Origin of the sequence: Niastella vici, from assembly GCF_002077945.1 — a bacterium.
Taxonomy (GTDB): Bacteria; Bacteroidota; Bacteroidia; order Chitinophagales; family Chitinophagaceae; genus Niastella; species Niastella vici.
This window is the reverse complement of the sequence record NZ_LVYD01000042.1, coordinates 346,029-397,201: the sequence shown is the minus strand read 5'-3', so window position 1 is coordinate 397,201 and position 51,173 is coordinate 346,029. Positions and strand designations below refer to the sequence as shown.

Annotated in this window: 44 protein-coding genes and 1 tRNA gene (1 of these 45 only partly in view); 20 read left to right on the top strand and 25 right to left on the bottom strand. The window is 44.7% G+C overall.

The window, feature by feature from the left end:
* Positions 1–124 precede the first annotated feature (124 nt).
* Positions 125–1,729 (bottom strand): phosphoenolpyruvate carboxykinase (ATP), encoded by a 1,605-nt coding sequence (gene pckA, locus A3860_RS12865; protein ID WP_081147107.1) that lies wholly within the window; start codon positions 1,727–1,729, stop codon positions 125–127.
* A gap of 471 nt (positions 1,730–2,200) precedes the next feature.
* Between pckA and A3860_RS12860 the strand changes: the two genes are divergently transcribed.
* The 6 genes from A3860_RS12860 (at position 2,201) to A3860_RS12835 (ending at position 8,220) form a co-directional block, all read left to right on the top strand.
* Positions 2,201–3,490 (top strand): aminopeptidase P N-terminal domain-containing protein, encoded by a 1,290-nt coding sequence (locus A3860_RS12860; RefSeq protein WP_081147106.1) that lies wholly within the window; start codon positions 2,201–2,203, stop codon positions 3,488–3,490.
* 48 nt (positions 3,491–3,538) lie between these two features.
* Positions 3,539–4,306, top strand: coding sequence for a CDP-alcohol phosphatidyltransferase family protein (locus tag A3860_RS12855; RefSeq protein WP_081147105.1), 768 nt, complete (start codon positions 3,539–3,541; stop codon positions 4,304–4,306).
* Positions 4,303–4,548, top strand: coding sequence for a phosphoribosylformylglycinamidine synthase subunit PurS (gene purS, locus A3860_RS12850; protein ID WP_081147104.1), 246 nt, complete (start codon positions 4,303–4,305; stop codon positions 4,546–4,548). The genes A3860_RS12855 and purS overlap by 4 nt, the downstream gene beginning before the upstream one ends.
* Positions 4,549–4,618: 70 nt before the next feature.
* On the top strand, positions 4,619–5,284 hold the full coding sequence (gene rsmI / locus A3860_RS12845; protein WP_081147122.1) for a 16S rRNA (cytidine(1402)-2'-O)-methyltransferase: 666 nt from the start codon (positions 4,619–4,621) through the stop codon (positions 5,282–5,284).
* 95 nt (positions 5,285–5,379) lie between these two features.
* On the top strand, positions 5,380–5,832 hold the full coding sequence (locus A3860_RS12840) for a PepSY-like domain-containing protein (protein WP_081147103.1): 453 nt from the start codon (positions 5,380–5,382) through the stop codon (positions 5,830–5,832).
* 369 nt (positions 5,833–6,201) lie between these two features.
* Complete coding sequence (locus tag A3860_RS12835) at positions 6,202–8,220, top strand: M1 family metallopeptidase (RefSeq protein ID WP_081147102.1); 2,019 nt, start codon at positions 6,202–6,204, stop codon at positions 8,218–8,220.
* 257 nt (positions 8,221–8,477) lie between these two features.
* On the opposite strand, the gene A3860_RS12830 is transcribed toward A3860_RS12835, so the two are convergent.
* From A3860_RS12830 to A3860_RS12820, 3 genes are all read right to left on the bottom strand, one after another.
* Positions 8,478–9,122 (bottom strand): response regulator, encoded by a 645-nt coding sequence (locus tag A3860_RS12830; RefSeq protein ID WP_081147101.1) that lies wholly within the window; start codon positions 9,120–9,122, stop codon positions 8,478–8,480.
* A gap of 77 nt (positions 9,123–9,199) precedes the next feature.
* Complete coding sequence (rsmG, locus tag A3860_RS12825; RefSeq protein ID WP_081147100.1) at positions 9,200–9,850, bottom strand: 16S rRNA (guanine(527)-N(7))-methyltransferase RsmG; 651 nt, start codon at positions 9,848–9,850, stop codon at positions 9,200–9,202.
* Positions 9,820–10,800, bottom strand: coding sequence for a glycosyltransferase (locus tag A3860_RS12820; RefSeq protein WP_245843533.1), 981 nt, complete (start codon positions 10,798–10,800; stop codon positions 9,820–9,822). The genes rsmG and A3860_RS12820 overlap by 31 nt, the downstream gene beginning before the upstream one ends.
* Before the next feature lie 460 nt (positions 10,801–11,260).
* Here A3860_RS12820 and tgt point away from each other — a divergent pair, with 460 nt between their 5' ends.
* A complete protein-coding gene (gene tgt, locus A3860_RS12815; protein ID WP_081147098.1) occupies positions 11,261–12,400 on the top strand; it encodes a tRNA guanosine(34) transglycosylase Tgt in 1,140 nt (379 codons plus the stop codon).
* Positions 12,401–12,551: 151 nt separating this feature from the next.
* Here the strand turns inward: tgt and A3860_RS12810 are convergent, their stop codons facing one another.
* Together A3860_RS12810 and A3860_RS12805 are read right to left on the bottom strand one after the other, a co-directional pair.
* Positions 12,552–13,790: a sialidase family protein gene (locus tag A3860_RS12810; RefSeq protein WP_081147097.1), complete on the bottom strand. Its 1,239-nt coding sequence runs from the start codon at positions 13,788–13,790 to the stop codon at positions 12,552–12,554.
* Positions 13,791–14,140: 350 nt separating this feature from the next.
* Entirely contained in the window at positions 14,141–14,929 is a 789-nt protein-coding gene (locus A3860_RS12805; protein ID WP_081147096.1) for a carboxylesterase family protein, read from the bottom strand.
* Between the two features lie 171 nt (positions 14,930–15,100).
* Between A3860_RS12805 and A3860_RS12800 the strand changes: the two genes are divergently transcribed.
* The gene (locus A3860_RS12800) at positions 15,101–16,201 is read left to right on the top strand and encodes an LptF/LptG family permease (RefSeq protein ID WP_081147095.1); all 1,101 of its coding nucleotides are present in this window, start codon (positions 15,101–15,103) and stop codon (positions 16,199–16,201) included.
* Between the two features lie 159 nt (positions 16,202–16,360).
* Positions 16,361–17,686, top strand: a complete 1,326-nt coding sequence (locus A3860_RS12795; protein ID WP_081147094.1) for a citrate (Si)-synthase, eukaryotic — start codon at positions 16,361–16,363, stop codon at positions 17,684–17,686.
* Between the two features lie 102 nt (positions 17,687–17,788).
* On the opposite strand, the gene A3860_RS12790 is transcribed toward A3860_RS12795, so the two are convergent.
* Positions 17,789–18,463: a hypothetical protein gene (locus tag A3860_RS12790; RefSeq protein WP_081147093.1), complete on the bottom strand. Its 675-nt coding sequence runs from the start codon at positions 18,461–18,463 to the stop codon at positions 17,789–17,791.
* A 144-nt stretch (positions 18,464–18,607) separates the two neighbouring features.
* The gene (locus A3860_RS12785; protein WP_081147092.1) at positions 18,608–19,132 is read right to left on the bottom strand and encodes a hypothetical protein; all 525 of its coding nucleotides are present in this window, start codon (positions 19,130–19,132) and stop codon (positions 18,608–18,610) included.
* A 214-nt stretch (positions 19,133–19,346) separates the two neighbouring features.
* Here A3860_RS12785 and A3860_RS12780 point away from each other — a divergent pair, with 214 nt between their 5' ends.
* Together A3860_RS12780 and A3860_RS12775 are read left to right on the top strand one after the other, a co-directional pair.
* The gene (locus A3860_RS12780) at positions 19,347–20,024 is read left to right on the top strand and encodes a histidine kinase (protein ID WP_081147091.1); all 678 of its coding nucleotides are present in this window, start codon (positions 19,347–19,349) and stop codon (positions 20,022–20,024) included.
* 2 nt (positions 20,025–20,026) lie between these two features.
* Complete coding sequence (locus tag A3860_RS12775; RefSeq protein WP_081147090.1) at positions 20,027–20,683, top strand: response regulator transcription factor; 657 nt, start codon at positions 20,027–20,029, stop codon at positions 20,681–20,683.
* Position 20,684: 1 nt separating this feature from the next.
* Here the strand turns inward: A3860_RS12775 and A3860_RS12770 are convergent, their stop codons facing one another.
* Complete coding sequence (locus A3860_RS12770) at positions 20,685–23,696, bottom strand: sensor histidine kinase (RefSeq protein ID WP_143774069.1); 3,012 nt, start codon at positions 23,694–23,696, stop codon at positions 20,685–20,687.
* A gap of 234 nt (positions 23,697–23,930) precedes the next feature.
* On the opposite strand from A3860_RS12770, the gene A3860_RS12765 reads away from it, so the two are divergent.
* On the top strand, positions 23,931–24,476 hold the full coding sequence (locus A3860_RS12765; RefSeq protein ID WP_081147088.1) for a hypothetical protein: 546 nt from the start codon (positions 23,931–23,933) through the stop codon (positions 24,474–24,476).
* A gap of 46 nt (positions 24,477–24,522) precedes the next feature.
* On the top strand, positions 24,523–25,953 hold the full coding sequence (locus tag A3860_RS12760; RefSeq protein WP_081147087.1) for a clostripain-related cysteine peptidase: 1,431 nt from the start codon (positions 24,523–24,525) through the stop codon (positions 25,951–25,953).
* A gap of 64 nt (positions 25,954–26,017) precedes the next feature.
* Here the strand turns inward: A3860_RS12760 and A3860_RS12755 are convergent, their stop codons facing one another.
* A complete protein-coding gene (locus A3860_RS12755) occupies positions 26,018–26,278 on the bottom strand; it encodes a hypothetical protein (RefSeq protein WP_081147086.1) in 261 nt (86 codons plus the stop codon).
* 106 nt (positions 26,279–26,384) lie between these two features.
* Between A3860_RS12755 and A3860_RS12750 the strand changes: the two genes are divergently transcribed.
* Positions 26,385–26,588 carry a hypothetical protein gene (locus tag A3860_RS12750; RefSeq protein ID WP_081147085.1) on the top strand — a complete coding sequence of 68 codons (204 nt, stop codon included), beginning with the start codon at positions 26,385–26,387 and terminating at the stop codon, positions 26,586–26,588.
* A gap of 18 nt (positions 26,589–26,606) precedes the next feature.
* On the opposite strand, the gene A3860_RS12745 is transcribed toward A3860_RS12750, so the two are convergent.
* Positions 26,607–29,498, bottom strand: a complete 2,892-nt coding sequence (locus A3860_RS12745; protein WP_081147084.1) for a DEAD/DEAH box helicase — start codon at positions 29,496–29,498, stop codon at positions 26,607–26,609.
* A gap of 175 nt (positions 29,499–29,673) precedes the next feature.
* On the opposite strand from A3860_RS12745, the gene A3860_RS12740 reads away from it, so the two are divergent.
* Genes A3860_RS12740 through A3860_RS12730 form a run of 3 tightly spaced genes read left to right on the top strand, consistent with a single transcriptional unit; the run spans position 29,674 to position 33,455 of the window.
* Entirely contained in the window at positions 29,674–30,474 is an 801-nt protein-coding gene (locus tag A3860_RS12740) for a hypothetical protein (protein WP_081147083.1), read from the top strand.
* A 1-nt stretch (position 30,475) separates the two neighbouring features.
* A complete protein-coding gene (locus tag A3860_RS12735; RefSeq protein WP_081147082.1) occupies positions 30,476–32,785 on the top strand; it encodes a phosphotransferase in 2,310 nt (769 codons plus the stop codon).
* A gap of 34 nt (positions 32,786–32,819) precedes the next feature.
* Positions 32,820–33,455, top strand: a complete 636-nt coding sequence (locus tag A3860_RS12730; protein WP_081147081.1) for a hypothetical protein — start codon at positions 32,820–32,822, stop codon at positions 33,453–33,455.
* A gap of 55 nt (positions 33,456–33,510) precedes the next feature.
* Here the strand turns inward: A3860_RS12730 and A3860_RS12725 are convergent, their stop codons facing one another.
* Entirely contained in the window at positions 33,511–33,921 is a 411-nt protein-coding gene (locus A3860_RS12725; RefSeq protein WP_081147080.1) for an ester cyclase, read from the bottom strand.
* A gap of 218 nt (positions 33,922–34,139) precedes the next feature.
* On the opposite strand from A3860_RS12725, the gene A3860_RS12715 reads away from it, so the two are divergent.
* Positions 34,140–34,580 (top strand): SRPBCC family protein, encoded by a 441-nt coding sequence (locus tag A3860_RS12715; RefSeq protein WP_081147078.1) that lies wholly within the window; start codon positions 34,140–34,142, stop codon positions 34,578–34,580.
* 58 nt (positions 34,581–34,638) lie between these two features.
* On the opposite strand, the gene A3860_RS12710 is transcribed toward A3860_RS12715, so the two are convergent.
* Positions 34,639–35,109 (bottom strand): RDD family protein, encoded by a 471-nt coding sequence (locus A3860_RS12710; protein ID WP_081147077.1) that lies wholly within the window; start codon positions 35,107–35,109, stop codon positions 34,639–34,641.
* Positions 35,110–35,324: 215 nt separating this feature from the next.
* Here A3860_RS12710 and A3860_RS12705 point away from each other — a divergent pair, with 215 nt between their 5' ends.
* Positions 35,325–36,359: a DUF1573 domain-containing protein gene (locus A3860_RS12705; RefSeq protein ID WP_081147076.1), complete on the top strand. Its 1,035-nt coding sequence runs from the start codon at positions 35,325–35,327 to the stop codon at positions 36,357–36,359.
* 66 nt (positions 36,360–36,425) lie between these two features.
* Here the strand turns inward: A3860_RS12705 and A3860_RS12700 are convergent, their stop codons facing one another.
* The 12 genes from A3860_RS12700 to A3860_RS12645 all read right to left on the bottom strand — a co-directional run bounded on the left by A3860_RS12700 (position 36,426) and on the right by A3860_RS12645 (position 50,732).
* Positions 36,426–37,115, bottom strand: coding sequence for a hypothetical protein (locus A3860_RS12700; protein WP_081147075.1), 690 nt, complete (start codon positions 37,113–37,115; stop codon positions 36,426–36,428).
* A gap of 527 nt (positions 37,116–37,642) precedes the next feature.
* On the bottom strand, positions 37,643–38,257 hold the full coding sequence (locus tag A3860_RS12695; protein WP_081147074.1) for a hypothetical protein: 615 nt from the start codon (positions 38,255–38,257) through the stop codon (positions 37,643–37,645).
* A 133-nt stretch (positions 38,258–38,390) separates the two neighbouring features.
* A tRNA-Ala gene (locus A3860_RS12690) sits at positions 38,391–38,464 on the bottom strand.
* A gap of 181 nt (positions 38,465–38,645) precedes the next feature.
* Complete coding sequence (locus A3860_RS12685; RefSeq protein ID WP_081147073.1) at positions 38,646–39,317, bottom strand: alpha/beta hydrolase family protein; 672 nt, start codon at positions 39,315–39,317, stop codon at positions 38,646–38,648.
* Positions 39,318–39,362: 45 nt separating this feature from the next.
* Positions 39,363–41,774 carry a T9SS type B sorting domain-containing protein gene (locus tag A3860_RS12680; RefSeq protein WP_143774068.1) on the bottom strand — a complete coding sequence of 804 codons (2,412 nt, stop codon included), beginning with the start codon at positions 41,772–41,774 and terminating at the stop codon, positions 39,363–39,365.
* A 167-nt stretch (positions 41,775–41,941) separates the two neighbouring features.
* Complete coding sequence (locus A3860_RS12675; protein ID WP_081147071.1) at positions 41,942–43,342, bottom strand: aminopeptidase P family protein; 1,401 nt, start codon at positions 43,340–43,342, stop codon at positions 41,942–41,944.
* A gap of 102 nt (positions 43,343–43,444) precedes the next feature.
* Entirely contained in the window at positions 43,445–44,722 is a 1,278-nt protein-coding gene (locus tag A3860_RS12670; RefSeq protein ID WP_081147070.1) for a T9SS type A sorting domain-containing protein, read from the bottom strand.
* 535 nt (positions 44,723–45,257) lie between these two features.
* Complete coding sequence (locus tag A3860_RS12665) at positions 45,258–47,405, bottom strand: NHL domain-containing protein (protein ID WP_081147069.1); 2,148 nt, start codon at positions 47,403–47,405, stop codon at positions 45,258–45,260.
* A gap of 386 nt (positions 47,406–47,791) precedes the next feature.
* Positions 47,792–48,607: an SOS response-associated peptidase gene (locus tag A3860_RS12660; RefSeq protein ID WP_081147068.1), complete on the bottom strand. Its 816-nt coding sequence runs from the start codon at positions 48,605–48,607 to the stop codon at positions 47,792–47,794.
* A 3-nt stretch (positions 48,608–48,610) separates the two neighbouring features.
* Positions 48,611–49,102, bottom strand: a complete 492-nt coding sequence (locus tag A3860_RS12655) for a hypothetical protein (RefSeq protein ID WP_081147067.1) — start codon at positions 49,100–49,102, stop codon at positions 48,611–48,613.
* 3 nt (positions 49,103–49,105) lie between these two features.
* Positions 49,106–50,377 carry a Y-family DNA polymerase gene (locus tag A3860_RS12650; RefSeq protein ID WP_245843532.1) on the bottom strand — a complete coding sequence of 424 codons (1,272 nt, stop codon included), beginning with the start codon at positions 50,375–50,377 and terminating at the stop codon, positions 49,106–49,108.
* Entirely contained in the window at positions 50,352–50,732 is a 381-nt protein-coding gene (locus A3860_RS12645; protein ID WP_394334791.1) for a LexA family protein, read from the bottom strand. Before A3860_RS12645 ends, A3860_RS12650 begins: the two co-directional genes overlap by 26 nt.
* Positions 50,733–51,133: 401 nt before the next feature.
* On the opposite strand from A3860_RS12645, the gene A3860_RS40530 reads away from it, so the two are divergent.
* Positions 51,134–51,173, top strand: the 5' end (the start) of a protein-coding gene (locus A3860_RS40530) for a helix-turn-helix transcriptional regulator (RefSeq protein ID WP_143774067.1). The gene runs 143 nt beyond the window's last position; only the first 40 of its 183 coding nucleotides appear in the window; it begins with the start codon at positions 51,134–51,136; its stop codon lies off the right edge, out of view.

Here is a 51,173-nt window from a genome sequence, read left to right as displayed (position 1 = left end):
GCGCCTCTTACTTTTGAGACGCCTTCTTTCTATGGCAAAGTAATCGTTGAGACCGAAATGCTTTTTTTCTCAAAAAGCGAACTAATATCATTAAAATATTTGAAACAAATACAAAAACGGCTAACTAAATTTTTGGAGAAGCCGCCAGCACTTCTGCCGGTACGCCCGATGCATATTTCTCGAAATTGGTTGTGAACTGCTTAGCTAGGTTTTCAGCCGCTTTGTCGTAAGCCGCTTTATCGGCCCAGGTATTCCGCGGATTTAAAATAGTCGCTGGTACGTTGGGGCAACTGGTTGGAACAGCCATGCCGAAAACCGGGTGCGTTTCATAGTCAACCTGGTCAAGGGTGCCTTCGAGGGCTGCGCTGATCATGGCGCGGGTATACGACAATTTCATACGGTTGCCGGTACCATAGGCGCCGCCCGTCCAGCCCGTGTTGATCAACCATACCTTTGCGTTATGCAATTTCAGTTTTTGCCCCAGCATACTGGCATAAAAACCGGGGTGCAGGGGTAGAAATGGTGCTCCAAAGCAGGCGCTGAAAGTAGATTTGGGTTCGGTAACGCCGGCTTCTGTGCCCGCTACTTTAGCCGTGTAACCCGAAATGAACTGGTACATGGCCTGGGCGGGCGTAAGCTTTGAAATGGGCGGCAGTACGCCGTAGGCATCGCAGGTAAGGAAGAATATATTTTCGGGAATACCGCCTTTGGCTTGTTCAACTGCATTGCAGATGTAATGCAATGGGTACGAAACACGCGTATTCTCGGTAATGCATTTGCTGGCAAAATCAATTTCATTGGTGCCATTGTAGAAAGTGGTGTTCTCAACCAGCGCGCCGTTGCGGATGGCCGCAAAGATGGCCGGTTCTTTTTCGGCGCTCAGGTCAATACATTTGGCATAACAACCGCCTTCAAAATTAAATACGCCCGTGTCGGTCCAGCCGTGTTCGTCGTCGCCAATTAGTTTGCGGTTGGGGTCGGCGCTCAGGGTGGTTTTACCGGTTCCACTTAAACCAAAGAATAAAGCAGTATCGCCCCCTTTGCCTATGTTGGCCGAACAGTGCATGCTTAACACAACTTTATCGTGTGGTAAAACATAATTGAGAATGGAGAAAATACCTTTTTTGATCTCGCCGGTATACCCGCTGCCGGCGATAAGAATGGTGCGGTGTTTAAAACTTATCACGGCTGCATTGTGCTGGCGAACGCCGCATTCTTTGGGGTCAAGGTGTAAGCCCGGGGCAGCCAGAATATGCCAGTCGGGGGTAAAGTGTTCCAGCTCTTCCTCTTCGGGCCGCAGGAACATATTATAGGCAAACAGGTTGCTCCAGGGGTTATCGTTAATAACCCTGATGTTTAACCGGTAGCGTGGTTCGGCGCAGGCATAGGAATCGCGCACCCATACTTCAGGTTGAGCGTTCAGGTGATCGAGTATTTTTTTACGGATGCAGTGAAAATATTTTTCTTCGATAGGGATGTTGAAATCGTTCCAGTGTACAGAGTTTTCGGTGATGTCGTCTTTTACAATGAACTTATCTTTTGGACTACGGCCGGTAAATTCACCGGTCTTTACTACCAATGCTCCTGTGTTGTTCAGTTCGCCCTGGTTTAAACGTAATGTGTCCTGCACTAATTCATCAGCAGATAGCTGATAGTGCAATGTGTTGGTTGAGTGAAGCCCCAGCTCCTCAAGTCCTCTCGTTGGGATAGCGATTGTAGATAATGACATACAAGCGTTCGTTTGTTTAGAGTTCAAAGGTATAATTAAAATTTATCCGTTCCAATGGCCATATTTGGCACATTTTTGAAGATTATCTAATTTGAGCGGTGGTTTTTTGTGAAATTTCTATCTAACGTCTGTTAGTGTAAAACCGCATTGATCGGCCGGCTGGTTTTGCTGAATGGGTACTAAAACCAGTTTTATTTGTTAATTGATCATTATTCAGGTCAATGGTGGTCAATGGTCAATAGTTCCTGATTACCAGTTGCCGGTTAACAGGTCAAAGCGCCGGGCTGCAATAGTACGCGTTCGGCGTACGCGTTTACCAGCCCGCTTCGAAAAGGACTCACCATTCACAATTGCCGGCTGTCGATTACCGACTATATGTTGCCACGTAACTTATTCACCATTCACCATTGACCATTCACCCTTTTAATTATTTTTACCGCATCATTCAAAGGCTCTATAAAAAGAAACTACATGAAATACCTGCCGCTCAACAATGCCATCTTTATCCAGAACCGCAAAAACTTTGTGGCCCGCATGGATAAAAATGCCATTGCCATCTTTAACAGCAACGATGAACTGCCTACCAATGGCGATGCCACGCACCGGTTCAAACAAAACAGTGACCTGTACTGGCTTTGTGGTATTGATCAGGAAGATTCCATGGTGATCCTGTTCCCCAATAACCCCGATCCAAAATACCGCGAAGTGCTGGTGTTGGTGCGCCCCAATGAAATGAAAGAGAAATGGGATGGAAGAAGACTGCGGGCCGATGAGGCTAAAAAGATCTCCGGTATTCAAACCGTGATCTGGCTCGATAGTCTGGAAGCGGCTTTACAGCCCTGGATACACCTGGCCGAAACCATTTACCTGAACACGAACGAGAACGACCGCAAATCGAACCAGGTACTGGTGCGCGATTACCGCTATATTCTGGAAATGAAGGAGCGCTTTCCCCTGCACCAGTATAAACGCAGCGCCCGCATCCTAAAAGAACTGCGGGCTATTAAATCGCCCCAGGAAGTGGCAGTAATGCAGGAGGCAATAGATATTACCCATAAAACGTTTGAACGATTGCTCAAATTCATAAAGCCCGGTGTTATGGAATATGAGATTGAGGCCGAGATCTGGCATTCGTTTTTGTCGCAGCGGGCAACGGGACCGGCCTACAGCAGCATCATAGCCAGTGGCGACCGCGCACGCATACTGCATTATGTGTTCAATAACCAGGAATGTAAAGACGGTGAACTGGTATTGATGGATTTTGGCGCTGAATATGGCGGTTATTGTGCCGACCTAACCCGCACCGTACCGGTGAATGGAAAATTCACCAAACGGCAACGGGAAGTATACAATGGTTGTTTGCGCCTGCATGACTATGCGAAAAGCATTCTGAAGCCGGGGATCACCATACTGGATTATACCGATAAAGTAGGGGCCGAGGCCACCAAAGTATTTGTAAAGCTGGGCCTGTTGAACCAGCAGGATGTGAAGAATGAGGACAAAGACAACCGCGCTTACCGCAAATATTTATATCATGGAATTTCGCATCACCTGGGTATCGATGTGCATGACCTGGGAACCAGAACAGAGCCTGTTAAACCCGGAATGGTATTTACGATTGAGCCGGGTATTTATATAGAAGAAGAACAAATGGGTATTCGCATCGAAAACAATGTATGGATCACCAAGACCGGCAATAAAGACCTGATGGCGAAGATCCCCATTAAACCAGAGGAAATTGAGGCCATCATGAAAAAGTAATTGGTACATTTTACATAGGGTAAATTTCACATTCACTAATTTGCATAAATGAAACACATTCCGAACCTGTTCACGCTCTTAAACCTGTTCTTTGGCTGTATTGCGATCATATACATACTGCAAAATGGAGTAATAATAGTAGCTAATGAAGAGGGAGCGCAATGGTTAGATGTTCCTGAAAAAATTTGGCTGGGCTCATTATTCATTGCGCTGGCCGCGGTGGTTGATTTTTTAGATGGATTTGTTGCCCGCCTGTTCAATGCCACATCTGCCCTGGGTAAACAGCTCGATTCCCTGGCCGATTGTGTGAGCTTTGGCGTAGCGCCCGGGATGATCATTTATCAGTTTTTGCGGGTTAGTTATGCCTCATCACCAAATGCCCTTGAATTGCCGGTTATTTATTTGTTGCCTGCATTTTTGGTTCCCTGTGCAGCGGCTTTCCGCCTGGGCAAATTTAACCTCGACGATTCACAGCAATATGGCTTTAAGGGCGTTCCTACTCCTGCCGCAGGATTATTGATCGCATCATTTCCGCTTATTTACTGGTATTTTAAGGACAATGCCGATGCCATGCGTTTGATGCTGAACCAATGGTTATGGTATGGAATTATTATTGCGGTGAGCGCTTTAATGGTAAGCAACCTGCCCCTGATGGCTTTAAAATTCAAGAATTTCTCGGTTAAAAGTAATTTTCCCAAGCTTATTTTGCTGCTGGCGGCCATTATAGCAGCGATATTCTTAAAATGGTTGGCTGTACCGGTTGTGTTTATTCTTTACATCATCTTATCTTTGGCGTTCAAAAATAAAACCACATGACCTATACAGTTCAGGTGAAGGTAATGCCGTTAAAAGAATTGCTCGATCCGCAGGGAAAAGCCGTAATGGGTGGATTGCAAAATCTGGGATTGGGTAATATTCAGGATGTTCGGGTAGGAAAACACATCACCTTGCAGGTAGAAGCCAACACCCCTGATCAGGCAAAATCAATTGCCGAAGAAGCCTCAAAGAAGTTACTCGCCAACCCCGTAATGGAATACTTCGAGATTTCTATTAATTAATAATAAGTAAGAATTTATTTGAAAATGGATGCCCCGCATGGGGCTTCATTTTCAAATGGCACAACTTGCTATGCTTTATTTAGTACCTACTCCCATAGGCAATTTGCAGGATATTACGCTCAGGGCCCTGGAGGTGTTGAAGCAGGTTGATCTCATATTGGCTGAAGATACACGCACTTCGAGCAAATTATTAAACCACTATCAGATATCGCGGCCGCTTACAGCTTATCATCAGCATAATGAGCACCAGGTATTGCAACATCTTACCAACCAGTTACGGGAAGGTAAAACCATGGCCATGATCTCTGATGCCGGTACACCCGGTATCTCCGATGCGGCCTTCCTGCTGGTGCGTGAATGCATAAAACAAAATATTAAGGTAGAATGCCTGCCCGGCGCTACCGCCTTTGTTCCCGCCCTTGTAAACAGCGGACTGCCCATGAACCGCTTTGTATTTGAAGGATTCCTTCCGCCCAAGAAAGGCCGGCAAACCTTATTAAAAAGGCTGGCCGAAGAAGACCGTACCATGATCATTTATGAATCGCCGCACCGGCTGGTGAAAACCCTGCAGGAGTTTGTTCAGTACTTCGGGGCCGACCGCCTTTGCAGCGTAAGCCGCGAGCTCACCAAAATGTTTGAAGAAAATGCCCATGGCACGTTGGCAGAGCTTGTTGAACATTTCCAGAAAAAAGAAGTTAAAGGGGAGATTGTTATTGTGTTGGCAGGAAAGGAATGACGTAGGAATTAGGAGGTACATTCCCCAAAATTTATGTTTTTCTTTTCACATCAAGGTTCGAATTTTGCAGTGTATCACCCAAAATACTCATTAGCATGAAAAAACCTGTTTATTATTTTCTGATGTTTTGCTTTGCTTTGGCTATCAATACCGCCCATGCGCAGGTGCGTAAATTACCGGCCGAAGTAACAGAAGCTTTCAGACAGAAATACCCCATGGCCAAGAACGTAGAATGGCGCGACCGGTTAAGCGGTTTTACTGCCGTTTTTGACCTTGATAACGTACACTACGAAGCAAAGTTTACCAATAAAGGTTTTTGGCAAAGCACCGAAAACAAAATAGCCGATGCCGATATCCCTGCTTCAGTAAAAGATGGTTTCAATAAAAGTAAGTATGCCGAAGAATGGACTATCAAGACCGCCTATAAAATAGCCCTGCGTGAAGACAAAACCCAATACCGCCTCGAGATCGAGAAAAACGATATTCAGAAAAAGCACCTGTATTTTGACCCCAGTGGCCGGTTGCTAAGAGATAATATTACCCTGTAAGCAAGCCCTGATCAATAACTAATTAAATAAAACGATCCCCGGTTACATTGCCGGGGATCGTTTTTTTATTGCTGCTGAATGAGAGAAAAACGAGCATTGCTGCCTGTCCTAAAAGGGTGCATTTAAAACTAATATATATTAACAGAAAAATACAATTCAGGCCATTTAATGGCAAATAGCTTGCATTTGATCAATCTTTTCGGGTGGTAATTTACTGGTTGCGCCCGCACGCTATCAAAATTATACATACAAAATGGTGTTTATCCGGTATTGGTATTAGCCGGTTATAACTTATAACTATTTATCATTTTTCTTTTTTGCATACCTTCCCGCCCCGGAAAACTATTTTAATATAAAACCTGAGTAAAGATGCGTAAAGAGCTTTATACGCTTATAACTTTTTCTTTCCTGGCAATGGTGTCAATGGCACAACCCGACAGGTGGCAACAGCGCGTGAAGTACACAATGGATATTGCCATGAACGTAACTACCAACCAGTTCACTGGTAAACAACGGTTGGAATACACGAACAATTCACCCGATACACTCAACCGGGTATTCTATCATTTATACTGGAACGCTTTTCAGCCCAACAGTATGATGGATAACCGCAGCCGTGTATTGGGACAGCGAAGATTCAATGACAAACCCGATTGGGACCCACGTGTGAAAGACCGCATCCTGAACCTGAAAGAAGAGGAGATCGGTTATCAAAAAGTGCGTTCCCTGAAAATGAATGGCGTTGCCCAAAAGTACAAGGTGCAGGAAACCATTTTGGAAGTACCGCTTACACAACCCATTCTGCCCCATCAGAAAGTGGTTTTTGAAATGGAATTTGAAGCGCAGGTTCCCCTGCAGATCAGGCGCAGCGGCCGCGATAATCCGCAAACAGGCGTACGCTATTCCATGAGCCAGTGGTATCCTAAAATGTGCGAATACGATTATGAAGGCTGGCATCCCACACCTTATGTTGCCCGTGAATTTTATGGTGTATGGGGCGATTATGAAGTGAACATTACCATCGATAAAAAATATATGATCGGCGGATCGGGTTATTTACAGAATGGCAACCAGGTTGGCTTCGGTTATGAAGATGCCGGTATAAAAGTGCCACCGCCCACCGGTTCAACCCTTACCTGGCATTTTGTAGCGCCCAATGTGCATGATTTTGTGTGGGCTGCCGATCCCCACTTTGTGCATTTAACGCGTACCATTGCCAACGGCCCCGTAATACATGTTATTTATAATTGGGATACTGCTTTTCTGCGGCAGCGTTACCTCAAATTGCCCGATGAAGAAAAGAAGAAATTTGCCAATGCTGACCTGTATATAGCCGATTTTAAAGAACAATGGAAACGCGTGGCCGATGCGGCGGTGATCGTATTGCCCTTCATTGAAAAGAAATTCGGTGCCTATCCCTACAAGCAATATTCGTTTATACATGGCGGCGATGGCGGTATGGAATACCCCATGGCAACCCTGATATCGGTACCCAGCATAACCACTGCTTTTCATGAATGGATGCACAGTTGGTACCAGGGAATGCTGGGCACCAATGAATCGGAATATGCATGGATGGATGAAGGCTTTACCAGTTATGCCGCTTCGCTGGTTACCCATTATTATCAAACCGTTTCGGGCATGCCCGCTACAGAAAGTGCGGCTGGAACCGGTCCGCGCAAGAAAGTGCTGGTTGATTCACTGGCCGGCAGCAATTCATTTGTTGGAAAGACCAATCCGCATAATGATGCCTATGAACATTACTACGACCTGGCCGAAAGCCGTTTTGAAGAACCATTGACCACCCATGCCGATCATTATGAAACCAATGTTGCCTATAGCATAGCCTCCTATTCAAAAGGGGAAGTGTTCCTGGAGCAACTGGGTTATATAGTGGGTGCACAGGTACGCGATAAAATATTGCTCGATTATTACAATCAATGGCGCTTCAAACATCCCAACGTAAATGATTTTATTCGCGTTGCCGAAAAGGCCAGTGATATGAAGCTCGACTGGTACCGCGAATATTTTGTGAATACCACCAAGACCATCGATTATGCTATTGACAGTTTGTGGGAAGAAAGCGGTAAAACAAAGATCAGGTTACGGCGCCTGGGTTATATGCCCATGCCCATGGATGTGATGGTGCAATTTAAAGATGGTAGCAAGCTGCTGGCCTACATTCCCATGTACCTCATGTTTGGCGAAAAGCCGGTTGAAGATGCTTCGGTTCCGCGCATGGTATATGAACCCTGGAAGTGGACGAGCCCGCAATATACTTTTGAGGTACCCCGAAAAATTACTGATCTTAAGGTGATAGAGATCGATCCTTCGATGCGCCTGGCCGATGTGGATAGAAAGAATAACAAGCTCGATATACCGTGGTAATAAATTAGCAATAAGAAACAAAAAGGGAGGGCCATCCGTCAGCGGGTGGCCCTCCCTTTTTATAAACAAAAAAGCCCCGGCATCGCGTCGGAGCTCTTAAGTAATAAGGTTATTGATAACAGAGCACAGGGAAGGTTAAATGGCACATAAGTATTTGATATGACAACCTGGGTGCAAAGCTAGGCTCGTATTACATGTAAAACAATACTACTTTGTGGGTAATTTTGCTGTACTGATGTGCTGCACCTGTTCCTTTTTTACCGTCCAAAGAATTTATTGATAGCTTCTACGCGATTATTAACATGTAACTTTTCGTATATATGATATACGTGCTTGCGAACTGTTTCCTGGCTAATGAATAAGCTGGCGGCAATTTCCTTGTACAGCATGCCTTTGGCCAGCAGTTCAAGGATCTCTTTTTCCCGGTTCGACAAAACACTGAGTGAGTTCTCTGCCGCTACATCGCCGGCTGTTTTGGTTTGAAAGGCTGCCACCACTTTGCGGGCGATCTGGCTGCTCATGGGAGCGCCGCCTTCCTGCAGTTCCCTGATGGCTTCCAGTAATTTATGCGGGGCTGTTTTTTTGAGTATGTAGCCGCTGGCGCCGGCGCTTAATGCCTCAAATATCTTTTCATCATCTTCGTACACCGTGCACATCATGAAGAGGATCTCGGGATAATCTGCTTTAAGATGCCGCACCACATCGATCCCGTTCTCACCTTCACCCAGGTTTATATCCATCAGCACAATATTCGGTTTCAGATCGGGAATTTTTATCATTGCCTCTTCGGCAGATGCGCAACTTCCCAACAACCGGTATCCTTCCGACATCATTACGATCTGTTCCAGCGCAGATCGAATATCTTTTGTATCATCTACGATACATACAGTAATATCCATCATGGTACAAAGTTTCAGTATTTTGCCGAAACATGAAATACCACTTTGAGGTAGTTTTCCACGCCCACTCCCCAATTACCCTAGGCGGGTACATACAGCAAAAACTTCTCTTTAAAATACTCCTCCTGAAAAATATCATATACCTCCATAACCCTGGGCCGGCAGCCGCTTTCTGCGATCTCGGTATGCAGGTCGCCGCCCTTGAGGCAGATCAATCCAGGTTGTTGGGTATCGGCGTTGGGCGCCGGTTTTTTAAGCAGGGGTTTCGACCATTTCCAGAGGTCTTTCAATGGTGCAACAGCTCTTGATACCACAAAATCAAACTTCTTATCCTTTACCTCTTCAATTCGGCTATGGCGGGTACTCACATTTTTTAGCCCCAGCCCCTCGGCTACGGCATCCACTACCTTTATCTTTTTGCCAATGCTGTCGATGAGGTGAAACTTTACTTCGGGATAAAAGATGGCCAGGGGTATGCCCGGAAAGCCTCCGCCTGTGCCCAGGTCAACAATGGTTGAACCGGCCTTAAACTCAAAAGCAGCGGCTATAGCCAGTGAATGCAGCACATGCTTTTCGTACAGGCTTTCCATGTCTTTACGCGAAATAACATTGATCTTGCTGTTCCAGTCATTATACAATTCCTCGAGCGCGCTGAACTGTTGTAGCTGAACATCGGTGAAGTCACTGAAATACTTGGTGATCAGTGCCAGTTTTTGTTGGGCTTTCTCCATATTGAAGGAGCAAAGATGAAATAATGTATGAACATCCAGATATCTAAAATCCACCACCAGTAAAAAAGATCCTTTTCATTCATCTTTTTCATGGCATTGTAATAGATCACTGCCTGCCATAAGAAGCGAATGCCGAATACACCCAGGGTTATACGCCAGTCGAAAAACAACAGGCATAAAACAAACAGGGGGTACAGGAAGAAGTGGGATGTAGAATATAATCCTAATAAGAATTTGTGAACCGGTTTATAGAATTTGCCCGTGCTGTAGTGGCGGTTCTTCTGGCGGATCCAGTCGCTGAACCGGCGTTTGGGCTCCGATAAGGTGAACGCCTCAGGATCGAGCACCACTGCTACATTATGTTTGGTAGCCACCTGGTTAATGAACAGGTCATCGTCACCGCTGGCTACGTGGTTAATGGAAGAAAAGCCTTTTGTGCGAAAGAACAATTCACGCTTGTACGACAGGTTGCGGCCCACACCCATATACGGCAAACCGGCCAGGGCGTACGACATGTATTGCAGGGCCGAATGAAAGGTCTCGAAACGGATGAGCTTGTTTAAAATACCGGGCTTTTTATTGTAGGCGCCATACCCCAATACGATCTCAACCCCATCGTGATAGGCGTCCTGCATTTTTTGTAACCAGAATTCCGATGCAGGAACACAGTCGGCATCGGTAAGTAATAATATTTCGTGTTTGGCTTCTTTGATGCCAATAGAGAGCGGATATTTTTTCCCCGGAATTCCCAACGCTTCCTGTTCCAGGTTTATGGCCTGCAGGTTCTTGAAGGTCTTTTTAAATTCATCGAGCAGGTAACGCGTTTCATCCTGACTGTTATGGTTCACCACAATGAGCTCATGCGTGGTTGGGTAGGTTTGCACCAGTACGCCGGGTAAATATTTAGTGAGATTATTGGCTTCATCGCGCGCGCAAACTATGATACTCACGGCGTGCGTCTGCGACTTTTCTTTAAGCGGTTGTTTATAAAAAGCCACCCTTCTGAAAAAAGCGATATAATAGATTAACTGGATAAGTGTAACCAGACAAAATAAAGTAAACAAGATCCAAGGCCACCAGGTAATAAAAAACTTTGATATCTCGCCCATAAGAGAAATTAATTTAGGCACGGTCCGTGAAGGTTTTGCACGAAAATAGGATAAACTAAGGAGTTTTTAATTTGAAGTTGTACCCAAAAAGTTGCATGATTTACGCTGTATGCGGTTTTCAGAAGAAGCAATAATAAAAGAGAATTGGCAATAAGCAATTAGCAGTTCGCCTTCGCCGCTGTGAGCAAGGCGGTCGACATGGGGGCAATGATGGGAACCGGAGACTGCGAACCGGAAACTATGAACTGCTAAAGGGTGAACTGGGAACTGTAAACTATCTTTGCGCCCAATTTCAATAAACATGGCCGCTTTACAATTTACTTTACAGCATACCGATCCTTCTTCTAAAGCCCGGGCAGGACATATTGTCACCGATCATGGTGACATACTTACTCCCATCTTTATGCCCGTGGGTACGGTAGGCAGTGTAAAGGCGGTAAGCCAGCAACAGTTGAAAGAAGAGATCAATGCACAAATTATTTTGGGCAATACCTATCACCTGTACCTGCGGCCCGGCATCGATGTATTGCAAAAAGCAGGCGGTTTGCACCAGTTTAAAGGTTGGAACCGGCCCATACTTACCGATAGCGGCGGCTACCAGGTGTTTTCCCTGGCCGGCACCCGCAAGATCAGTGAAGAAGGCGTTTTGTTTCAATCGCACATTGATGGTTCGCGCCATTTGTTTACGCCAGAAAGCGTGATGGACATTCAACGGGCCATTGGCGCCGACATCATCATGGCATTTGATGAATGTCCGCCATACCCCAGCGATTACAAGTATGCCGAAAAATCGATGCACCTCACGCATCGCTGGCTCGATCGTTGTTTTACCCGCTTTAACGAAACACCCGATAAATACGGATATACCCAAAACCTGTTCCCCATTGTACAGGGCAGCACCTATACCGATTTGCGCAAAGCCTCCTGCGAGTACATTGCTTCCAAAGACGCCACCGGCAATGCCATTGGCGGCCTCAGCGTGGGCGAGCCCGATGATATGCTGTATGAATTGTGCGGACTGTGCTGCGATAACCTGCCGGCGCATAAACCCCGTTACCTGATGGGGGTGGGTACGCCCTGGAATATTCTGGAATGTATTGCGCTGGGGGTCGATATGTTCGATTGCGTGATGCCCACCCGCAATGGCCGCAATGCCATGCTGTTCACCTCGCAGGGCGTTATCAATATCGACAACAAAAAATGGGAAAGTGATTTTTCGCCCATCGATGATGGCATCGATTGCCACATCAGCAATCACTACAGTAAAGCATACCTGCGCCACCTGGTAAAATCGAAAGAGATACTGGGCCTCACCATTGCCAGCGTGCACAACCTCGCGTTTTATTTATGGCTGGTGGGCGAAGCGCGCAAGCATATAATCGAAGGCGATTTTGTTTCATGGAAGAATGAAATGGTGCCAAGATTGCAGACGAGATTATAATGCCCCCCATCCCCCTGAAGGGGGTGTATGGAAATCAGGAAGAAGCACGGAAAGATATTATGCATTAGATAATAAACCAGGAAGCCCGGCAATATGTCGGGCTTCCTTGGTTATCGGTAACCGGCTCCCCTTTAGGGGCCGGGGGTGTCATTTATGGTTCAGTGCTGCCATTCAGGATCCAGGGTAGATTGAACTTATGAAATTCGATCGATTTATTACTGGTGCTGCTGTTGTGAACATCTTCATTGATCTCAATTAATGCGCCCACGCAATAGTCGGCTGTTTTTACCATGCTTGAGTAACCGCCTTTGGCTACAGTAATATTTGCATAATCGCAGGTGTTCCAGTCGAAAATAGGTCTGCTGCGGGCCCATGTTAATCCTTCATCATAACTGATGCGCACGGTCATATTGCAGCGTTGATCAATATCGTTGGGGTTCAGAAAGTAAATTCTTGCAGGCGTATCGGTATTGTATCGAAGCATAGACCCTTCACACTTGGGATCGGTTAAGGCATTATCAGGTGCAAATGCCCCAAAGCCGCCTTCAATAGTACCAAACGACTTTCTTCTTTTTTTGGTGGTTGCCCAGGTGTTGCTATTGGGCCGGTCATTTCTCATTAAACGGCCATCCATCAATTCTACAATAGTGCTTTCATCGGTAGTGCCCGGAATAAGCTGGTACTGCCAGGTAACGCCATGGTCATCGCTGTAAATATTTCGGCCCAGGGCAGGAATAATAAGCCGGCCGGGGTGGTCGTAAGCTGTTCTGATTCCATTGCCCGGCCCCACAGCATCCCAGGTATAAGTAGGGGGCACCAGGGTGCTGGTCATATCCTGGGGCGTTGACCAGGTAGCACCATTGTCATCGCTGTAGGAAGTAAATACTTTTCTGTCGCCCCAACTGTCAAAATCACTCCATTGGTCTATAGCCCCATCATTCCAGCACATAAACAACCATAGCCGGCCGTTAGTTCCGGGAGTAGGGTCATATACTGCTGTAGGATTTCCCCAGGTACCATTGCCACTGGCGGCTACTTCGCCGAGGGCCGTCCAGGTGGCGCCATTGTCAAACGACCTTTTGAACACCACATTTATATCGCCATAATCGCTCGGGCTCCACCTTCTGCCTTCAGCAAAAGCGACGAGGGTATTGTTCCTGGTTTTGACGATGGAAGGAATGCGAAAAGAGTGGTAAATGCTTTCGTTGCCGCCATCAAAAAGCCGCATGCTGGTGTGTATGGCGGTGGCTTCGGTTGTTGCAATCCTGTCCTGAGGCTGAACAGTTTCCTGCGCAGCCTGGTTTTTATGGCAACCGGCAAACAGGATCAGCGCAAATAATGGCCAGGGGGAGAAAAGGCGGTTATGGCAGGCCGCATCGTTAAATTTCATAGCAAGAGTTTTAGTTTATGTATGTTATGTGCTACATAATAAAGTAAGAAATTTATGACCGGATTTCCAAAAAACTCTTTTGGGAATAGGGGAGCTAGAGAGAATTATGGAATCATATACTTGACATTCAATAAAATATGAAGGATAAGCAGCAGAATAAAAATTAGCCTGGTCATGTAAATTGCAGGCTAATATGTAGAACTTAATTATTCGGCCCCCTGAAGGGGAGTAATGTCAGTAAACTGGTGGAAAGAGCGACTTTTGGAGCGAGATCTTGTGTAATAGACAATAAATCATGAAGCCCGGCAAGAAGCCGGGCTTCATGATTATCGGTAACCGCTGGGGGGGTATCATTTCTTCTGTTTAAACAACCAGGGTAACAGCTCTGGTTCGGCAAACGCATTATCCCAGCTGTTATGGCCCACGCCGGGGTATTCAGTGTATTTCACTTTGGCGCCGGCATCCTTCAGTACATTGGTCATGAGGCGCGAATTGCTAACCGGCACCACAGGGTCGCTTCCGCCATGAAAGATCCAGACCGGAAATTTCCTGCCATAAATACCTGCCTGCTTTGGGTCGCCGCCGCCGCAAATAGGAAAGGCTGCTGCAAAGAAATTGGGTTTACGCCACAGCAGTTCAAACGTGCCCATACCGCCCATTGACAAACCACCCAGATAGATCTTTTTTGTATCGGCCAGTTTGGCCGCTACCAGCGAATCGAGCAGGCGGCTTACCAGGCCAAGGCTTTTGCCAATGGGCTGGCCCGATTCAAAATTGAATTGCCCCAGCGAATCGTTTTTATTGGGATCGCGGCTGAGCCGGGCCCAGAAATCATCGGCCGGGCATTGCGGAAATATCACAATGGCAGGGAACCGCAGGCGATTGGCACTATCGGCAAACAGTACACTTCCATGCACCAACTGGGCTTCGTTGTCGTTACCCCGTTCGCCCGAACCATGAAGGAATAGAATGAGCGGGTATTTTTTGCCGGCATCATAATTCAAGGGGTACAGCATGCGGTAACGCAACGTATCGTTCCCCACAATGAATTCTTTCTTTTGGTACAGGTCCTTGTATTGAGCCATAATAACACTGTTCATTGCAAGCATCAGGAATAAGGTGATCGTTATTTTTTGCATGTGGCAGTTATTTAGTTCTAAAATCATATTTTAACTAAATAACTCAATATCAAAAAAACTTACAAACTTTCCCTTCCCTTAGCTAAACTTTAACCAAGAACTAATTAACCGTACTTAGTAAACTGCTCATTTTCTGCTACATTTGCCACGCCGTACAGTGGGCTTTACCGAATGCTAAAAATTCTTGACAGGTACATATTATGGAAGTTCATCTCCACTACCATTTTCATGGTACTGATCTTTTCGGTGATTGCCGTTGCGATCGATACCAGCGAAAAGGCCGATGACTTTGTAAAATCTGGCCTCAGTACCTACAGGCTCATCAAAGAGTACTATATAGGCTTTGTGCCTTTCATCATCTCCATGATCTTTCCGCTCATGGTATTCATTGCCACCATTTTCTTTACCTCCAAACTGGCAGGCAAAAGCGAACTGGTGGCTATACTGGCCGGCGGCGTACGGTTTAACCGCATGTTGCGTCCGTATTTTGTAGGTGCGCTCATCCTGGGCGGTACCTTTTGGGTAGCTACCCAGTACTGGATCCCAAAGGCCCAGTCGATACGTGCCGATTTTCAAACAAACTATGTTGACAGGGGAAGTTCTTACGAACAGGGCGAAGCTGCCAAGCGTACCCGCAATTATTATTTCCGCGTTGATGCCAATACATTTGCCGGCATGCGCAATTACGATACGGCCAGCCGCTCGGCCAACGACTTTTACCTGAACAAGCTGAAAGGCACCAAAATGTATTATAACCTGCGGGCCGATTACCTGCGCTGGGATACCGCCAAAAAGACCTGGAAGCTGCAGAATGCCACCGAGCGCAAGATTGAAGGCGTAAAGGAAATAACGAAGGTCATACCTGAAATGTCGCTTAACCTGAACCTGAAACCCAATGAGATCAAGTTCGATAAATACCTGAAAGATAAAATGACCACCCCCGAGCTGAAGCAGTACATAAGAAGCGAAGAGGCGCGGGGTGCCGAAGGGTTGAATGATTATAAAGTAGAACGCTACCGGCGCGATGCCAACCCCATTTCGGTATTCATTCTCACCTTCATTGGGGCAGTGATCGCTTCGCGCAAAACCAGGGGCGGAAGCGGCTTGCACCTGGCAGTTGGTATTATTGCAGCCGCATTCTTTGTGGTGATGGACAAATTCTCCCTTACCTTTTCTACTAAGGGAAATTTTCCCCCTTTACTTGCTGCCTGGACGCCAAACATCCTGTTTTCAATTTTTGCTATTTGGATGTATCGCATTGCGCCCAAATAAAAATACGCATTAATAAAATATTAATATAAGCGTACGATTGTTCTTTATTTCAATAGTAAGCGTTGCTGAATTAATTTTGCCGTTTTGAGTGGGTTTGTTATAACTTTAGCCAAACTTTTCCCCTCATTATTACATATTTACAAATAATTATACTGCATCATGGGAATTCTAAAGGATAGGTTTAAGGTAAAGGCAGAAGCCTCTGCAGCCGAGTTAAAAGATCTGTTAAAGCAACATGGTAGTAAAAAGATCGGGGAGGTACAGTTATCTCAGATCTATCAGGGTATGCGTGGAATAACCGGCCTGGTGTCCGAAACTTCATTACTCGATGCAAAAGAAGGGATCAGGTTCCGTGGATATTCTATCCCCGAACTGCAAAAAGCATTGCCCAAGGTGCCCAATGGCAATGAACCTTTACCCGAAGGACTTTTCTACCTGATGTTAATTGGCGAACTGCCCGATGAAGAGGCTGTAAGCTATATCACCAACAGCTGGCAACGCCGCTCGCATGTGCCTAACCACGTATTTGCCGCCATAGACGCCCTGCCCGTTACAGCTCACCCCATGACGATGTTTGTAACCGGTATTATGGCCCTGCAAACCGAAAGTAATTTTGCCCGCCGCTATGCCGATGGTATGGCCAAGAAAGATTACTGGGATGCCGTGTTCGATGACTCAATGGACGTGATCGCCCGGTTGCCCCGCGTAGCCGCTTACATTTACCGTCGTAAATACCATAACAACCAGCATATACAGCCCAATGGCCTGCTCGATTGGGCCGGTAACCTGGCGCATATGCTCGGTTTTGAAGATGAAAGTTTCAAAGAACTGATGCGTTTGTACATGACCATACATGCCGACCATGAAGGTGGTAACGTATCGGCACACACTACGCACCTTGTAGGTTCGGCCCTCAGCGATCCTTACCTCAGTCTGGCCGCAGGTATGAATGGTTTGGCTGGCCCCCTGCATGGTTTGGCTAACCAGGAAGTGGTGAAATGGATCACAGAAATGCAGACTGAACTGAAAACAGAAGTGCCTACCAAAGGACAAATAGAAGCATACGTACGCAAAACCCTTGGCGAAGGAAAAGTGGTTCCGGGTTATGGCCATGCGGTATTGCGTAAGACCGATCCGCGTTTCACTGCACAGATGGATTTTGCCAAACGTCATTTCCCCAATGATCCGCTGGTGCAGATCGTTTGGAATGTATATGATGTAGTGCCACCAATTTTAGAATCACTGGGCAAGGTAAAGAACCCATGGCCTAACGTAGATGCACACAGCGGTGCGCTGCTGGTTCACTACGGTCTGAAGGAGTATGAGTTTTACACCGTATTGTTTGGTGTAAGCCGTGCATTGGGTGTGTTGGCCAGCCTTATTTGGGACCGCGCATTGGGCTTTGCGCTTGAGCGTCCAAAGTCAGTAACTACCGAACTGGTAAAAAGCTGGCTCGAAGGCAAGGATGAGATCTGGGGCGAATAATTGCCGCTCCGGTATATAATATTGAACCCTCTGTTTACTGACGGAGGGTTTTTTTGTGCCCGGCTTAATGCTTGCCGGCGTTCTTATTTGTATTAATAGCGGTTATAATCCCAACCTTTTTCTATCCCGCACCACCATTTTGTATTTATTCGGCAGTTGCTCCTTATCGGCAAAGATGGTATCAATGCGCGGTTTCGACAGGTCGAGCAGGGAATAATATTCGTCTTCTTTTACCGTAGTGTCTTTGGGATTATCAACACTGTTATCGTGGCCCTGAGTAATATTGACCAATGCCTGCAAATGCTTGCTGCTGGTATCTTTGAAGATCCAGGTGTTTTTTATCATATAGTCACCTGCATCGCCAATAGTTTCGCCCAGTTCTATATACGAGGTAATGCTGTCTTTTGCTGAATCGAAAATGAATAATTTGATAGAAGAGGGCACGTATTCAGAAGGGGTTCTGGCCAGCAGGCCTAACCGGTTCTTATCAATAGAAAACTTATAGATGGCGAACAGGCTGGGCGGTTCATGAAAATGCGCCTGTGCCATTTCTTCCGGAAAGAACGATGCGCCAATGCTGTCGATCGCCCTGCCGCTCATAATATCGGTTGAGTCTTGTGTTGAATATACCTGCAGGGTATCGATGCCAATATCTTTGAACTGGGCAAGCAGCGGCTCGAATTTGCTATTGCTTTGTTTAGCTTTCGAATTGATAGGTTCTTGTTGGCCACAGCTGAAAACAGCGATCAGGCTAAGCGGGATGAAGAGTTTTTTCATAAACAATCAGAAAGAATATGTAATATAAGAAGAGAATGGCACATCGCATAATGTGATTAAATGTGCTCATGCCCTTTCTTAAACTAAAAACCCTCCGCCGGCCGGCGAAGGGTTTTTAGTTTATATGGTGTACTATTCTTTCTTTTAACAACCGCCTTCCCCACGCACTTTAATAGTGGTCTTTATTTTCTTTCCGGTAATTTGTATGGTGCCTGAATATTCATAGAATCTGTCCACCTCTTTTTCCTCTTTCTTACGCAGCACCACTTTATAGCCAACGGCATAATACACTTCAACTGCGCTGATGGCATTGATCTGCTTCGATTCGCGGGTACTCTTTTTAAGGACGATATCCTTTCCTTTTATCCTGATCATGGCCATGTCGCCCATATCGCTCAGGAAAATATATTTTTCATCTTTCAGCTTCAGGGAGTCATACGTAAAGAATTCGCCGCAACCGTCAACCGAACCTGGGATGGATTTGATAAAATCCAGCGGAGCATTGGGAGCTTTAGCCGCTGTCGTCGTCGTCGTATTTGTCGTATTGGCCTTCCCTTTTTTGCTGTCTTTGGTCTTTGCACCCTTTGACGATGACTCGTTCGACTGGTCGTTACCGGCGCAACCTGTAATTTGTAGCACAACTAAAAAAGCAAAAACTATCTTCTTCATCGCATATTCAGGGTTAGATTACTTAAAGGAAAATTTATATTTCTCCAGTATGCGGCACAAGATAATAATTGGCCGGTTAATTCCATAAAACATTGGGTAGAAGGACTTATTTCGACGTTGAACGAATTTTTCATCTGCCAAAATGGGAGGCTTTCCGCCGAAATACCGTGTTTTTCTCCTTTTTTAGGGTTCGGGGTTTTGCCAATATTACACCATGAGTGACCAAGCATATCATGAAGGGATGTTGTACCAGTATGAATTGCTCCGAACACGACTGCGGATCCGCGAACATTATCTGCAAACAGCCGTAAAAGATGTATATGATAATATTGGCCAGGTCCTGAGTCTCATCCGCCTTCAATTGGCTTTGCTGCAGGCAGATATAAAAAATGAGGATAGCGGAAAGTTGGAACCCGTTCGGCAGCTTACCGGGCAGGTTATCCGCGATCTGCGAAAAATGTGTCGTATCTTTTATCCTGAAGAAGATATAATCTATGTCGAAGGGTTTGTACGTATCTTAAAAAACGAAATACTGGCGCAGTGGCCCGAGGCGGAAATTATAGGTGACAAGGATTTCTCGGCTAACCGGTTATTGAGCAATGAAAAAATGCTCATGACCTTCGGTATCCTGCTCGAGCTGGTGAACATGATCAAAGAGGAGCGGGGACCCCTGCACACTGCCGCAATTATCTGTACCCGGCAAAACATAAGTTTTATTATTGACTACACCGGTTATGCACTTCCCGAAGGGAAAAAACATCACCGGCGCGAAAAAATAAACACGACTGTATTCGAAAAGGCCCGGTTAATTGGTGGCACGCTGAAACAGAACAATAGAAAAGATAATAAGATTAGAATTACCCTAATAATACCATTAATCGAAAACCTGTAATTATGGAAAATGTAAAAGTGGCGCTGGCAGATGACCATGTCTTGCTGCGGAATGGACTGGCCGGGTTAGTGGCTAACCTTGGCTATACAGTGCTGTTTGAAAGTAACAACGGAAAGGACCTGATCGGCAAGTTGGAAAAGAATGGCCCGCCCGATGTAGTGCTCATGGATATTAGTATGCCCGAAATGGATGGGTATAGCACTACCTTATGGCTCAAGTTTAATTTTCCATTGGTAAAGGTGCTGGCCCTCAGCATGTACGACGATGAAAATGCCATAATAAGAATGCTGCGGAACGGCGCCCGCGGCTATATTCTGAAAGATGCCGATCCTGTAGAGCTCAAACGGGCCATCGATGATGTTATCAGAAATGGCGTTCATTATTCCGACCTGGTAACCGGCAAGCTGCTGCACGCAGTGAAAGCTGAGTACGATGGGGCCGCTGCTGAAACCAATCTCGTTCTTTCATTAAATGAAAAAGAGATCGAATTCCTGAAACACGCCAGTACCGAATTAACCTATAAAGAGATCGCCGACATCATGCATGTTAGTCCGCGCACTATCGACGGCTACCGCGACGACCTGTTCGAAAAATTAAATATAAAGAACCGGGTGGGGCTGGTGCTGTTTGCCATAAAACATAACATTGTGCAGCTCTGAATCAGGCTTTTTGCAGGTGAATGGAAGTGCCTTTACCGGGCGCGGAATTAATGCGTACAGTGTATTTTATTTCCTTTACGCGCCGCGCCATATTTTTTAACCCGTTCCCTTCATTCGATTGGGCGGGATCAAAGCCTTTACCATCATCTTTGATAATGATCTCCGGTTTACTTCTTCTTACAATTATGTCAATAGTTATTTGAGTGCCGGCTGCATATTTAATGGCATTATTGATGGCTTCCTTTTGTATCATATAAAGGTTCCGTCTTTCTTCCTGGCCCAGCTTGTGGTCCCGGGCTTCATCACTACATTGTTGTTTGAAGGAAATTCCATTCGCTTCGCACAAAGGCTTGCCAAAGCTGTTCACCCGGGCAAGCAGGTGCTCCATAGTATCTTTTTGATCGTCGAGCACCCATATCATGTCCCTGATGCCGGTGATGGCTTCCTGCACCGTTTCTTTTACTTTGTACAGGTATTTGTCCGACTGCTTTTCCATAAGGGCCAGGCTGGCATACACCTTTACGCTGTTCATGGTGCTGCCCAAATCGTCGTGCAGGTCACTGGCCAGTTTGTTCCTGAAATTCTGCACCTGCTTTAACTGGTAAATGCGAATGCGGTAAGTGCCATATAGCCCGCCAATGGTTAGCAAGATCAGTAACAGCTTGAACCACCAGGTTTGGTACCAGCGGGGAAGAAAAACCAGGGTTAATTCTTTCAGCTCACCCGATACCTCATCTTCATTGAATGCCTTCACCTGCAGGTGATAGGTGCCGGGCGAAATACCCATCAGCGTTATGAAGTTGCGGGTGCCCAGGTTCACCCAGTTGGTATGCAGTTCAGAGATCTTATATACGTAGGAGGTTCTTTCCGGATTTATATAATTGATGCCGGAAAAATAGATGTTGGTTTGCAATGCATCGGCAGGTATGGAAAAATGGGTGGCTTCTGTATTGATGGTATCGATATTATTATTATTGGGCAGGTCAATGGTGAGGTTGTTGATGTACAACAAGGGGGGCGAAGGGTTGGCATCGAGGTGGTCGGGATAGATCATCGTAAACCCATCGGGGCCGCCGGCATAAATGCGGTTCTCCCAAATGTTGCCGCTGGTTTCTTCAAATACATCGCCATGCAAACCATCGCTCTTGTAATAATGCCTGATGCTGTTGGTTTTCACCTGCAAAACATTTAACCCCAGGTTGGTGGTCATAAAGAGCAGGCTGTCTTTCCACGGCAATAATTTATATACCCCGTTATTGCTAAGCCCTCTTTCAGTTGAAATAACATTTTTGATGTGAAAATTGGTATCGAGCACCAGCACGCCATTGCCATAGCTCGATAAATAATAGGTGTTGCGGATACGGCACATGTCGAAGAACAGGGCATATTCTTCATTGCTGGTGCTGCGGTAAAAATGGATGCGCTTACTGGTTTTGGTGGTATAGTCCATATAGATCAGGGACGACTCGGTAAGCACACAGAATATATTTTCCCTTATTTTATAGATGGTTTGAATGCTGTTATTGTCCAACTGCATTTGCTTCGACTGCACGGTGATATTTTCCACCGTATGATCAACAAAATTCCAGATCAGGATGCCATTGTTGTTTTCGGTACCCATCACAATATGGGTGTTGTTTATTTTTACGGCGCTGTTGATGGTATAATCGGCAAATGGCCTGAATTCGGGATAAACCTTTTGAATGGGTATAAGGGAATGACCCTGCAATTGTTTCAATCCTGTTTTGTTCGATACCAGTAGCTTTTTATAGGGGTCGAAGAAAACAAAATCATAGGCCTGCGTTTCATCGATGGCTTCAATATGGCGGATGTTGGTATTTACTTTATACAGTCCGTTTTCGGCAGTTACCAGTACTATGGAATCGTTAACCGGCTGCAGGTAATAGGCGTGTGGTATTTTGGTGATGCTGTTGTTCGACTGGTGATAGGTTAGCATGGCCGCGGGCGCGTTTTTGAGAAAGAATAACCCAATCTGGCAGCACAACCACAGGTTGCCGGCTTTGTCGCAATAGATCTTATACACGTTACTCAGGAACGATACGCTGGTTTCGCGTGCGTTTTGGATAACGTCGTAACGGTTGGCACCTGCTTCAATTTTGAAGAGGTTATTTTCATTCGAGAACCAGATGTTGTTGCTTTTGTCGATATCGAGGGCATAAACATCGGTATTGAGGCCATCTTTTGCAAATGGAAAAGGCGTTTGTTGGAACCGGAGCCGGCCGTTCTCATTTATAGTAAGCCGGTTAATGCCCTTTGAAGTGCCCAGCAGCCATTGGTTGTTTGCCTCGCGGGCCATGGCATAAAACCGGTGATGTTTCGTTTGGTCGTGGGTGGTGGTTAAACAGCTATCTGCTATTTTCCCGGTCTTCAGGTCATACGACAGGCAGCCCCAGTTCCTGATGGCAACAATGAGATGGTTTTTGGAGCTGGCTAATTTGTCAATATATGGTACAACGCCGGTTCCAACCAATAGTATTTCCCTGATTTTATTTGTGGCCAGGTGATAACTGTACAAACCCTTTTCGGTCCCTATATATAAAATAGTATCAAGATGTAATAAGGAAGTGATGGTGCGGGAACCTAATTGGGGGAAGCGGCTTTGTGAAATATGCAGTACCGGGTTGCTGGTTGTTTTGTTTATTTTATCGAGGCCGCCCTGGGTGCTGGTGACCCAGATGCCATCGGTTGATTCGGTAATGTCGCGAATGTCGGAACCGCCGATGGAAGTTTTGGAATCGCGCCCTTTATTATAGAGCTTGAAAGATCTTGAATCGAACCTGATGAGGTCGTCCTGGGTGCCAATCCACAAAAAGCCATTACGATCTTCTGTTATACAACGGATGTTAATACCGGGGATGTGTACCTGTGTAATGTCGTACATGCTTTTGCCCTGGGAAGCCGCAGAAAGCGGCAAAAGGCAAACGAGGGTCATTATAAATGAACAGGTTGCTACACCTGCATAATAACGTATGTCAACAACGAGGGATCTCAAAGGTGCAAATGGTTAATAATTGTTAATCAGGAAGGCTACTAAGATAAGAAAAACACCTCATCTGATGCATTACATTAACGGGGTGGCGTATGGGTTTATCTGGGTAAGTTGCTGACGCACTATAAAATACAGGGCACAAATGTAAAAGGGTTAAAACACCGTTTTTTCGCATTCTTATTTTAAGAACTTTTGTCGGCGTGCACCCTTTATTATTAACCAATCAATTTCTGTATTATGTCAAAACCTGTTAATTGCGACATTAACGCCGGCATGGAAAGGGTATTCAGGTTCCTGAAAGCCGGGAAACCCTGCAGTATTTCCAGGAATGCAAGGTTCGATGTCATTTTTGAGGTAGTGAACGCCAACAAAGCCAATGAACAACGATTTTTCAGAGTAATTGAAAGAAGCACCGGTAAGGAAAAGTTGAAAATTCCATTGAACGACATGGCTGGTGTTAAACCATTAAATGGCCATAAAACACAATATGAACCACAGCGAAGACCCAATCCGTTCCTAAGTTATCCTGTTGATATAACTATGCAGCGGGTTGTTTGTGCAGAAGTAAATTTGTCGGCCGATCCCACCATTGAAGTATACCTGCGCATTGACGAAAGAGACGATCAGAATGATAAAAGACGCTATTTGTCTTTTAAAAAAACCGGGCAAAAGAAAACAAAAACAAAAAAGGTTATAGCCCTCATGGATGAGGAACAGGATCTTCCCGATGTGGACCTCGATGAAGATGGCGGCAAAAAACCATTAGGCGCGTCAGACGAATAGCCTGGTATTTTGATGTGTTTTTTTCATCATCTAAAAACCATTAAACATGAGAGTGGTAGTTGAACAGGACCAGCCAGTTGACTGGCTGGTTGTTTTTCTTATACTGGAATCACTTGATATAACTGAGTCGGTGGAGGAGATGTTTAAGGAGGTAAAGGGCATTGCCTTAAAAAAAACGATCAAAATATATGTGCTGCAGGATAGCATACAGCATATAAAGGATCCTGCTGGCAACCGCATTGATTACAGGTTGAAAGTGCATGAATTTCATTATAATGAACAGCAAAAGGAGACCCGGTTAAAGCCCGTGCAGCTCGAAGGTGTCGACACAAAAGACGGTTTTGCGTGGCGCGAGGCGTTGAAACGGATCAGGTTGATAAACAAACCCCGCGTAAGTGCATTGATCACCTGGTCGCACGGCGCCGGCATTGGTATCCTGAACCCCGACATGGTCACCAATAATACGAAGCCCCTTGTTACCCAAAAACCAAATGCATTTAATATCGTAAGAAATTTTCCCAACCGTAAACAACGATTTATACCCGAAAAATTTAACTGCTCTACAATGACCATGGCCGGCGATGCCCTTATTGTTAATGACCCTGACAATGGAGATGTGCAATGTCACGAGCTGCAGGACCTGTTTATCTCAGAAATAGCAGATGGGTTAGATGACATGGGGTTGGCGCCTGTTTTTGACATAATGGTGATGGGTAACTGTAATACACAGATCATTGATAATTGCTATAACCTCAATAAAATCGCCCGGTATTATTTGGCCCCCATAACGGTAATGCAGCCAAACGGCTATGATTTCGACCGGTTCATTAAAACTATCAATGGCGATATTTTTACCAATGAAAAGTTGATGAAGGCGGGTAAGCCGGTGCCCAAAATATTGGCCAAACGGCCCCCCATTATGAAAGGGAAATATTACAACACCTATTTTAACAGCATAGCCCGGCTTTTTTTGAATGGATATGTAACCATCAATGAACGGCTGGCAAAGAGCGCTGCCATTGTGGTGAACGATTTGAAGGAAATACTGGCGCTGAAACCAATGATCAATGAGCTGTGTGAATATATGGTAGCGAATAAGGCAAAAATTTATCCGGCCATTGATGCTATTTTACAGGAAGGCACCATTGTTTTTTCTGATAAGGATTTCATTGATATAGTGTTGCTGTTTGACACCATTCAGCAAAAAGTAAAGAATACCGGGTTTAATAAGATCTACAGCCGCCTGCGGAAATTCCTGTTAAAAAAAATAACGATCGAAAAGCATATTGGGGAGGAGCTGGATGCCAACAGCTTTCATTGTTTCTCTATTTATATTCCGGTTTCGGTCAACAATGTGATTGCGCCTACATTTTGTTGCCAGTACTTCAGGCATTTTGCCAATTCGCAGTTTGTACGGGAAACCAGGTGGGACAACTTTGTTATTGACTTTACCGAGTGGCGGTTGAAGCGGCAGTGAGTACGGGATGCATTTGATTGAATGGCGGCAACTGCTCAACATCCCTCAAAAGGAAGGATAGCATTCATTTGTCCTCTGATGGCAGGTTATCGACTTTCTCATTAGCGTGATCTTCTCCCCGTAAAACTGAGTCGTTGGCCACATGGTGATCGATAGGCACGTCGGTATCTGCATTGGGAGCAAGAAATTCATCCGGCTCCATGTCTGAGTCAGGGACTGCAGAATTTTCCTGTTGGCCCTTATTGGGATTGTTGCCAGGTTTTGTTTTCTGTTTTTTATTGATCTGTTCTTTTGGCGCTTCTTGTTTATTATTCCTGGTTGTCATAAGAAAGTATTTTAATGTTATAGCTGTATTATTTGCTATTGAGATGATGTGCAAATATTGCGCCTGTGCGGGTATAATTATTGATGGCATGTAATAAACAATATTTATGGCAAAGGAATCTCTAATTGCGTCAGCAATGGAAACCGCAGGACTTTCGGCAGCTGGAAAATTAGCTGAAAAAGGTGTTACAAAAGCTATTCGTACCCTGCCTAAAGGCAAGCAAAGGAAAGTGGCAGGTGCTATTGTGTTTGTCGCCGCTGTTGTTTTCCTGCTTTTTGCTTCAAAAAGGTGGAGAACTCCCGTTGAGTGATTCGGGAAACCGCCCGTCCTAATGATCCAGCATCGAAAGCCATTCTGCTTTTGTTATAGAAGTAAAGAATGCGGCCGCTGGTTTTAAGAGATCGTTTGAGAGCGCTCTTTTGGTGGCCTGCAGCTTTACTATTTTTTCTTCAATGGTATCAGGGCATATCAGTCTAACAGCCATAACCGCCTTTTCCTGACCAATGCGATAGCTGCGGTCTATAGCCTGGTTCTCCACGGCTGGGTTCCACCAGGGATCAACCAGGTACACATAATCTGCTTCCGTAAGGTTAAGACCGGTTCCACCCGCTTTCAGGCTTATCAGAAAAACCCTTATAGATGGATTGTTCTGAAAGTTATTGACAACGCTTTCCCTGTCTCTTGTACTACCGGTAAGGTATTCAAAAGCTATTCCCCTATGCTGCAATTCTTTTTTTATCAGCTCAAGCATAGAAACAAATTGGGAGAACACCAGCACTTTATGATATTGGGCTTTGTTCTCTATTTGTTCTAACAGGATCTCGATTTTTGAGGAACTGTCTCCAAACAGTTTTTCATCTTCCAGTAAAAGCGGCGAATCGCAGATCTGCCGCAGCCGGGTTAAACTCCGTAATATGTGAATTGAATTTTGCGAAAGCTCTTCTTCATTGGTGCCGGCAATATAATCGCGGAACTCCTGTTCATACGTCTCATATACTTTGCGTTGCGCTTCTTCCATGGGACAATACAACACCATTTCTGTTTTCAGTGGCAACTCTCTGGCCACATCTCTTTTGGTTCTCCTTAAAATAAAAGGCGCTACCTTTTGCTGTAATTGCAATGCATGGCGGCTGCTTTTGAATTTATCGATCGGAATGGCGAACAGGTCTCTGAACGATTGCTTGTTGCCCAAAAGTCCGGGACAGGCAAACGATAACTGGGCATACAGGTCAAACGTATTGTTTTCTACCGGCGTTCCGGTAATGGCAATCTTGTTTCGTGATTGCAGCTGGCGGGCAGCATAATAACGTTGTGAATCTATGTTTTTGATATTTTGCGATTCGTCGAGGAAAATATAATTGAACCGGTATTTTGTGAGAAAGGTAATGTCTGAAAGCAGGGTTCCATAGGATGTTAATACGATCTCATAATTATCGAATACGGAAATATCTTTTATTCTGCCTGCGCCATACAGAGTTAGCAGCTTCAGGGAAGGGGCGAACTGCTGCACTTCGGTTTGCCAGTTAAAAATAAGCGAAGTGGGCACCACCACCAGATTGGTATTCTGTTGTGTTTTTTTTCGCTGCCCTAATATAAAAGCTATAACCTGAAGCGTTTTACCAAGACCCATGTCATCTGCCAGGCAACCCCCGAAATTAAAATCATCGAGCAGGTTTAACCAGGCAAACCCCTGCTTTTGATATTCCCGTAACGAAGCGTTCAGGTCTGCAGGTATATCAATTTCATTGTGGAGGTCAAGCTGTTTCAGCTTTGATTCAAACACTAGGATTTCCTTTTTAACAGATTCATCCAGCTCATCATCGTTGAATAGTTCTTTTACTTCCGAATAGTTGAATTTTGGTATTTGTATTTCCTCATCAACTATTTCACCTGCATTAAAATAATCTTCAAACTTTTGCAACCATTCGGCGGGCAAAATGCCCAACGTGCCATCATCGAGTTGCACGAACTTGTTCTTGTTTCGAACCGAAGATTGCAATTGTTTTAAAGATGCTTTTTTCTTGCCAAAGCGAACGTCGACGCTGGTGTTGAACCAGTCTAACCCGCTAATAACCCTGATGGTTATTTTAGCTTTATTGCCATTTAATTTATTTCCTTTGAGTTGGTTGAAGCCCAGCACCGTGATGCCTTGTTGCTGCCATTGTTCAAAAGCCTGTAAGAACCAGTCTTCATTTAAAAAGCGTTGCTTATGCAGATAGAAGTAAGGCAGATCGGTTTCAAGCTGTTCTTCAAAATCTTCATGTTGTTTTAAGAGCAGGGCAATGAAGTTCACTTCCGCATCGCGATCCCTTTCTACGGCAAAAATCTCGCCTTCACTATCCTGCGAATAGATCTGTCTTTTGGTAAGTACGGGGATCTCTACCGTTCCATATTTCAATACGGGATTGATGATGACATAATTGTCAAGGTCGCTCAGGTATATAAATTTCTCTCTTGATTCCCTTAATCCGCTTTTCGCTATTTGCGTATTGCTGCCTGGCTCAACGAACGTGTAATTGACGCTGATCTGGTCTTCAAGCCTGCACAAGATGTTTTGCCTGATGCCTGTATATTCTGATTCGTGCAGTTTTAAACCCGTTGGCTGTTGTTTAAAGAACCGTGCGAGTTTCAGCAGGGGAAATTTTGAAAGCAGGTGAATAGATTGACCATGCAAAATGAAATAGTCGTATTTGATCTCGATGTCGGCAAATGAGGCGACTTTATTATTGATTTGAATTTGCGGAATGATGAAATACCAGTCGGCTTCCTTACGAATGGTAAGCGTGATGTCTTTAATAAGTTCCCCTGTATTGACTTCTTTTAAAGAACCGGCCACCACATTTTCAGAGAATTCAGTATCATGATAGAAAAACCGCAGGGAAAGCGGATTGCTCATTACAGTTTTAAGGGCTTCAATGTCGGCAGGCGATTTGGCCGCGGTCGGATTATTTTGAAAGCGGCTTAAAGCGGTGAGGAATTTCAGTTCGTCGAGCGTTCTGGCTTTCAGGGCGGCATCAAAAGGATTCACCAGTTTAAGCGGGTTTTTTAATTTCCCGGTTTGTGTGGTAGATGCCTGGTACAATTCGAGGGTAAGTTGTTTATGAAACCGGTAGTTCTTTAAAACAACAATATGATCATCACTGTCGAGTGATAATTCGGGAATGGGGGCTTTGCGTTCATCCGTCAACAATTGCTCCTGCAGGTCTTTTAGATTGCCCATGATAAGAAAGTCTTATTTGGCGGCAAACTACGTTTTTTGAGGGAGGTTTTTTATATCTTTAAGAGATACAGAATAGGTAGGGAGCTCAAAAATATATTAAGCTGGTCTGGCATATGTTAAACGGTTCTTAAAACCCGGAACTATTATGCCCGATGGCCCCTAAAGTCATGCTGAAATGATAAAAACTATTCTTCTCACCGGATTAGATGGCTGCGGCAAAAGCACGGTGTTTTCAAAACTGCAGAACGAAAAGCCCGATCATGTTTCTCTTATTACATTACCTCACATAGATGAAAAGGCCCTGCCGCCCCAATCGGCCATCCAAAAACAGACACAGCTATTAAACCAGATGAGCCAACAGGCAGATGAAAACACCTGGAGCGACCTGAAAGCGCTTGCTCTTTTTGGCTCCATGCTGTTATATGAGAAGTTGGCGCTCGAAATGTGTACACCGCTTACGCGTATATTGATCTGTGAAAGACATCCGCTGATTGACTCGCTGATCTATGCCAAATTCTATGCCCAACGGATCACCCCTGGTTATTTAAATCGCGAAAGAATGGATTATTACAACACCGCTTACGGGGAGTTGCTGGCGCAAATGGTTGGGTTATTACCCATTAAAAGCAAAGGCGATTATGCTGTCGAAATATTCAACTTTATCAGCGAAACTTTTAACGATGCGGTTGTGCCTGATGGGCGAATAAAAGAATTGTTTAAAGTAGCATTGCCCAATAAGATCTTTTTTTTGAAAGCCGCATCCCAAATATTGTTTGACCGTATTTCGGTGCGACAGGTAGCCGAACCTCATGAAAAACTGCAGATCCTGACCCTGCTCGACAAAGGGTACGATGCTTTGTTTGACCATATTTCTGAAAAGTATAAAACACCCGTTGAATACATTGATGCTGCTTCGTTTGAAAAGCTGGATAAATTTTATGACAGGCTGCTTGATGAATTAATTAAAAACAACTGAGATGGAAAATTACCCCATAGTTCCGGGACGAGGGTTGGTAACGCCTACCTCTACCCAACTCCGTCATGATTATTTAAAGGAGCTAGGTTACTGTACCCAACATATTTCAACATCAGGGCTGTTGCATGTAGATATCCAGAATAAAATAGAATCCTATATTGGTTCTGTTGAAATTCCCATTGGCCTGGTGGGGCCTGTTTTGCATATCGCTGAAGGTAAGGAAGAATGGGTGTATGCCGGGGCGGCAACCCTCGAAGGTGCGCTCGTGGCAAGTATGAACAGGGGCGCCAAAGCTGCGAGTTTGAGCGGCGGAATAAAAACGACGTTCATTCATCAGAAAATGAGCCGTTGCCCATTATTTATTTTTGATGAACCTGCCGCGGCTGGCAAATTTTATAATTGGTTGCCAGCGAAGTTTCAGGTCATTAAAAAAGAGGCAGAAAAATATTCCAATCATGCACAATTATTATCGGTTGAACCTATTATTGTTGATAACGTAGTTCACACCCGGTTTTATTACCGTACGGGTGATGCTTCGGGCCAGAATATGACAACAACCTGTACCTGGCATGCGCTTCTTTTTATTGTGGACCTGTTTGGTAAGGAAACCGGAATTGTTATCAAAAATTATATCATAGAAGGAAATGGCTCCTCCGATAAAAAAGTGTCGTTGCACTCGGTGAGCAATGGGCGAGGGGTAAAAGTAATGGCAGAGTGTCATCTCGATGAAGCAGCTATCATAAATGTACTTAGAACTACTTCCGGCGATATTATGAATTACTTTGCCCCATCAGTTATCCTGGCAAAAATGGATAATATGTTTGGCTATAATATAAACGTAGCCAATACGGTGGCAGCCATCTTTGCTGCCACCGGGCAGGATCTGGGGTCTTTGCATGAATCGTCGGTTGGGTTGCTTCATGTAGAAAAAACAGCAACCGGATTGTACCTTTCACTTTGTTTGCCAACACTTGTTATAGGTACTGTGGGCGGGGGAACGTCAGTTCCTAAACAAAAAGAGGTACTGGAGTTGATGAAATGTTACGGAAAAGATAAGCTGGAAAGATTTTCGCAATTGATTGCCGCATTTGCGCTGTCTTTGGAGATCTCTACCTATGCGGCCATTGTAAGCGGTGCGTTTGCAAAGGCACATGAAAAATTAGGGCGTAATAAGCCGGTAAACTGGCTTACCAGGTCAGAATTGAATAAGAACCTCATTACTGAAATAATTGGCAAACAATCGCCAGAGTATAATGCACTTTCCATTTGCTTTGAAGAACAGGAAATGGATAATGGAATTATTACCAACCTTACAAGAAAGACCAGTAATAAACTGATCGGCTTTTTTCCATTTACCGCAAAGGACGACCGTACTGAGCTGTCATTACTGGTGAAATCAAAGGCAACGGACCAGGATGTTATTAAGGGGCTGCATGCATTGGCAGCATCAGTTGATCCGGTATTATCTGACCTGATCTATAATTATCGCAATTTTACCGAATACCACAATTGCCATTTGAAAGAACTTTTTGTTTATGAAGACCTGCATACAAACGGGCTCTTTGTAACGCCCGGCTATTATGGCAAAAAGGAAGACCATCAGCGGGAAATATATTTATTGATCACTGAATTTTTAGATGAACGGGCCATGTATCTTTTTAATGCGGAGAACAATCCTGAAATGTGGCGACCGGAAGATATTTCGAAAATGATAGCTACTATTACGGCAATCCATAAATACTATTATTTAAAAGCGGAAAACATTCCTGAGCACCTTGTGCAACTGTTTGACCCCGCACGGTCGGCGCCGCTATATGAGAAATTGATAAGTATCATCATTAAAGACGAAATAGATCCTGTGCGCATTGCGCAATTGGAAAGACTACCCGGTTTTTTGCAGGATATAAAAACAGGTATAGCTGAAAATACATTGCCCGTTTGCCTCATACACAATGATCTTAATCCAAGAAATGCAGCCATACGCATGAATGGTGAAGCATGTATTTATGATTGGGAGCTGGTGGTAAAGAATATACCACACCGGGATGTTGTAGAGTTTCTGGCTTTTGTGATTATTGATCCACAGGATGCAGCATTTCTGAAAAAATATCTTGGTTTACATGCGGCTGCATGGGGGAGGGAAATTACTGATAATGTGTGGCTAAGGGGGTATGTGCATGCATTAAAAGAATTGCTGGTATGCAGGATGACCTTTTATAAGGCTTCGGAAATTTTGATGAAGTTGAAATTCCCCAACCGGGTACTGGATAATTGTTTTGCTATGCTTGGTCATGTGGAGGGTATGCTATAATATTGGCTACAATTTTTAGAAATAACTAACTGCAATGAGATTTTTCTTTTTGATTTTTATAGTGGCTTTAAGTTCTTGCATTAATGGCATTAATGGCATTAATGAGGAACAGGGACCCCAGATCTTTACAGAAATAGATGCCTCTGGTTACAAAAGGTATAGGCCGGTTGACACTCTTTATAAAACCAATGAATATATCGCTACAAGCTGTGAAGACACGACTGGTATTTTTAAAGGAAGCTGTATAGTATTGCGAATGACCAATGGGCGATATTTTTTGCTTGACCCTGACACCTATTTAGAAAATGATTCAACATTAATATATTATAGTCCACCCTTTAAAACCGACGGAGAAAACGGTAGTTTTCAAAGAGACGGCATTTGGTTCTATGCACATTTCTATAAAGATCAGGTAGATACTACAGCCAAAGGTGTCGTGCCAGAAAGTAGCAGCGGTGTAAATTTCAGTGTTGATTCTTCACCGGAGAACGGAGAGCAAATTGTAAGGCCGAAGTCGGAAGGGATTTATTATTACGAGAACAAATCTTTACACAAAATAGCATCTCAACAAACAAATGAGGTATTCAATGATTTTGGGAAAGACGGATTTTATTTCCTGCCAAATACAGGAAGGTTTTTTAAAAGGTATAGTGTAGCAATTCTGAAATAGAATAAAATTCCATGGCAAAAAGCCGGCATTGTTGCAGGCCTTTGACCATTATAATTTATGCTTTCTCAAGAGTTGTAAGCACCTGCCCCAACTGTTGGAACATGTTCAGAAAATCATAGTGGTTCCAGGCTTCTGCAATTTGTCCATTTTCTATTCTCATAAGGCAGAGACCCGAAAATTTCACCTGCTTACCTGTTTCTGTATGTATTGCAGTAACCTTGGTATGGGCGCATTCCATATCGTCCTGTGAAATAACATCCAGCACATCAACATAAATGTCATGAAACTGCCCCTTGAAGTTGTTATAGAAAATTTTGAAGCCTTCAATTCCTTTAGGCTCATTTTCTGAATTAAGTCCGTGAGCATGACTATCGGGGCTTAGCAATTCATCAATTGTTTGCTCCTGATTTTGATTCCATACTTCGTGAAACCAACGATAGCAGAGGGTGGTTGTAACATCGCGCATATAAGCAGATTTTAAGATTTAGAACTGTCAGGAAATGGATGCGAGAGCACGAATGAGGATAAAGAGAAAGATCGACTCACAAATGTTACGCAGATTTTATGAAAAAAAGATAGGTGTTTTTCACGTATTTGGGTGGCTATGGATGTTGCAAAAAAGCCCGAATGTGGCAGAACTTTGCCGAGGCACAATTTTTTATATGCAAATGATAAATTAAACTTATGAAACTACCAGTTACTGCTACGGTAACAGGATTGTTTTCAGTTCCGCCGGAACTTGTATTCGATGCGTTTCTGGATAAGAAGATGATTGGTCGCTTTATGTTTGGACCAGAAATAAGGGATGAAGAGATCATAAGCCTTCAAAACGATCCCTGGGTTGGTGGCTCATTTTCTTATGTCGTTCGCCGGCAGGGAAAAACATTCGATCATACAGGGGAATACATTGAAGTTGACCGTCCGCACCGCCTGGTATTCACATGGACTGTAAAGGAGGATCCGGCAAATAGCCAATCGCGCATCGTTATCGGTATTCAACCTGTTATAGACGGCTGTGAACTTACACTAACACATGAAATGCCACGCGGCCAGGAAGATTTTGTGGAAAAAAGCAAAGTGGCCTGGGGCAAAATGATAGACAAGCTTACAGAAATACTTGGATAGCGGTTTCAAAAAAAAGGCCTGCATAATGCAGACCTTTGAAAATATAATTCAGACTACGCTAGACCTTCTTACGTTTCTTTATAACAAATGTCCTGGTCATACTATCATGCCAGGGCCGGTAACCAAATGCACTGAAGGGCTCAAAAGGAATAAAGCGGCACAGCGTTCGTAATAATGCATCCTTAAAAGTGAGGTTGCTGCCATCTTCTCTTACCGCCACAGTGCCGGTAGCCATTTTTCCCAGTGTTCTTCCTTTGGCAAAAAATTCAAAGAGTGTATAGTAAGCAACCATGATCAATATCCAGGCGAGCAGCAATAAGATCTGCAGGGAGCCTCTTTCATCAGATACCTCGCCGCTATAGGAGTTTGGGGTGGCAATGAGAGCATACAGCATGCCTATAATAAATGCAAGGGCATAAAATGCAATTACATCGATAAGGTAATTTACAAAGCGCAATCCCGGTGAAACGGGCGTAAGGTCAACTGTTAGCTCAAATTCTTGCAGCAAATCAGGATTTGTATTTTCCATATATGGGGTTTAGGTTATGTAATTACGTGAAAAAAAGTGGTAAAAGCAAAATGGTTGCCATCCTATTTGTCTGCAGAAGCAAAATCCCCAATTTCGCATTCGCGTATGCCGGGCTGATATATTTCAGCAATTAGCCGAAAAAAATATATCTAATTACCCGGTTATCTTTCCATAGAATATGTTTTTTTTCTATTTTGTTCCCTTATAATATCCCTATGACCCCCTGTAACAGCCTGAAAAAATTCTTCCCTTACCTGATCCTCCTCGCCTGTTTAATCGCCTGCGGTCATGAAAATGACCGGCTGGCTAACTATGTTGATCCTGCCGACAATTTTAGCATACCCAACGGAGCCATGGTGAAAAATGAACAGGGTAAAAAAATAAAGCTGGCTGATGTGTTGGTATCAGATAGTATATTCGTAATCAGGGTAACGAACAACCAGCCTGAAGAAAGTAAGCATTTAGTATTTTACAGATTGGCCTATTTTGTCGACGACTACCCACATACCGATAGTATCATTATATTGACCGATCAGCTTCCTGCCGATAGCTGTTCTGAAAACAGCTGGTGCCAGCAATTGAAATTCGCTTCTACAAAAGTAAGGGTATATACAATTGAAGATAGTTTGTTGTCTGCTGCCCTGGAAAGCAAGCAGCGGGCTTATGTCTTTTTTCTGGATAAGAAATTGCAGGCGCAAAACATATATATGCCCGAGCCCGCATCTGAGTTTACCAACAAAACCATCAAGTATTTTTCAATTGTAGCCAACATGGTGGGCCGCAAATCAATATTTCCAGGGAGACCATTCTATCGAAGCGCGGATACCGCCAGAGATACCGACAATCCAAATGCAGGTACGATTTTTTTTAGTGGTCGCAAAGCAAAGGTGGGTGACTGTACAGTCAAAGATACTTACTATAAGGATTTCTACTTCCGGAATAAAGCAAATGAACCGCTGGAGATCAACAGCATTACCAATAACTGGGGTTCACGTGCAAACTGCTATGTGTATGTGCCTGAAAAGCCGGTAAAACCTGGTGCAGAATGCAGGATCAGGGTTTATTACCGGCCACGATCAAAAGGATGGTTTCGCAATGAGATCAACCTTTATACCAATACAGATCGCTATCCGCTTACATTTACCATATCGGGAACGGCGGTGGAAGCTTCAGGTAACAAGGGTATTTCCTGGCTTGAGTCGTTGGGAGAATCAAAGGACATCGGTTTTAAAAAGTACAGGCGGTTTTAGAAATGTAAGCCGTATAGAGAAAATAAGCGGTTCAATTTTTTTTCGCCGGTACGCCTGGCTCAGACTTCAAACTTCATTAGCAGGAAACACTTTTACCACTGCCAGTACATTGTGCTTTTTTTCAACCGGTTGGTACCCACCGTGTATCTCATGAAAAAATTCGATACCCAATGCAATAATTATGGCATTAGTGCTCTTATGTTCAATAACAGGCAGTTGCAACTGCAGCGGTTCGCGTGGATGCAGTATTATATTCATTTTATCAGTTTGAACAGGGTTAACCGGCCAGGTTTCTTCTTCCAGGCTCAGGGATGCAGCTATACCGCTTAACATACAGGCATTTGCGCCGGATGTGGTTTCGATCATGGCTTTTGCCATAAATGAGGGAAAACTTATAGTTGCCTGTGTTATATCATGATTGATCGTAACGGAATACGGCCCGCGTAAAACATTCTGTAAACTGGTGTCGCGATTAAAATTAAACCCTTCCAGAATGCCCAATACGCCATTGGTTACCCTACGTTCACCACGGCCGTTTACCGGATCGCTTTGCAAGATGTTGAACATAGTTTTGGTGAGGCGGCCCGACACATACCTGTCGGCCTTATTGAGCATGGCCAGCGCAAACGCCCGGCGTAGCAAGCGGTTGGCTTTACAGGCCCTGGTAAATTCCGCATTATTTTGCCGGGTGAGTTCAAAAACCGGGTCAGTAAGCACCCGCCTGCGATTTACTATTGCTGTTTTCTTTTTTGCCATCTGAATATGTTTAAGAATAATGAGCGAGACACTGTGTCTTCCAGGGGCCCAATACGGCAATATTTGCCGATGGGGGTTGCACTGGAGTTGCACTGGGGTTGCACTGCAGCCTTAGTATCCCAGTGCAACCCTGGTGTAATAGTCAGTGCCCAGTTTCTACATATATAGATGCTGTTCAGGCCAGAACAACAGCCATATACATTACTTATACTGTATCTTACACCGTTAAATAAAAAGGTAAATACTAGTCAGAGCGGCACCAGGCCGGGATAATAAACGTTGTGGAACGAAAACGCTTATCATCTAAATTAAAAAAATGTCAGGGCTTTTCCAAAGCTTAAAAGGGAACAGTATTGTGTTGTGTTAACGCTAATTAATTATGTCAAAAGGCTCTAGCCAACTGAGTTTATTTGGGATCAAGTCAAGATCTTGGGGGATTTAGGTTAGCCGCGGCAAATTATACAGGTAAAGGGGGGCAAGCTGGGTAGTCTTTCCTAATGAGGTTGTTTTATATTGTTATTGTAAGGTTATAATTGTGCTGAAGAAACTCTTAAAAAATCATTTCCCCGTCTCTTTTTTAACATTGCAAGATTGTCATAAATATTAAGGCCTACTAGGCCGGTTCCGTTCATGGCGGCACTGGTTTCGGTAATTATATAACCGTTATCCAATTCAATACATGATTTCTCATAATCATTAAAGAACAGAACATCTGCAATAACTCTGTCCTTAATATACTTACACTTATTTTCCACACGATCTGCTTTGTAAGATTGAATTTCTTCAACGATCTCCTTTTTTGAAACGGGTAACTCTCCACGCACTAAAAGATTCTTAACCCTTTGCCAAAAGCCCACTTTTATATAAGTTACTTTTTTTGTAATTTCTATAACGCGTTTGCCATCTTTAAGATGATAAAATAGCAAATCGGATAAATTCTCAAATAAACTTTCAGCCTGGGGAGGTAATTCCCTAATCGTTACTTCCAATAAGTGGGGTTCATAATAATCGTAAGGGATATCTATTATCAGGTTATTATCAATTTCAATAAAGCACTCACCTCTGTCAAGCCCATAAGATTCATACTCCAATACGTCGTAGATATTGGTAATTTTTCTTCCGATTAATTCATGTACCCACATAATTTAATTTTGTGGCTTTTTGCAAAGAATCAAAAACATCCCCCAATAATTTAACTTTGATCCCTTATCTGTATTACGTTTTAAGGCTTCCCAACAAAAAAAGGCCCGCATTGCTGCAGACCTTTGAAAGATGTGGAGAATATCGGAGTCGAACCGACGACCTCTTGCATGCCATGCAAGCGCTCTAGCCAACTGAGCTAATTCCCCGTATATTTTGTTGACCGACGACCTTCCCGATTTACATCGGAACGCTCTGGCCAACTGAGCTAATCTCCCATAAATCAACCTTCTATAAAAGAAGATCGCTTATTTTTGAGTTTGCAAATATAGAGCTATCTGTGATCTCCACCAAATAAAAGCCGCTCCGGCAAAAATTTCTGTTATAACATTACTTTCCACTCCCTTTCTTAACCAACTTCTCCACCCATTCACCCGTCGCTTTTACCAGCAGGCTCATAGTATCGGTTTTCCCTGCCTTGAAACTGTGATCGGCCCCTTCCAACTTTACGAGTTTTGCCTTTTTAAGCGATGCGCACACTTCCTCTATAAGGTCCCACTGCGCCAGCGTGTCTTTGGTGCCCTGTAAAAAAAGCATCGGCAGTTTTATGGCCTTTAAATGTTCGGCCCGCTCTATAGATGGCTTGCCGGCTGCATGCAGGGGAAAACCAAAGAAAACTATTCCCTGTACCGGCGTATCAGGATGGGTTGATAAATATTGCGAGCTCATACGGCCGCCAAAGGATTTGCCGGAAGCAAACAGGGGCAGGTCGGGGAACAGGTCATGTGCCTTGTTTATGGCCGCTTCAATGGTTTGATGCGCCACAGCCGGTGTATCGGGCCTGCCTTTCTTGTTCTCGGTAAAAGGAAAATTGAACCGGAAGCTGCCAATGCCTGCTGCTGATAAAGCGGCCGACAACGCTACCATGAAACTATGGTCCATGCCCGCACCGGCGCCATGTGCCAGCGTTAAAAGACAGGATGCTTTGGCCGGCACATTGTATTCAGCGGTAACTTTCCCTATTGTGTCTGATACCGGCAGTGAGATGCGTTTGGTGCTCATGATCTTAATTTGACAATAAAGATAGGATTTCGCTGATTCGGAACTTTATCTTATTAGCATCACCACCCCCTTATGCCGGTGAACATACCCCATAGGGTCTTCCCACACACAGTTGTATACGTACACGCCCGATGGCTGCGCATTCCCGTTTACCGTGCCGTTCCATCGTTCTTGTGGTTTACCACTTTGAAAGATCAATTGTCCCCACCTGTTATAGATGACCATTTTGAAACGCTGAATTTCGCAACTACCGAGGTGTGGTCCAAAGGTATCGTTCAACCCATTCTGGTCAGGGGTAAATGCGGATGGGAATATGACGCATTTTGCAAACAACGAATCGCAATAAGGTGCTGTTATAAAAGCCGAATCGGCTGTTGTGCATCCGTTCTTATCAATGGCCTGTACCACCATAAACTTATTGGCATACACGGCTGTATTGAATTTGGCCGATGGGGAAGGCTGGCTTCCATCCCAGGCAAATTGAACGCCCTCGTTATTGCTCAATAAGGTGGCGTTGAAAGTGATCTTCTGACTGGCGCAAATGGTAGTGTCTTTGGGGCTTATTGCAATTTGTAATGCATCTGACTGGTAAATGGTCAGCGGCTCCTGCAACAAACAACCATAATTATCTTTGACGCTGATGGTATTGGGGCCCGGCGTAATATTCGTAAAGCCTGTCTGTTGGCCAAAGGGTGCTCCGCCTAACGAATAAGTATAAGGGGAGGAACCATTTTTTACCGAATCAATGTTGATGGTGCCACCTGGCAAACCGCAATACGCATCTTTTTGGGTGTACCATATTTTCTCTGGTCCGGGTTTGGCTTGTACAATGGCCTGCTTCTGTAAAAGACAACCGGTATTGTCGCGAATGGTAATGGTATAATTTCCTTTGGGCAAAGCCGGGAATATGGAGTTGTTGCCAAATGATTGATTATTCAATGCATATTGATAAGGCGCTGTGCCTCCCTGCACCTGGCTAATGGTAATGTTTCCATCAGTTTGGTTGCAATGATCGCCGGTAGTAATAATTTGGGCATCCTGTATTGAATTGGGTGGGGAAGGAATGATAAAATTTATGGTGGTATCCTTTGCCTGAATGATGTCAGTGACCTTCACCGAATAGGTGCCGGGGCAAACGTTTGAAACCATTGGTGTTGTAGCACCCGTGCTCCATTCATATTTGAAATTACCGCTTCCACAGCCTACGCTCACCCTCATGGTGCCGGTGCATGAACAACCTGTTGGCGACTGGTATTCTCCGGATGCCCGTAATGGTGCATTGGCGGCGTATTGTAAAGTAAATGAATCAATGCGGTCGCAGGTTTCGGTTGGTGTTCTATAGTTGAGATAATATTTTCCAGGCGTATTGATCTCCAGTTCGTCGCCGTTAAAAATAGCACCTCCTGTATACCACGACCAGCTTATTGAAGGCGTACCTGAACTGCATCCGGGATAAAAAGCCGCTTTCAGTTTTATGTTCTGGTTAGAACAATATGGCGGATTTTCGCTGGGTGTAATGTTTGTTTTGCCAGTGCATTGCGGCGCCTGGCAAAGCTCATAATACCCTGCCAGTCCATAGATCTCCCAGGTGCTCGACAACTTAAATGCAGGCGTGTTGCTTACTTCCATGGTTACCGGGTTAACCTGGTAAATGTTTTTGTTTTGGGCAACATACAAAAAGCCATCGCCTATATTCACCATGCCATAATAACCGGTAGGTGTATTATTAATGAAAGGCTGCACGTATACGTCGCCGGTTTTCACATTGATCTTTGCCACTCTGTTTTGTGAGCCGCTCATATACAGCATTCCATCCAAAAAGGTGAGATCGCCTGCGGGAAATATAAAGTGTGCCGAAAGATCAGCGATAACACACAATTCCCAGGTGGCGATATTTAATTTTACAACATTCACCTGGCCATTGAGGCTGGCCGTTATATATAAGTTGCCCGATGCATCGGCCGTCATGGCCACACCGGCGTTATAATTATCGGGCAGCTTATTTATAAATGTAGCGCTCCCCGAATAGGGATCTATTTCCCAAATGCCATTGGGAAAACCGCCTGTTCCATATAATTTTCCATTGCTTGCCCAGGTAATATCGCTGCTTACAAATTGATTTGATCCTACAAAGTTTTGAGCACCTGTACTCATGTCGAACCAATACAGATTGCCACCGCCATCGATGGCCCATATTATGGAGCTTTTTTTACAGGTAGAACGGGTAAGCCCGTTAAAATAGCAGGCGAAGTCTTTATCGTCAACTAATTTATTATTGTCGTCATCAACAAGATTATTGCAGATCTCAGTTGCGGTGGTTCGTAACACCCTGCCCAATGACTCAACGGGCAGGGTGTTATTTTTTTTATTAATAGCTACCGGTTGGGAAAATGCAACAGTTGCATACACCCAGCAGCACAACAGGCCTATTACACGTTTTAAAGTAGAAGGGATCAATAGCACAGTATATATAATAAAATGTCAAATTGATTTACCTTTTAATGGTACGATTCAACATTAAAATAATACGGGCACGTGCCTTGGAGGACAACCTCGTTATGCAGCGTGTTGCACTATCGTTATATTTTCCATTCCCTTTAACTTTTGGTAAGAAAGTTCGCGGCCTAACCTTTTCGCAATGCCTCTATTTCATTGAGCGTTTTTGGCAGTGATTTACCAAGTTTCTGGCTTCCATCGGATGTGATCACATAATTGTCTTCAATGCGTATTCCTCCAAAGTTACGATATTCATTAAGCAATTCATAATTAATGAAGGCCGCATGCTTTTGTTCGGCCTTCCACCGGTCGATCAGTTCGGGAATAATGTAAACGCCCGGTTCAACGGTAAGCGCAAATCCCGCCTTTAACGTCTTTCCCAAACGAAGTGATTTCCAGCCAAATTCCTTGCTTTTCTTCAACTGGTCATCATAACCAACCAGGGGCTCGCCCAGGTCTTCCATGTCATGCACGTCGAGGCCTATCATGTGGCCCAGTCCGCACTGGAAAAACATGGTGTGCGCGCCGGCGGCTACTGCGGCGGCGGCTTCCCCTTTCATTAATCCAACAGCGGTAAGCCCTTCCACCAGTTTTATACAGGCCTGGGTATGCACTTCCAGGTATTGAATACCGGGGCGAAGCAGGGATACGGCATGGTCTAAAGAATTTAATACAACGTTATATATATCGCGCTGGCGGCTGGTGAATTGTTTGCCCACCGGGAAGGTGCGGGTAAGATCACCGGCATAATGCATGCTGTTTTCTGCGCCCGCATCAACCAGTACCATATTCCCTTCCTGAATAGTATTACCATGATAATGATTGTGCAGGGTTTGTCCGTTTACGGTAAGAATTACCGGGTACGAGAGGCGGCCATAATTCGCCAGGGCAATGGCTTCCACTTCTGCTGCCAGTTCGTATTCCTTCATACCCGGCCGGGCATGCTGTATGGCTGCCAGGTGCATATCGGCACTGATAGAGCAGGCTTTGTCCATCTCTGCTATTTCCCGCTCTTCCTTTATTTCGCGTTGCGCTATAACCGATCTTATCAACGGTTCCGAAATAAATTGTTCCAGCTGTGCAAGGGTGGAATCAAGCAACCCTGCCAGTTTTATTTTATTTTCCGGCCGGTAGGGCGGTAATATATGTATAGGACGTTGTGCTTTGCGGGCTGCTGCCAGCAGGCTGGCCAGTTTGGCGCCATTACCGCTTGCTGCTATGCCTACCGATTCGGCCAGCTCCTGTATAAGCGGTTGAGGGCCGGTCCAAATGATATCATCAATGCTGGCATCTTCACCAAACAGTATTTCTTTATTTTCATCCAGGTCAAATATAACTGCCAGACCCGGCTGGTCAATACCGGTATAGTACAGGAATGTGCTGTCCTGGCGGAACGGATAACAATTATCCTTATAGTTCATGCTGCTGTCTTCATTGCCCAGCAACAGCACCAGTCCATTCGTAAGTGTTGATCGTAACTGCTGACGACGTTGTATATATACGGGCCGTTCGAACATAGAGTGATTCATGTAGTTATTTTACCACAAAATACGAAGATGATGCATCAAAAATAAAAAAGCCATCCTGTAGAAACAGAACGGCGTTATTGATCGTACCCTTAAAAACTATCTTTAATTTCTTGATTTTACGATTGTTTGCGTGCTGATCTCTTTTCCGTTCACCACTTTTATATAATACGTGCCGGCAGGTACATCGGCCATACCGATCGTTGCACTTTGTTGTATGTTGAATGTTTTTATAATATTTCCGGCTATACTGAGCAACTGCCCGTTCAAATTTTTGTTCTGCCAGTCGGTTGGTAAGGAAATATGTAACTCGTTCACTACCGGGTTGGGATAAACTGCGATCCTTGCACTATCGGTTCCGTTTCCCAGGCGCACGCTCCTTACTTCTGAATATTTATATTTTCCACTCTTGTCAACCATTTTCAGGCGGTAATAGATCACAGAGCCGGTTACATTTTTGACAGGGTCCTTGTACGAATAATTATTTACCGATAAAGGATTGTCTGCTGTGAATAAGAGCGCCGCTTCATCAAATGTTTTATTATCGTAGCTTCTTTCAATACTGTAATGACTCATGTTCTCTTCCTTGCTGGTGCTCCAGGCAAGCCATACTTTATCATTGACCAGTTGTGCGGTAAAGCTTAACAGGTTAACCGGTAAGATGATCGCTGCCAGTTCACTACCCCTGATGTTCAGGCTGAACAGGTCGTTACCTTTCCATCCATTCGAACTTTGATAATAGCCTACCCGCATCGTTACGCTGGAGGTGGCTGGTGAGCTAACTTTGAACATTTGGGTTGAATCGGTTTCGTCGACGCCCTGGCCGCCTGTAGGGTCCGAACTGGTGGCTGTACCCCATACCATATCGCCATTTTGCGTAACGGCTACCTTGGGTGTGGGACTTACGTACTGCCAGCTGGCGTTAGAAACCGTAATAGCGTTGAATTCGGTCATCTGGTTGCTGCCATCAAGTCCCATGAACACACTGCTGAAATCAAATACCGGTGTTGGTGTGGTAGTACCATGGTTTACAAAGGTGATCGTGAATACGGCATAATGGTAACCTACACCACCCAACGACTGCATTTGTGGCTGCAAAGCGGTGGTAGAAGAGCCTGATGGGGTAGCATCTATATCAGACAGGGTAACGCCAATTAAGCTGTCCACTTTTACCAGCGCATCTATGTTGCCACCGGCTGTTATTGGTGAAAAACGATACACACATCCTTGTTGCTGTGCTGTTCCTGATTCAAGAACAGGCGTATTGAAATTGAGCGATTGCGCCAGCGCAACGGCGCTGTATATTAAAATAGCAATTAGTAAAACAATTCTTTTAATAGCAGGCAATCCTGTTTTGGTTACTCCTGGGTACAAATGTTTCATACTTGTGGTTTGAAAGGGTGAAGCAAATGATAAGCACGACCACAGGTATTGGAAGTATGGTTACGTTCTCAGGGGAGATTGGAATTATACAGTATAGGAAGAGTCAGGCCGTAAATTGCATTTACGTGTGAATAAGTTCGCCGGAATGGATTGTGTTTTGTAAGACGGGCCTGTTCAGTAGGAGATTGGGTACGATTATTACTTTAGTAAAAATGTTAATACAAAGATTAACATGTTTTTTTAAATATACAAGTACCCGGCCAAATTTTTCTCCGAATCTTGATCGTGGATAAGTGTGCGCTGAATGGCTATTGAATTTCAACCACATATAGCCTGCAGGATACCGCAGGATGGATCAGGACAAGATCTTCTATATGTTTATTCCTAACCAAACGCTGCTGTATGATCGCTACATCATCTCCGGGCTACTCCTGGGTGCTGAAGTTGATAAAATTGTAGAGAAAGCGAATAGTTATAAATAAAAAAAGGTGGATCAACCGGTCCACCTTTTTTTATTATGTATATCCCAGGTATATTATCTGATAACTTGAACTGTTCCTTTTACGCTGATCTTTCCTGTTTGCAGGGTACCGGTAATTGAGTAGCTATAAGTACCGGCTGGTGCTTTAGCGCCTTTGATGTTACCATCCCAGCCTTTGTTGATATCGCTGGTGGTGAAAACAACTTTTCCGGTTCCATCGAGCACTGAGAAAGTACTCATTGCGAAAGCAGGATCAACTGCAGGGATCTGGAAGTTGCCTTTGCCAGGAGTGAATGACTTCGGCATGGCGATGCGCTTGATAACAGTTACAGTTACTTCTGCAGTTCCGGCGCAACCACTGGCGTTTGTTGCTGTTACTTTATACGTAGTGGTTTTGGCAGGTTTTACAACCGGGTTAGCAGTGTTACCGGCAGCAGTGATACCTGCTGAAGGTGTCCATGAGTAAGCGGTGATGGGGGTGCCGCTGGTAGCTGTTAATTTAGCACTGAAACCTTCGAAGATCTTTATTTCTGTGTTGGCTTTTATTTCGGGTGCAGTACCCATGTTCACTTCAATAACGTTTGAAGTGATAGCGCCACCGGTACAACCTGTTGCGCTTGTCAGTACTGCGCTTACTTTATCGCCATTTCCTAACATTGGGTTGCTGTAAGTGGCAGTAGTTACGCCAACTTCGGCACCATTCACCAACCATTTATAAGCCGGGGCTGTGCCGCCATTGGCTACTTTAACAGTGAAGGTTGCTGGTGAACCGGCACACATACCATTGAGGGCAGGTGCAACGGTGAGGGTAGGGCTTGCGCCGCCAGTGATACTTAATGCTGCTTTATTTGAGAACAGGGTGCGGCAGGCATTGTTGGCTACGCAACGATACTGGTAGTTGTTCATTTTGTCGCCTACATTAATTACGGTCAGGATGTTGGTTGTAGCTCCTGAGTAATTGGTGCCGTCTGTAATATCGCTCCAGTCGCCATTTGCAGACACCTGCCATTGATAATTTTCGGCATGGGTAGCTTTTACGCTGAATGCAACGTTACCGCCTTTACAAACACTTTTGTTAGCGGGTTGTATTTCGAAGGAAGGCATGGGTGCATTACAGGAAGAAACTATTTCACGGATGGTATTATTATAACTATCAGTGATGAACACGTTACCGCCGGCATCAGTAGCGATACCGATGGGGTACCATATTTTAGCAAGGATAGCGGGACCACCGTCGCCAGCGTAATCAGGAGCACCTGTACCAGCGATAGTAGTGATGATACCTCTTGCATTGATCTTTCTGATAGCGTGGTTCTGATAGTCAGAAGCGTATACGTTGCCTTCCGGGTCAACCGCCAAACCCTGGGGAGAACCGATCTGGAACTGGGCTTTGGTCGCAGGGCCATTATCACCGCTGTAACCGGCTGTTCCGTTTCCGGCAAAGGTGGTGATGATACCGGCAGTATTTACTTTACGAATTACCGAGTTGGAAGGATCGGCTATGTATAAATTGCCCTGGTTATCTACAGCTATACCTGCAGGTTGTGTTAACAAGGCTTTCGTAGCCGCACCGCCATCGCCTGCATAACCTGCTCTTCCGGGTACACCTGCAATGGTAGAGATGATACCTTGCTTGGTTACTTTTCTGATAACCTTGTTACTGGCATCAGAAATGTACACGCTGCCTTCTTTATCAACAGCTACAGCAGTGGGGCGATACAGTTTGGCTTGTGCAGCCGGACCTCCATCACCACTGAAACCTTCTGTACCGTTACCGGCGAAGATGGTCATAATACCTGAAGAGGTTACCTTTTTGATAACTGAGGCGTTGTAGTCGGCAATGTAGATATTTCCTTCATTGTCGAGAGTCATACCCGTGGGCTGAGCCAACTGGGCTGCGGTGGCGGGCCCTCCGGCACCGGCGTTACCATTAGTGCCATTACCAGCAACCGTGTTTACTATACCGTTGGGAGCTACTTTACGGATAACGTGGTTACGCATATCCGCGATGTACAGGTTATTGTCGTTGTCGGTTGCAACTGCCCTTGGTTGGTTAAACTTGGCGCTATTGGCCGGGCCAGCATCACCCGCATATCCGGGAGAGCCGATGGTACCGGCAACAGTAGTAATGGTTTGGGAGTACGCTACAGAACTGCTGACGAACATCAGCAAGCCTTGAAATACAATCTGGTTGAGTTTCATGGGATTAACAGGATTAAGTTATATACCTCGAAAAATATAAAAAGTTTTACTATTCAACAAATACCGGTTTCAAATGATATCAACAGTGAATATTTATTTTGATCCGTATTTTTCCGATCGTAATAAACCGCGAAATACGGCCTGGTAAGTCTTAAGATGGGAGCGGAAATACGGCGTGTGCAATCGAATTGTACTTTTCTTCATAAGCCGATGTGTTCCGCACTGTTCACCTTACAGGCCGGGTGTAAATGGGTGTATTTAATGATCTGTACTCAGTTTCCGGTTTCTTGCCTATCCACAGTGCGCTTGCTTCTTTCCCGTAATGAGAAATAAAGAACGGGTAATTATTTATATTATTGTTTCAATAAGGGGTTCCAGTAGTTTTACTATGAAAACAGGTTTTTTTGCTCCGTACTTTCATCAATACCCAACGGGGGCAAATTGGGCCAGGCATACGGCGCTGTTTTTTCCAGGCCATCGGGGCGGGGTTTGGTAGAACGGATGGTGAACACCGGCCAGTAATCCATTTCCTCAGAAGGCATTTCAAAATCAAGTACCTGTTGAATGGCTTCATCGGTCAATCCCGGTTCTAACCATTTTAATTCCAGTTCTTTGGGCAAAAACATCGGCATGCGGAATACATTCGGCCCGCCATTATGGATCTGCTTCATGATGGAATTGGCAGAACGGGTAATAAGCGTGAAGGTGCCTTTTATTTCGCCGGTCTCCACATCGGGAATGGGGCTGTAATAATATAAACCGGGAATGCAGAACATGGGCCGTTCTTTGAGGCGTACAAAATAAGGCACTTTATTTTTCCAGCCTTTTATTTCGCGGTGTTCATATATACCTGTGACGGGGATGAGACATCTTTTTGCCCGGATCCTTCTCCAGAACGATTTTTTGTCATTGATGATCTTTTCGCTTTGCGCATTGCACATGTACTGACGGCTTTGCTTTATCTTTTCCGGCGTGTTCATGTAATCGGCTATTACACCCCACTCGAACGGCATTAATTTATACCGCGCGCCCGCGGTATCGTCCTCAGCAATAATGACCGGATATTTGCGGTAAGCCTGCGCCATTACGTGAATGGCCATATCAAAATCAAAACCGATCGATAATTGCGGATCAACAACCAGGTCGGGCAAATAATCTGTTATTAACTGAATGTTCGATGAAAAAGATATATCGTAACACATGCATCAAAAATTTTCAATGTCTGCAAGCGGTAATTTTACCTCATGGATCCCATACTTCAAAGTAATGAAAAGTTCGCCAAACTGAACAAAAAGATCGGCTTTCACATTGTCATTCCTGCCTGGCGTCCAATTCATTTTTTGACTAATGTATGTGCGGATCTTTGCTGCTATGGCCGGCGTGGGCTTCCAGGGTTGCTGCACCAGCGGGCTGAAAATATGAAACCCTTCGGGCTGACCGGCTGCAATGAATAATTTTTCGTAGTGTTCTGCTTCATGAATATTATACAGGAATTTATTGGGGTCATTGTCGAGCGTATCGTAATGCGTTTTGGCGCGGCTGTAATCAGTATAATGCGTGAATAAAAATGCGGCTTTGTTGAGTGGGTCCAACGGGTTTTTGCCTCGATTGTATGTTTGCCGCACAAAGAAGGTGTTGCCCGCTTTGATGAGCGATTCGAGCAGGCGGGTGGTGAGCAAAACAAACGGATTGTGCATGGCTCAGATTTTTATTGTCAGCACTTCCTCAATGCGGGTGGTATAACAGGGGGATAATTTCAGCTGCCGCAATTTCCACTTCGTACTAAATCCCTGCAGGGCGAGCCGCACGGCATTTTTCCCGAACGACCGGTTCACTTTATCAAGCACCTGCATCAGCTGCGAATTACGCCCACGGTTTTCTGTATCAAAGATACCACTTTGTATTTCGGCCTCGGGGATCAGTTCCATAGCGGTGCAGCCTGTTTTATTATAATTATAACCTGGCCGGTAAATGGTTTCAAGGCCCTGCCTCGCATGTTGTATAAGTTCATTGGTGCTGTTGGTGGCTACCGGCAATTGTATGGTGAGCGACCTGAAATATTGCGGCTCGTTGCTGCGATGGGCATTTGTTTGTACAAAGATCTGGATGGTGTTGGTGGCCAGCTGCTCACTGCGCAGCTTAGCCGCTACCATGGCGGTAAAATTGGCCAGCGCTTCCATTACCTCGTGTTGCTCGCTTAATACCTTGCCGAATCCCCGGGCCACGCATACCATTTTCTTTTTGGGCGGCATGTCTTCAAAAGCAATGCATGAAATGCCTTTGAGCTCATGGTACATACGCTGGCCAACAACCGACAGGTTCTTTTTGATCCATGCTTCAGGGGCACGCGATACATCCCAGGCGGTGATAAAGCCGTTTTTCGCGAGCAGTTTCGTATACTGGCTGCCGATACCCCAAATGTCTTTTACCTGGGTTTGCTGCAGGGCGAATTGTATTTTTTCGGTGGTGTCAATACAATACACACCTAGTTGTTTGTTGCTTTTCTTTACTAAACGGTTGGCTATTTTGGCCAGTGTTTTGGAAGGCGCTATACCTATGGAAACAGGAATGCCTGTATTTTGCAGTACGGTATTGCGGATGTTATGGGCATATTCGGTTAAATTATGATGGCGGAAGGCAGTAAGGTTGAGAAAGGCCTCATCGATTGAATACACTTCCAGCTGATCGGCAAACTGCGACAGGGTTGTCATGACCCGGTCGCTCAGATCGCCATAAAGCGTATAGTTGGAGGAAAAAACTGATACGTTGTGTTGTTGCAGCAGGGCCTCAATGAGGAAGGAAGGCGTTCCCATTTCAATGCCCAATGCCTTGGCCTCGTCGCTCCGCGCAATTACGCAGCCGTCGTTATTGCTGAGCACCACCACTGGCCTGCCTTGCAGCCGGGGTTGAAAAAGCCGTTCGCACGAGGCGTAAAAATTATTACAGTCAACCAACGCGATCATTTTTATCATATTTATACTTAACTACCACGGCGGTTACAACGCCCCATACCTGCATATTCATTTCTTCGGTGACTACCAATGGTTTGTAAGCAGGGTTTTCAGGGTGCAGCACCAGTGTTTTACGGGTTTGAACAATGCGGCGCACGGTGAATTCGCCATTTACCACCGCCAGCACGATCATGCCGCTGACGGGTTTTATTGACCGGTCAACCACCAGCAGGGCCCCATGCGGCATACAGGCATTGATCATACTGTCGCCTGATACACGGAAATAAAAGGTAGCGGTAGGGTGCTGAACCAGGTATTGGGATAATTCGATGACATCCTCCTGGTAATCTTTTGCCGGAGACGGGAAACCCATAATTATTTGTTTGATTGCAGTACGAGAATACTAAGAATATTAGTAGATTTGTACTAATAAATTTAGTGGATAACTTTTTGAAATGAGTGATCCGCTTCCGGTTCTTACAACGGCAGACAGGGGAATGATACTGATAAAATGCAGGTGCTGAGCGGTTTTTGTAACAGTTAATGAGGGGATGATCACTGTACCGATCGTAATGAAATTAGTTATGACCGCAACCGAAAAAAGTTCATGTTATAACAAAGAAAGTACAAACCATCCTTTATGCAATTTCAATTGAATTTGTTTTTTTTCTTTGGTAAATGGAAAGAGATCCACGATATAAAGCTGTAAAATTTTTGATTGAGGGGAGACACATAACCGAATTTAAGGAAATCTTTACCCATGTTCCAAAAACTATTATGGCTCACGACCTGGGTACTAACAATAACCGGATGACGC

What these genes read in the sequence shown, in the direction of transcription:
- A3860_RS12740 (WP_081147083.1), top strand. Translation starts at nt 29,674, where the DNA reads ATGATAAAAACTATTCTTCTCACCGGATTAGATGGCTGCGGCAAAAGC.
- A3860_RS12685 (WP_081147073.1), bottom strand. Translation starts at nt 39,317, where the DNA reads ATGAGCACCAAACGCATCTCACTGCCGGTATCAGACACAATAGGGAAA.
- A3860_RS12755 (WP_081147086.1), bottom strand. Translation starts at nt 26,278, where the DNA reads ATGACAACCAGGAATAATAAACAAGAAGCGCCAAAAGAACAGATCAAT.
- A3860_RS12795 (WP_081147094.1), top strand. Translation starts at nt 16,361, where the DNA reads ATGGGAATTCTAAAGGATAGGTTTAAGGTAAAGGCAGAAGCCTCTGCA.
- A3860_RS12855 (WP_081147105.1), top strand. Translation starts at nt 3,539, where the DNA reads ATGAAACACATTCCGAACCTGTTCACGCTCTTAAACCTGTTCTTTGGC.
- A3860_RS12710 (WP_081147077.1), bottom strand. Translation starts at nt 35,109, where the DNA reads ATGGAAAATACAAATCCTGATTTGCTGCAAGAATTTGAGCTAACAGTT.
- A3860_RS12665 (WP_081147069.1), bottom strand. Translation starts at nt 47,405, where the DNA reads ATGAAACTCAACCAGATTGTATTTCAAGGCTTGCTGATGTTCGTCAGC.
- pckA (WP_081147107.1), bottom strand. Translation starts at nt 1,729, where the DNA reads ATGTCATTATCTACAATCGCTATCCCAACGAGAGGACTTGAGGAGCTG.
- A3860_RS12790 (WP_081147093.1), bottom strand. Translation starts at nt 18,463, where the DNA reads ATGAAAAAACTCTTCATCCCGCTTAGCCTGATCGCTGTTTTCAGCTGT.
- rsmI (WP_081147122.1), top strand. Translation starts at nt 4,619, where the DNA reads ATGCTTTATTTAGTACCTACTCCCATAGGCAATTTGCAGGATATTACG.
- A3860_RS12750 (WP_081147085.1), top strand. Translation starts at nt 26,385, where the DNA reads ATGGCAAAGGAATCTCTAATTGCGTCAGCAATGGAAACCGCAGGACTT.
- A3860_RS12780 (WP_081147091.1), top strand. Translation starts at nt 19,347, where the DNA reads ATGAGTGACCAAGCATATCATGAAGGGATGTTGTACCAGTATGAATTG.
- A3860_RS12835 (WP_081147102.1), top strand. Translation starts at nt 6,202, where the DNA reads ATGCGTAAAGAGCTTTATACGCTTATAACTTTTTCTTTCCTGGCAATG.
- A3860_RS12675 (WP_081147071.1), bottom strand. Translation starts at nt 43,342, where the DNA reads ATGAATCACTCTATGTTCGAACGGCCCGTATATATACAACGTCGTCAG.
- A3860_RS12765 (WP_081147088.1), top strand. Translation starts at nt 23,931, where the DNA reads ATGTCAAAACCTGTTAATTGCGACATTAACGCCGGCATGGAAAGGGTA.
- A3860_RS12650 (WP_245843532.1), bottom strand. Translation starts at nt 50,377, where the DNA reads ATGATAAAAATGATCGCGTTGGTTGACTGTAATAATTTTTACGCCTCG.
- A3860_RS12725 (WP_081147080.1), bottom strand. Translation starts at nt 33,921, where the DNA reads ATGCGCGATGTTACAACCACCCTCTGCTATCGTTGGTTTCACGAAGTA.
- A3860_RS12830 (WP_081147101.1), bottom strand. Translation starts at nt 9,122, where the DNA reads ATGATGGATATTACTGTATGTATCGTAGATGATACAAAAGATATTCGA.
- A3860_RS12810 (WP_081147097.1), bottom strand. Translation starts at nt 13,790, where the DNA reads ATGAAATTTAACGATGCGGCCTGCCATAACCGCCTTTTCTCCCCCTGG.
- A3860_RS12775 (WP_081147090.1), top strand. Translation starts at nt 20,027, where the DNA reads ATGGAAAATGTAAAAGTGGCGCTGGCAGATGACCATGTCTTGCTGCGG.
- A3860_RS12860 (WP_081147106.1), top strand. Translation starts at nt 2,201, where the DNA reads ATGAAATACCTGCCGCTCAACAATGCCATCTTTATCCAGAACCGCAAA.
- A3860_RS12735 (WP_081147082.1), top strand. Translation starts at nt 30,476, where the DNA reads ATGGAAAATTACCCCATAGTTCCGGGACGAGGGTTGGTAACGCCTACC.
- A3860_RS12760 (WP_081147087.1), top strand. Translation starts at nt 24,523, where the DNA reads ATGAGAGTGGTAGTTGAACAGGACCAGCCAGTTGACTGGCTGGTTGTT.
- A3860_RS12800 (WP_081147095.1), top strand. Translation starts at nt 15,101, where the DNA reads ATGCTAAAAATTCTTGACAGGTACATATTATGGAAGTTCATCTCCACT.
- A3860_RS12700 (WP_081147075.1), bottom strand. Translation starts at nt 37,115, where the DNA reads ATGGCAAAAAAGAAAACAGCAATAGTAAATCGCAGGCGGGTGCTTACT.
- A3860_RS12660 (WP_081147068.1), bottom strand. Translation starts at nt 48,607, where the DNA reads ATGTGTTACGATATATCTTTTTCATCGAACATTCAGTTAATAACAGAT.
- A3860_RS12715 (WP_081147078.1), top strand. Translation starts at nt 34,140, where the DNA reads ATGAAACTACCAGTTACTGCTACGGTAACAGGATTGTTTTCAGTTCCG.
- purS (WP_081147104.1), top strand. Translation starts at nt 4,303, where the DNA reads ATGACCTATACAGTTCAGGTGAAGGTAATGCCGTTAAAAGAATTGCTC.
- A3860_RS12840 (WP_081147103.1), top strand. Translation starts at nt 5,380, where the DNA reads ATGAAAAAACCTGTTTATTATTTTCTGATGTTTTGCTTTGCTTTGGCT.
- A3860_RS12670 (WP_081147070.1), bottom strand. Translation starts at nt 44,722, where the DNA reads ATGAAACATTTGTACCCAGGAGTAACCAAAACAGGATTGCCTGCTATT.
- A3860_RS12730 (WP_081147081.1), top strand. Translation starts at nt 32,820, where the DNA reads ATGAGATTTTTCTTTTTGATTTTTATAGTGGCTTTAAGTTCTTGCATT.
- rsmG (WP_081147100.1), bottom strand. Translation starts at nt 9,850, where the DNA reads ATGGAGAAAGCCCAACAAAAACTGGCACTGATCACCAAGTATTTCAGT.
- A3860_RS12695 (WP_081147074.1), bottom strand. Translation starts at nt 38,257, where the DNA reads ATGTGGGTACATGAATTAATCGGAAGAAAAATTACCAATATCTACGAC.
- A3860_RS12785 (WP_081147092.1), bottom strand. Translation starts at nt 19,132, where the DNA reads ATGAAGAAGATAGTTTTTGCTTTTTTAGTTGTGCTACAAATTACAGGT.
- A3860_RS12655 (WP_081147067.1), bottom strand. Translation starts at nt 49,102, where the DNA reads ATGCACAATCCGTTTGTTTTGCTCACCACCCGCCTGCTCGAATCGCTC.
- A3860_RS12705 (WP_081147076.1), top strand. Translation starts at nt 35,325, where the DNA reads ATGACCCCCTGTAACAGCCTGAAAAAATTCTTCCCTTACCTGATCCTC.
- A3860_RS12805 (WP_081147096.1), bottom strand. Translation starts at nt 14,929, where the DNA reads ATGCAAAAAATAACGATCACCTTATTCCTGATGCTTGCAATGAACAGT.
- A3860_RS12745 (WP_081147084.1), bottom strand. Translation starts at nt 29,498, where the DNA reads ATGGGCAATCTAAAAGACCTGCAGGAGCAATTGTTGACGGATGAACGC.
- tgt (WP_081147098.1), top strand. Translation starts at nt 11,261, where the DNA reads ATGGCCGCTTTACAATTTACTTTACAGCATACCGATCCTTCTTCTAAA.